This window comes from Streptomyces sp. NPDC111520 (assembly GCF_055635295.1).
In genome coordinates this window covers 55,422-112,828 of record NZ_JBVKBW010000008.1, presented here as the reverse complement: position 1 = coordinate 112,828, position 57,407 = coordinate 55,422, and the positions used below count along the sequence as shown (strand labels likewise).

The 57,407-nt window shown below is 72.7% G+C and carries 50 protein-coding genes and 1 tRNA gene; 39 read left to right on the top strand and 12 right to left on the bottom strand.

Annotation, left to right across the window (positions count from 1 at the left end):
* Positions 1-265 precede the first annotated feature (265 nt).
* Positions 266-1,018 carry an HAD family hydrolase gene (locus ACZ7MY_RS20465; RefSeq protein WP_499603396.1) on the bottom strand — a complete coding sequence of 251 codons (753 nt, stop codon included), beginning with the start codon at positions 1,016-1,018 and terminating at the stop codon, positions 266-268.
* A 54-nt stretch (positions 1,019-1,072) separates the two neighbouring features.
* A complete protein-coding gene (locus ACZ7MY_RS20460) occupies positions 1,073-3,436 on the bottom strand; it encodes an SCO7613 C-terminal domain-containing membrane protein (protein ID WP_499603395.1) in 2,364 nt (787 codons plus the stop codon).
* An 80-nt stretch (positions 3,437-3,516) separates the two neighbouring features.
* Between ACZ7MY_RS20460 and ACZ7MY_RS20455 the strand changes: the two genes are divergently transcribed.
* Positions 3,517-3,993, top strand: coding sequence for an SRPBCC family protein (locus tag ACZ7MY_RS20455; RefSeq protein WP_499603394.1), 477 nt, complete (start codon positions 3,517-3,519; stop codon positions 3,991-3,993).
* 37 nt (positions 3,994-4,030) lie between these two features.
* Positions 4,031-4,102: transfer RNA gene (locus tag ACZ7MY_RS20450), tRNA-Val, on the top strand.
* A 61-nt stretch (positions 4,103-4,163) separates the two neighbouring features.
* Here ACZ7MY_RS20450 and ACZ7MY_RS20445 read toward each other — a convergent pair.
* Complete coding sequence (locus tag ACZ7MY_RS20445; protein WP_499603392.1) at positions 4,164-4,904, bottom strand: exonuclease domain-containing protein; 741 nt, start codon at positions 4,902-4,904, stop codon at positions 4,164-4,166.
* Positions 4,905-5,076: 172 nt separating this feature from the next.
* Here ACZ7MY_RS20445 and ACZ7MY_RS20440 point away from each other — a divergent pair, with 172 nt between their 5' ends.
* From ACZ7MY_RS20440 to thrS, 3 genes are all read left to right on the top strand, one after another.
* Complete coding sequence (locus tag ACZ7MY_RS20440; protein WP_499603391.1) at positions 5,077-5,643, top strand: DUF4365 domain-containing protein; 567 nt, start codon at positions 5,077-5,079, stop codon at positions 5,641-5,643.
* Entirely contained in the window at positions 5,643-6,833 is a 1,191-nt protein-coding gene (locus ACZ7MY_RS20435) for a hypothetical protein (protein WP_499603390.1), read from the top strand. Before ACZ7MY_RS20440 ends, ACZ7MY_RS20435 begins: the two co-directional genes overlap by 1 nt.
* A gap of 131 nt (positions 6,834-6,964) precedes the next feature.
* Complete coding sequence (gene thrS, locus ACZ7MY_RS20430) at positions 6,965-8,947, top strand: threonine--tRNA ligase (RefSeq protein ID WP_499603389.1); 1,983 nt, start codon at positions 6,965-6,967, stop codon at positions 8,945-8,947.
* A gap of 37 nt (positions 8,948-8,984) precedes the next feature.
* On the opposite strand, the gene ACZ7MY_RS20425 is transcribed toward thrS, so the two are convergent.
* Positions 8,985-9,659 (bottom strand): potassium channel family protein, encoded by a 675-nt coding sequence (locus ACZ7MY_RS20425; RefSeq protein WP_499603388.1) that lies wholly within the window; start codon positions 9,657-9,659, stop codon positions 8,985-8,987.
* 66 nt (positions 9,660-9,725) lie between these two features.
* Between ACZ7MY_RS20425 and ACZ7MY_RS20420 the strand changes: the two genes are divergently transcribed.
* Positions 9,726-10,286, top strand: coding sequence for an HIT family protein (locus tag ACZ7MY_RS20420; protein WP_499603387.1), 561 nt, complete (start codon positions 9,726-9,728; stop codon positions 10,284-10,286).
* Positions 10,287-10,311: 25 nt separating this feature from the next.
* Here the strand turns inward: ACZ7MY_RS20420 and ACZ7MY_RS20415 are convergent, their stop codons facing one another.
* Both ACZ7MY_RS20415 and ACZ7MY_RS20410 read right to left on the bottom strand, forming a co-directional pair.
* Positions 10,312-11,955 (bottom strand): AbeC-like domain-containing protein, encoded by a 1,644-nt coding sequence (locus tag ACZ7MY_RS20415; RefSeq protein ID WP_499603385.1) that lies wholly within the window; start codon positions 11,953-11,955, stop codon positions 10,312-10,314.
* Between the two features lie 178 nt (positions 11,956-12,133).
* Positions 12,134-14,338, bottom strand: a complete 2,205-nt coding sequence (locus tag ACZ7MY_RS20410; RefSeq protein WP_499603384.1) for an elongation factor G-like protein EF-G2 — start codon at positions 14,336-14,338, stop codon at positions 12,134-12,136.
* Between the two features lie 250 nt (positions 14,339-14,588).
* On the opposite strand from ACZ7MY_RS20410, the gene pgsA reads away from it, so the two are divergent.
* The 15 genes from pgsA (at position 14,589) to ACZ7MY_RS20335 (ending at position 30,645) form a co-directional block, all read left to right on the top strand.
* On the top strand, positions 14,589-15,248 hold the full coding sequence (pgsA, locus tag ACZ7MY_RS20405) for a phosphatidylinositol phosphate synthase (RefSeq protein ID WP_499603382.1): 660 nt from the start codon (positions 14,589-14,591) through the stop codon (positions 15,246-15,248).
* Positions 15,245-16,228, top strand: a complete 984-nt coding sequence (locus tag ACZ7MY_RS20400) for a phosphatidylinositol mannoside acyltransferase (protein ID WP_499603380.1) — start codon at positions 15,245-15,247, stop codon at positions 16,226-16,228. The genes pgsA and ACZ7MY_RS20400 overlap by 4 nt, the downstream gene beginning before the upstream one ends.
* Positions 16,225-17,412, top strand: coding sequence for a glycosyltransferase family 4 protein (locus ACZ7MY_RS20395; RefSeq protein ID WP_499603379.1), 1,188 nt, complete (start codon positions 16,225-16,227; stop codon positions 17,410-17,412). Before ACZ7MY_RS20400 ends, ACZ7MY_RS20395 begins: the two co-directional genes overlap by 4 nt.
* Before the next feature lie 858 nt (positions 17,413-18,270).
* Positions 18,271-18,819 (top strand): LemA family protein, encoded by a 549-nt coding sequence (locus ACZ7MY_RS20390; protein ID WP_499603378.1) that lies wholly within the window; start codon positions 18,271-18,273, stop codon positions 18,817-18,819.
* A gap of 147 nt (positions 18,820-18,966) precedes the next feature.
* The gene (gene pdxS / locus ACZ7MY_RS20385) at positions 18,967-19,881 is read left to right on the top strand and encodes a pyridoxal 5'-phosphate synthase lyase subunit PdxS (protein WP_499603377.1); all 915 of its coding nucleotides are present in this window, start codon (positions 18,967-18,969) and stop codon (positions 19,879-19,881) included.
* 104 nt (positions 19,882-19,985) lie between these two features.
* Entirely contained in the window at positions 19,986-20,585 is a 600-nt protein-coding gene (gene pdxT, locus ACZ7MY_RS20380) for a pyridoxal 5'-phosphate synthase glutaminase subunit PdxT (protein ID WP_499603376.1), read from the top strand.
* Between the two features lie 61 nt (positions 20,586-20,646).
* A complete protein-coding gene (locus ACZ7MY_RS20375; protein ID WP_499603375.1) occupies positions 20,647-21,399 on the top strand; it encodes a YebC/PmpR family DNA-binding transcriptional regulator in 753 nt (250 codons plus the stop codon).
* A gap of 132 nt (positions 21,400-21,531) precedes the next feature.
* Positions 21,532-22,062: a crossover junction endodeoxyribonuclease RuvC gene (gene ruvC / locus ACZ7MY_RS20370; protein ID WP_499603374.1), complete on the top strand. Its 531-nt coding sequence runs from the start codon at positions 21,532-21,534 to the stop codon at positions 22,060-22,062.
* Positions 22,059-22,673 carry a Holliday junction branch migration protein RuvA gene (gene ruvA / locus ACZ7MY_RS20365; protein ID WP_499603373.1) on the top strand — a complete coding sequence of 205 codons (615 nt, stop codon included), beginning with the start codon at positions 22,059-22,061 and terminating at the stop codon, positions 22,671-22,673. Before ruvC ends, ruvA begins: the two co-directional genes overlap by 4 nt.
* A 30-nt stretch (positions 22,674-22,703) precedes the next feature.
* A complete protein-coding gene (ruvB, locus tag ACZ7MY_RS20360; protein WP_499603372.1) occupies positions 22,704-23,768 on the top strand; it encodes a Holliday junction branch migration DNA helicase RuvB in 1,065 nt (354 codons plus the stop codon).
* A gap of 161 nt (positions 23,769-23,929) precedes the next feature.
* A complete protein-coding gene (gene yajC / locus ACZ7MY_RS20355) occupies positions 23,930-24,346 on the top strand; it encodes a preprotein translocase subunit YajC (protein WP_499603371.1) in 417 nt (138 codons plus the stop codon).
* Between the two features lie 103 nt (positions 24,347-24,449).
* The gene (gene secD, locus ACZ7MY_RS20350) at positions 24,450-26,222 is read left to right on the top strand and encodes a protein translocase subunit SecD (RefSeq protein ID WP_499603370.1); all 1,773 of its coding nucleotides are present in this window, start codon (positions 24,450-24,452) and stop codon (positions 26,220-26,222) included.
* Positions 26,222-27,358 carry a protein translocase subunit SecF gene (gene secF / locus ACZ7MY_RS20345; protein WP_499603369.1) on the top strand — a complete coding sequence of 379 codons (1,137 nt, stop codon included), beginning with the start codon at positions 26,222-26,224 and terminating at the stop codon, positions 27,356-27,358. The genes secD and secF overlap by 1 nt, the downstream gene beginning before the upstream one ends.
* 55 nt (positions 27,359-27,413) lie before the next feature.
* On the top strand, positions 27,414-27,974 hold the full coding sequence (locus tag ACZ7MY_RS20340) for an adenine phosphoribosyltransferase (RefSeq protein WP_499603368.1): 561 nt from the start codon (positions 27,414-27,416) through the stop codon (positions 27,972-27,974).
* A 211-nt stretch (positions 27,975-28,185) separates the two neighbouring features.
* Complete coding sequence (locus ACZ7MY_RS20335) at positions 28,186-30,645, top strand: RelA/SpoT family protein (RefSeq protein WP_499603367.1); 2,460 nt, start codon at positions 28,186-28,188, stop codon at positions 30,643-30,645.
* Between the two features lie 75 nt (positions 30,646-30,720).
* Here ACZ7MY_RS20335 and ACZ7MY_RS20330 read toward each other — a convergent pair whose 3' ends face one another.
* Positions 30,721-31,950, bottom strand: coding sequence for a DUF349 domain-containing protein (locus ACZ7MY_RS20330; RefSeq protein ID WP_361006251.1), 1,230 nt, complete (start codon positions 31,948-31,950; stop codon positions 30,721-30,723).
* Between the two features lie 220 nt (positions 31,951-32,170).
* Positions 32,171-32,995: a peptidylprolyl isomerase gene (locus ACZ7MY_RS20325; protein WP_499603366.1), complete on the bottom strand. Its 825-nt coding sequence runs from the start codon at positions 32,993-32,995 to the stop codon at positions 32,171-32,173.
* 188 nt (positions 32,996-33,183) lie between these two features.
* On the opposite strand from ACZ7MY_RS20325, the gene ACZ7MY_RS20320 reads away from it, so the two are divergent.
* Both ACZ7MY_RS20320 and hisS read left to right on the top strand, forming a co-directional pair.
* Entirely contained in the window at positions 33,184-33,900 is a 717-nt protein-coding gene (locus tag ACZ7MY_RS20320) for an MBL fold metallo-hydrolase (protein WP_499603365.1), read from the top strand.
* Positions 33,901-33,913: 13 nt separating this feature from the next.
* Entirely contained in the window at positions 33,914-35,176 is a 1,263-nt protein-coding gene (gene hisS, locus ACZ7MY_RS20315; protein ID WP_499603364.1) for a histidine--tRNA ligase, read from the top strand.
* 74 nt (positions 35,177-35,250) lie between these two features.
* Here hisS and ACZ7MY_RS20310 read toward each other — a convergent pair whose 3' ends face one another.
* Both ACZ7MY_RS20310 and ACZ7MY_RS20305 read right to left on the bottom strand, forming a co-directional pair.
* Positions 35,251-37,356, bottom strand: coding sequence for a putative bifunctional diguanylate cyclase/phosphodiesterase (locus ACZ7MY_RS20310; RefSeq protein WP_499603363.1), 2,106 nt, complete (start codon positions 37,354-37,356; stop codon positions 35,251-35,253).
* Positions 37,353-38,162, bottom strand: coding sequence for an SAM-dependent methyltransferase (locus ACZ7MY_RS20305; RefSeq protein WP_499603362.1), 810 nt, complete (start codon positions 38,160-38,162; stop codon positions 37,353-37,355). The genes ACZ7MY_RS20310 and ACZ7MY_RS20305 overlap by 4 nt, the downstream gene beginning before the upstream one ends.
* A 281-nt stretch (positions 38,163-38,443) precedes the next feature.
* On the opposite strand from ACZ7MY_RS20305, the gene ACZ7MY_RS20300 reads away from it, so the two are divergent.
* Both ACZ7MY_RS20300 and ACZ7MY_RS20295 read left to right on the top strand, forming a co-directional pair.
* On the top strand, positions 38,444-39,088 hold the full coding sequence (locus tag ACZ7MY_RS20300; protein WP_499603361.1) for a vitamin K epoxide reductase family protein: 645 nt from the start codon (positions 38,444-38,446) through the stop codon (positions 39,086-39,088).
* Positions 39,089-39,131: 43 nt separating this feature from the next.
* Positions 39,132-40,481 carry a replication-associated recombination protein A gene (locus tag ACZ7MY_RS20295; RefSeq protein WP_431960594.1) on the top strand — a complete coding sequence of 450 codons (1,350 nt, stop codon included), beginning with the start codon at positions 39,132-39,134 and terminating at the stop codon, positions 40,479-40,481.
* A gap of 40 nt (positions 40,482-40,521) precedes the next feature.
* Here the strand turns inward: ACZ7MY_RS20295 and ACZ7MY_RS20290 are convergent, their stop codons facing one another.
* Positions 40,522-41,238 carry a DUF2470 domain-containing protein gene (locus tag ACZ7MY_RS20290; protein WP_499603878.1) on the bottom strand — a complete coding sequence of 239 codons (717 nt, stop codon included), beginning with the start codon at positions 41,236-41,238 and terminating at the stop codon, positions 40,522-40,524.
* Positions 41,239-41,437: 199 nt separating this feature from the next.
* On the opposite strand from ACZ7MY_RS20290, the gene rpsD reads away from it, so the two are divergent.
* Positions 41,438-42,049, top strand: coding sequence for a 30S ribosomal protein S4 (gene rpsD, locus ACZ7MY_RS20285; RefSeq protein WP_018564200.1), 612 nt, complete (start codon positions 41,438-41,440; stop codon positions 42,047-42,049).
* A 105-nt stretch (positions 42,050-42,154) separates the two neighbouring features.
* On the opposite strand, the gene ACZ7MY_RS20280 is transcribed toward rpsD, so the two are convergent.
* Positions 42,155-44,302 carry an ATP-binding protein gene (locus tag ACZ7MY_RS20280; protein WP_499603360.1) on the bottom strand — a complete coding sequence of 716 codons (2,148 nt, stop codon included), beginning with the start codon at positions 44,300-44,302 and terminating at the stop codon, positions 42,155-42,157.
* 173 nt (positions 44,303-44,475) lie between these two features.
* Here ACZ7MY_RS20280 and ACZ7MY_RS20275 point away from each other — a divergent pair, with 173 nt between their 5' ends.
* The 13 genes from ACZ7MY_RS20275 to nusB all read left to right on the top strand — a co-directional run bounded on the left by ACZ7MY_RS20275 (position 44,476) and on the right by nusB (position 57,296).
* Entirely contained in the window at positions 44,476-44,898 is a 423-nt protein-coding gene (locus tag ACZ7MY_RS20275; RefSeq protein WP_499603359.1) for a DUF948 domain-containing protein, read from the top strand.
* Between the two features lie 5 nt (positions 44,899-44,903).
* Entirely contained in the window at positions 44,904-45,194 is a 291-nt protein-coding gene (locus ACZ7MY_RS20270; RefSeq protein ID WP_499603358.1) for a DUF6167 family protein, read from the top strand.
* Positions 45,194-47,863, top strand: coding sequence for an alanine--tRNA ligase (gene alaS / locus ACZ7MY_RS20265; RefSeq protein WP_499603357.1), 2,670 nt, complete (start codon positions 45,194-45,196; stop codon positions 47,861-47,863). Before ACZ7MY_RS20270 ends, alaS begins: the two co-directional genes overlap by 1 nt.
* 8 nt (positions 47,864-47,871) lie before the next feature.
* On the top strand, positions 47,872-48,336 hold the full coding sequence (ruvX, locus tag ACZ7MY_RS20260) for a Holliday junction resolvase RuvX (RefSeq protein WP_499603356.1): 465 nt from the start codon (positions 47,872-47,874) through the stop codon (positions 48,334-48,336).
* A 135-nt stretch (positions 48,337-48,471) separates the two neighbouring features.
* Entirely contained in the window at positions 48,472-50,229 is a 1,758-nt protein-coding gene (gene mltG / locus ACZ7MY_RS20255; RefSeq protein ID WP_499603355.1) for an endolytic transglycosylase MltG, read from the top strand.
* A 192-nt stretch (positions 50,230-50,421) separates the two neighbouring features.
* Positions 50,422-51,255 (top strand): shikimate dehydrogenase, encoded by an 834-nt coding sequence (locus ACZ7MY_RS20250; protein ID WP_499603354.1) that lies wholly within the window; start codon positions 50,422-50,424, stop codon positions 51,253-51,255.
* 140 nt (positions 51,256-51,395) lie between these two features.
* Positions 51,396-52,580, top strand: coding sequence for a chorismate synthase (gene aroC, locus ACZ7MY_RS20245; RefSeq protein WP_499603353.1), 1,185 nt, complete (start codon positions 51,396-51,398; stop codon positions 52,578-52,580).
* A complete protein-coding gene (locus tag ACZ7MY_RS20240; RefSeq protein ID WP_499603352.1) occupies positions 52,577-53,092 on the top strand; it encodes a shikimate kinase in 516 nt (171 codons plus the stop codon). Before aroC ends, ACZ7MY_RS20240 begins: the two co-directional genes overlap by 4 nt.
* Positions 53,089-54,192, top strand: coding sequence for a 3-dehydroquinate synthase (gene aroB / locus ACZ7MY_RS20235; RefSeq protein WP_499603351.1), 1,104 nt, complete (start codon positions 53,089-53,091; stop codon positions 54,190-54,192). Before ACZ7MY_RS20240 ends, aroB begins: the two co-directional genes overlap by 4 nt.
* Before the next feature lie 133 nt (positions 54,193-54,325).
* The gene (locus ACZ7MY_RS20230) at positions 54,326-55,075 is read left to right on the top strand and encodes an AAA family ATPase (RefSeq protein WP_499603350.1); all 750 of its coding nucleotides are present in this window, start codon (positions 54,326-54,328) and stop codon (positions 55,073-55,075) included.
* Between the two features lie 57 nt (positions 55,076-55,132).
* Positions 55,133-56,242 (top strand): M24 family metallopeptidase, encoded by a 1,110-nt coding sequence (locus tag ACZ7MY_RS20225; protein WP_499603349.1) that lies wholly within the window; start codon positions 55,133-55,135, stop codon positions 56,240-56,242.
* A gap of 56 nt (positions 56,243-56,298) precedes the next feature.
* On the top strand, positions 56,299-56,865 hold the full coding sequence (gene efp, locus ACZ7MY_RS20220) for an elongation factor P (protein WP_499603348.1): 567 nt from the start codon (positions 56,299-56,301) through the stop codon (positions 56,863-56,865).
* 2 nt (positions 56,866-56,867) lie between these two features.
* Positions 56,868-57,296 (top strand): transcription antitermination factor NusB, encoded by a 429-nt coding sequence (gene nusB / locus ACZ7MY_RS20215; protein ID WP_499603347.1) that lies wholly within the window; start codon positions 56,868-56,870, stop codon positions 57,294-57,296.
* Positions 57,297-57,407 lie beyond the last annotated feature (111 nt).

Here is a 57,407-nt window from a genome sequence, read left to right as displayed (position 1 = left end):
GGCGTCGTGTGCGCGGACCGGCCTTCCGCGGCCTCCGCTCGGGCCGCGCCGGAGCCGCGGGCCCGAGGCCGGCGCCGGGGAGCGGCCCGCGACCTGACCGGCCGTTACGTTCCGTCGCCGCAGCGGGAATTCGTCACCGCCGACGCGTTCTTCCTCTTTCCCGTGGCGCAATTCATGCGCAATCTCCCCCGGAATTGGGACGAGGCCGCGCGCCTCCGCATCTTCTGGAGCTTTGCGCTCCCTTTGTGCCGGACCGCGAACGATTTCAGCGGACCCCTGCGGTTTCCGAACGGGTCCGGCGCAGGCCGCAGGACGCGAGCACGAGGTGCAGGCGCTCCTCGGTGGCCTCGGCGAGGGGCGGGAGCAGCAGCGTCGCGATGCCCGCCTCGACCGCCGCACCGTCGTAGGCGGAACGGTCCCCGACCATCAGCGCCTCTCCCGGGTCCGCCCCGATCCCGTCCAACGCCAACCGGAAGAGGGCGGGATCGGGCTTGCAGACACCGTGCTCGAAGGACAGCACGAACCGGTCGACACAGCCGTCGAGGCCGGCCTCCACGAACCAGGGCCGGATGTCGAAGTGGACGTCGCTGACCACGGCCACCCGCACCCCGGCGGCCCTCAGGGTCGCGAGCGTCCGCTCCACGTCCGCCGCGAACAGACCGACGTCCGGCCGCGCGAGCTCGTCGTACAGGGCGTCCCTCAGGGGCTCGTCGACACCCGCGGCCGAGGCCCATCGCGCGAACCCGGCGCGGTACGCCGCCACGGACGCGTCCGCGCCGGTCATCGCCCGCGCCACCTCCGGCCGCCCGATCGCCGCGGCGAGTGCCGCGCTGATCCGGCCGACCTCGGCCGGCGAGGTGTCCCGGGCGAGGCGCCGCAACGCCCCTTCGATCCACGACCCGCCCTTGGGAGCGGCGTGTTCGGGGCCCCACTTGGGGACGATGAGCGTTCCCACCCAGTCCAGGAGGACGGCCTTGAAGGCGGGCGTGTCTTCCCTGGGGCGCGCGTGTCCGGTCACGGCGGCCGTTGTACCAGTGCGTCACGCACGCGACCACGCCCCCTCGCGCGATGACTACCGCAGGCGTCCCAGCGCGTCGCGGACGCGGCGTACGTCGCGCAGACGCCGTTCGTACGTCGCGCCGACCGCCAGCAGGAGGACGCCGGCCAGGGCGAGCGGCACCCAGCGGGGGACCGTGCCGAGGGCCTGGGCGACGTAGGGCGCCAGTTCGTGCAGCGCGTCGAGCGCGAGCACGCCCGCCCCCAGCAGGAGCGGCGCCGCCAGCCGGTGCCGTGCGCCGAGGAACAGGACGGCGAGGGAGGCCGCGCCCAGGGCGAGGGGGCGGACCCAGCCGGGGTCGCCCCAGGCGGCGGCGAGACTCGGGAGGAGGGTCGCCGCGAGGCCCGGGGCGTAGGCGGTCCAGGACGAGGACGCGGGGTCGCGGCGCCGCCGCAGGAAGCCGACGGCCAGGGCGGCGGCGGTGACGGGCAGCGTGTACGCCTCCGGGGCCCCGACGTCGGACGCGGCGAGCCGCACCCAACTGGCCGCGATCATCAGGCAGGTCGCGACGTACCCGAGCCGGCGCCGGTCGGCCCGCAGCGCGGCGACGGCCGCGGTGAGGACGCCCGCGAGGGCGAGGGACAGGGCGAGGGTCCCGGGGTCGTCGGCGGTGAGGGCGATCCCCAGGAGGGCGGCGGCGTGGCCGGGGTGCTCGAAGGGGCGGCCGGGGGCGCGAAGGGCGGCGGCCTGGGCGGCCGCGGCGACCGCGAGGAGGGTGAACGCGGCTGCGTGGACGGGCAGTCCGGTCCAGGCGAGGCCCGCCGCGCAGGCGACCACGGCCGGCGCGGTCACCACCCGGGTGCTCGACGCCACGGCGTACAGCGCGCCGAAGCAGAGCAGCAGTACGGCGAGGACCGTGAGGGTCGTCGTGCGCTCCGGGTGGGCCCAGGCGACGGCTGTCGCGGCGAGCCCGCAGGCGCCGGCCAGGGCGGTCCAGGTGAGCGCCCGCGCCGACAGGGCGAGCAGCGCGGCCACGACGACGAGGCGTACGGGCAACGGCGCGGGCGCGCACACGGCGACCGCGGCCGAAACCAGGGCGCCGGAGGCGGCGAGCGGGGCGTACGGGGTGCCGCGGTGCAGCCGTGCCGCCGCGGCCAGTTCGGCGGCGAGCAGGCCGGTCACCGCGACGGCGCTGTACGGCCCCTCCCACGCGTCCGGGGTCAGCACGCCCACGGTCAGCGGGGGCAGCGCCCACAGCAGCGCCAGGGCGTGCACCGCGGCGGCACCGGCGGCGAGACCCGCGGCCACCGGGCGGAGCCGGGCCGGGACGGCGAAGGCGGCGACGCCCAGGACGACCGCCGCGCACAGCAGGTACCCCGGCACGATCCAGTCGGCGGTCACGGCGGTCCGCACGACCCCGCCGGCCGCGCCGACGACCGAGAGCGCCGCGACCCCGGACAGTATCCCGCAGACGGCGGTGGGCACGGCCGGGCGCAGGGCGACGGCGAGCGCCACCGCCGCGGCGCCCAGCAGCAGCGCGCCGGCCCGCAGTGCCGCGCCGCCGTCGCCTGCGGAGACGGAGAGCCCGCCCGCGGTGAGCAGTCCGGCCGTACCGGCGGCCGTGCCGGCGACGGCGGCGGTGATCCGCGTGCCGCGCCCGCCGGCCAGGAGGGCGCCGGCCGCGTCCAGCGCGGCCGTGACGAGCAGGGCCGCGGCGATCCCGTACGCCGACCCCGTCGCCGACGCCCATAGCACCAGGGGGAGTTGACCTGTCGTCACGGCGAGGGGCACCGGCAGCACGAGCCGCCCGAGCGCCTTCCCGTACCCGGCCCAGAGCGCGCCGACGACGGCCAGCGACACCGCCGTGTAGCGCAGTGCGTCGGCGCCGTCGAAGGCCACGCGGTGCAGCGCGTACGCGTCGAGCAGCAGCAGGACGAGGCCGAGGCAGGCGACCACCTCGGCCGTCGCCGTCATGGCGCGGCGCAGCAGCAGCGCGGGGACGCCCGTCGCCGCGAGCGTCAGGGCGCCCAGGACGGCGGCGCGGCCGCCGATGCCGAGCCGGCCCCAGCTGATGACGGTGAACGCGACCGCGGCGACCGCCAGCAGCACGCCCCCGAGGGCGAGCAGCAGGTTCTGCACCGCGCGCGGCGAGGTCTCGCGCCGCGCCGGCGCACCCCACGGCGTCCCCGCCCCCGCCCCCGCGCCCCACGGCGCCGGGAGGTACGGCGGCCGCAGCCGCGCCAGCAACTGCCCGCGCCGCAAAAGGAGACGGCCGCGTTCGGCGTCCAGCCGCAGGAGCGCGCGGTCGGTCTCGCGCAGTTCCTCCGCGACCGGCCCGGTCAGGGGCAGCGCGCAGCGCGGGCAGGCGGGCGGTGCGGTCGCGGGCAGGTAGGCGCCGCACGCGGGGCAGCGGTCGTGCGGCGGGGGCATCGTCTCCATGGCTCGGAGTGTGGCGCGGCGCACATGACCGGGCATGCGCGCTGGTACTCAGATCCCCGCTGAGTACGCACACTGGCCTCATGGACTGGAGCCGTTACCGCTTCCGCAGTCTGTGGCGGATCGCCGCCCCGCCCGAGGCCGTGTACGGCCTCCTGGAGCGCCCGCACGAGTACCCGGCCTGGTGGCCGCAGGTCCGCGAGGTGCGGCAGACCGGCGAGACCGCCGGCACCCTGCGCTTCCGCTCGGTCCTGCCGTACGACCTGTTCGTCACCGCGCACCAGACCCGCCGCGACCCGCGGGCCCGGGTCCTGGAGGTGGCGATGTACGGGGACCTGGAGGGGTGGGTGCGCTGGACGGTCGGCACGGACGGCGCGGGCGGCGGCACCCGGCTCCTCTTCGAGGAGGACGTGGTCGTCAACAAGCCGCTGATGCGGCGGCTGGCCGTGCCGTGCCGGCCGTTGTTCCGGGCCAACCACGCCCTGATGATGCGGCAGGGCCGGCGCGGCCTGGCCGCTCGGCTGCGCGCGGAGGGCGCACCCGGCGGGCAAGCCGTTTGAACGCAGCCGCCCGCGCCCTGTATTGTTCAGTCGTCCCGGGCGATTAGCTCAGCGGGAGAGCACTTCGTTCACACCGAAGGGGTCACTGGTTCGATCCCAGTATCGCCCACCCTCACGAAGGGGCCGGTCCGTCAGGACCGGCCCCTTCGTCGTGCGCGGCTGGGCCAGGCCTAGGCCGCCGGTTCCTGCGGGGCCCGTACCGGCGACGGCCGCAGCGGCCAGGCCGGGTCGACCCGGTCGTCGGTGCCGCTGCGGGCGAACCACGCCTGCAGCCCCCGGGCCTGGCCCGCGTGCCAGAGGGCCTGCCGGGCGTGCAGTTCGGCGGGTGGCACCTCGCCTATCCGCGCGGAGAAGCGGTGCCCCAGCACCCGTACGAGGGCGAGCGCCGCGAGGGCGTCCGCGGCGGCGTCGTGGGCGTCGGTGAGCGTCACGCCGTAGTGGGCGCACAGGTCGGTCAGGGTGCGGCGGCCCTTGCGGTAGCGGTCGAGGTGCTTGTCCAGGACCCGGGGGTCGAGGACGCGCAGCGGGCCGCGGACCAGGTAGGCGTCGAGCGCCATGCCGCGGTGGCGCCTCAACTCCCGGTCGAGCAGCGTCAGGTCGAAGGGCGCGTTCATCACCACCAGCGGCACGCCGGCCGCGGCCTGGTCGGCCAGCGCGCGTGCCAGTTCCTCCACCACCGGGCCGGGACGGCGTCCGTTGGCCCGCAGGTAGTCGTCGTCCAGCCCGTGCACCGCGCGGGCCCCTTCGGGCACCGGGACCCCCGGGTCCACCAGCCAGCGGGTCGTCCTGGCCGGTGTGCCGGGGGCGTCCTCGACCACCAACGCGGCCGAGACGACCCGGTCGTGCTCCACGTCGACCCCCGTGGTCTCCGTGTCGAAGGCGGCCAGCGGGCCGTCGTACCAGTGCGGCATGGCGCACCTCCCGTGCGGATCGCAGGATGTGGGCGGCCGGCGGCCCCCCTCACGGTACGTACCCGTGACCGCACGTCACCGAACCGCAACGGTTTGCGACTTGTCGCTGGTGGGGATGAAGAAGTCAACGGGGATCACCAGGATTCCCGGGCCCGGAAAGGCACGGAGAGCGATGGCGCTCGAGCAGCCCGGCCCGGGTGGGCTGCTGTCCGAGCGGAACGCACCGCTGCGCGGCGGACTCGCCACCACCAGCTGCATGGAAACCCTCCAGGTGGGATACCTGCACGCGGTGGCGGCAGCCGCCGGCTGCTCGCTCGCCCAGCCCTTCCCGGACAACGGCATCGACTGGCACATAAGCCACAGTTCGCACGGTCACGACGTCGACGACGAGGTAACGATCAAGGTGCAGCTCAAGTGCACCTACCAGGTGGCCCCGCGGCCCCCCGGACCGACCTTCGCCTTCACGCTCGAGAACGAGCACCTGGTGAAGCTGGCCCGGAACCCGGTCTCGGTGCACAAGATCCTCGTGGTGATGCTCGTGCCGCGCACCCAGGAGGAGTGGCTGCGCGCCGGCCACGACCGGCTGGAACTGCGGCACTGCTGTTACTGGACGAACCTGGCCGGCCAGGCGGTGACCGGCCGGCGCAAGACCACCGTGCGGATACCCACCGCGCGGATCTTCGACGACCGGGCCCTGTGCGAGATCATGACGCGGGTCGGGGCGGGAGGGAGGCCCTGATGAGCCGGACGGCCGACGACGCACTCGTCCCGCCCGACCCCGAGCGCGTCGACCCCGGCGTCCTCGTCGCGCTGCTCGTCCGCCACGGCTGGCGACGGCGCGGCGGCGCCCCGGGCCGCTACACACGCTGGACGCCGCCCCCCGGCGAGCGGGGATCCGCCGCCCGTACGAGCCTGCTGGTGCCCGAACGGCGCACCTCGGGCGCCCGCTACGCCGACCACGCCGAGCTGCTGGGCGAGGCCCTGGACGCCCTCGCCCGCTGCGGCGAGCCGTCGGCGCGCGAGGTGCTGACCGCGCTCGCCGTCCCGGGCGACGAGGTCCGCTGGCACCGCGAGCCGCCGCCGGCCGCGGGCGCGGCCGTGCCGTGGACGGCGGCGGAGCAACTGCGGGCCGCCGCCCGCGCCATGCTGATGTCCGCCGCCCGCGCCGAACGCGACCGCTTCGGCTACTTCGGCGCGCGCCACACCGGGCACGCCGACGCCTTCCTGGAGCGGGTGCTGGTCGGTGACGCGCCGGGGCACCAGCTCACCGCGTACGCGCCGGTCCCCGACGGCCGGGCCACCGTGACCACGCTGCTGCGCGCCCTGCAGGCCACCCGGGACGCCGTGGACTACCAGCGGACGACCGGCGGCATGGAGGCGTTCGACGCCGCCGTCGGCCTCGGCGTCTGCCACGAACTGGCCGACTCCCTGATCCGGATGGTGCGCGGCACGGAGGGCGTGGCGGTCACCCTCGCCTGGTCACCGTCGGCCGGGCCGCCCGCGGGGTTCGCGACCGTGCCGGAGCCGGTCGAGTTCTCCCCTGGCGACCTCCCCGCGCTGGAGGCCGCCAGTGACCGTTACGTGCGCGAGGAACCCTCGGTCGACGTACGCGTCACCGGCACCGTCAGCCGGCTCCGGCGGCCGCGGCCCTCCGGGGGCGGCACCATCCGGCTGCGCGTCCTGGCCGGCGCCGACGTCCGCCACATCCGCGTCCGGCTGCCCGAGGAGGGCTACCGCATCGCCGCCCAGGCACACCTGGTGGGGCTGCCCGTCCGGCTCTCCGGGCGGCTGGAGCGGCGGACGGGGTTCCGCCACCTCACCCACCCGTCCGCGCCGGCCCCCGTCCACGTCGACGAGGCCGACCGCGACCGGCTGCTGAAGGCACTGCACGGCGGCGTCGACACCTTCGAGGACTCCTTCGGCGGCTGACCGGGGCGCCCACGGACGGCGGCCGCGCCGCCGGGTGCCATCGCTTCGCGGGGCACCCGCGCGGCTCGGTAGGATTCAGCGGTGCAGCTTTCCGCTGCCGGGCCCAGTGGGACATACGTCAGGAGAGACCGGTGTCAGACGTCCGTGTGATCATCAAACGCGATTCCGAGGAGCAGGAAGAGCGGCTGGTCACGACGGGCACGACCGCGGCCGAGCTCTTCGACGGCGACCGCACCGTCGTCGCCGCGCGCGTCGGGGGCCAGCTCAAGGACCTCGCGTACCAGGTCGCCGACGGCGACGAGGTCGAGCCCGTCGGGATCGCCAGCGAGGACGGCCTCAACATCCTGCGCCACTCCACCGCGCACGTGATGGCCCAGGCCGTGCAGGAGCTCTTCCCGGAGGCCAAGCTCGGCATCGGCCCGCCGATCAAGGACGGCTTCTACTACGACTTCGACGTCGAGAAGCCGTTCCACCCCGACGACCTCAAGCGCATCGAGAAGAAGATGCAGGAGATCGTCAAGCGCGGCCAGCGCTTCTCCCGCCGTGCCGTCAGCGACGACGCGGCCCGTGAGGAACTCGCCGACGAGCCCTACAAGCTGGAGCTGATCGGCCTCAAGGGTTCCGCCGCCGAGGCCGCCGAGGGCGCCTCCGCGGAGGTCGGCGCCGGCGAGCTGACCATCTACGACAACCTGGACGCCAAGACCGGCGAGCTGTGCTGGAAGGACCTCTGCCGCGGTCCCCACCTGCCCACCACCCGGATCATCCCGGCGTTCAAGCTGATGCGCTCGGCCGCCGCCTACTGGCGCGGCAGCGAGAAGAACAAGCAGCTGCAGCGCATCTACGGCACCGCCTGGCCGTCCCGGGACGAGCTGAAGGAGTACCTGGACTTCCTCGTCGAGGCCGAGAAGCGCGACCACCGCAAGCTCGGCGCGGAGCTCGACCTGTTCTCCATCCCGGAGCAGATCGGCTCGGGCCTGGCCGTCTTCCACCCCAAGGGCGGCATCGTCCGCCGGGTGATGGAGGACTACTCGCGCCGCCGGCACGAGGAGGAGGGCTACGAGTTCGTCTACACCCCGCACGCCACCAAGGGGAAGCTCTTCGAGACCTCGGGCCACCTGGACTGGTACGCCGACGGCATGTACCCGCCCATGCAGCTCGACGAGGGCGTGGACTACTACCTCAAGCCCATGAACTGCCCGATGCACAACCTGATCTTCGACGCGCGCGGCCGTTCGTACCGTGAACTGCCGCTGCGCCTGTTCGAGTTCGGCACCGTGTACCGGTACGAGAAGTCGGGCGTCGTGCACGGCCTCACCCGTGCCCGCGGCTTCACCCAGGACGACGCGCACATCTACTGCACCAAGGAGCAGATGGCGGACGAGCTCGACAAGACGCTCACCTTCGTCCTCAACCTGCTGCGCGACTACGGCCTGACCGACTTCTACCTGGAGCTGTCCACCAAGGACCCGGAGAAGTTCGTCGGCTCCGACGAGATCTGGGAGGAGGCCACCGAGACGCTGCGGCAGGTGGCCGAGAAGCAGGGCCTCCCGCTCGTCCCCGACCCGGGCGGCGCCGCGTTCTACGGCCCGAAGATCTCCGTCCAGGCCAAGGACGCCATCGGCCGCACCTGGCAGATGTCGACCGTGCAGCTCGACTTCAACCTGCCCGAGCGCTTCGACCTGGAGTACACGGCGGCCGACGGCACCAAGCAGCGCCCGGTCATGATCCACCGTGCGCTCTTCGGTTCCATCGAGCGCTTCTTCGCGGTGCTGCTGGAGCACTACGCGGGCGCCTTCCCGGCGTGGCTGGCCCCCGTCCAGGCGGTCGGCATCCCGATCGGCGACGCGCACGTGTCCTACCTGCAGGACTTCGCCGCCGAGGCGAGGAAGAAGGGCCTTCGGGTCGAGGTGGACGCCTCCGCCGACCGGATGCAGAAGAAGATCCGCAACGCGCAGCGGAGCAAGGTGCCGTTCATGGTCATCGTCGGCGACGAGGACATGGCGGCCGGCTCGGTCTCCTTCCGCTACCGGGACGGCTCGCAGAAGAACGGCATCCCGCGCGAGGAGGCGATCGCCGAGATCGCCAAGGCCGTCGCGGACCGCGTCCAGGTCTGAGCCGCCGCCACGACGCACGGCGACGGGCCCCCGGAGGTCAGCCCTCCGGGGGCCCGTCCGCGTCCGGCCGCTCGTCGGCGCGGCGGAAGCTCTTGGTGAGCCAGGCCGAGAACGAGCCGACGACCGCGCCGATCAGGACGACGCCCAGGAACATCACGCCCACCGCGATGACCCGCCCGCGCACCGTCACCGGCACCACGTCGCCGTAGCCGGTGGTGGTGATCGTGGAGCACAGCCACCACACCGCCGCGCCGTAGGTGCGGATCTGCCCGCCGGGGGCGTCGTGCTCGTCCGCGTAGACCTGCAGGCTCGCCGCGAAGCCGAGGAGCAGCGCGCTCAGCCCCGCGTAGGACATCACCCGGGCCTCCAGGGAGATCCGCGGCTGCATGTGACGGTCCTGGACCCTCCCGTAGATCTGCAGCAGGCGCAGCGGGCGCAGCAGCGGCAGGACGACCACGACCAGGTCGAGCCAGTGCCGGCGGACCCAACTCCACCGGTGCGGTGCGACGGCCACCCGCACCATGTAGTCCAGGACGAAGAACCCCCAGGTCACGACGGTGATCAGCAGCAGCAGGTCCGACCAGCCGGGGGGCAGGTCCGGGGCGAGCACGCGCACCGCGTACGTGACGAGGAACACCAGGGACGCGACGGACAGGGGCACGCTGCCCCGGCGTTCCCACTCCCGCAGCCGCCGCTCCTCATCCATGGGCATGGGGCCAGCATCGTGCCCCGCGGCCGGGTGTGCCCCCGGCGACACGCAGGGCCGCGACGACGCCATATGCTGCAAGGCATGACGAGTGAGCCGGAACTGCAGAACGGAGTGGGGACGCAGGACGCGTTCCAGCGCCTGTGGACGCCGCACCGCATGGCGTACATCCAGGGCGAGAACAAGCCGACCGGCCCCGGGGCCGGGGACGGCTGCCCCTTCTGCGTGATTCCGGAGATGAGCGACGAGGACGGGCTGGTCATCGCGCGCGGCGACGCCGTGTACGCGGTCCTCAACCTCTACCCGTACAACGGCGGCCACCTGATGGTGGTGCCCTACCGCCACGTCGCGGACTACACCGACCTCGACGGGCCGGAGACCACCGAGCTCGCCGAGTTCACCAAGCGCGCCATGGTCGCGCTGCGCTCGGCCTCGGGCGCGCACGGCTTCAACATCGGCATGAACCAGGGCACCGTGGCCGGTGCCGGGATCGCCGCGCACCTGCACCAGCACGTGGTGCCGCGCTGGGGCGGGGACACCAACTTCATGCCGGTGGTCGGCCACACCAAGGTGCTGCCGCAGCTCCTCGCCGACACCCGCAAGATGCTCGCCGACGCCTGGCCGGCCGGCTGACCGGGCCGGCCCGCGGCGGAGCGCGTCAGTAGACGTCGGCCTCGCTGGGCGAGGCGTCCTGCACCATGTTGCTCAGGATGGACGAGCGGTTGTCGAACCTCTCGACGTCCACCCCGTTCTCCCGCATGACGGTGATGGCCGCGGAGTGCACCGCGCGCAGCACCGGGGTGGCGGCACGCAGCGCGTCGTCGGCCATGAAGCGGTTCGTCCAGGGCGCCGACGCCCAGCTGTGCCGCAGCCCGAAGGGCTCGGGCAGGGCGATCTTGCCGCCGAGGTGGTCGAGGATCGTGGGGAAGCGGGTCAGGGGGGCGCGGGCGGCCAGCCGGACGACCTCGTCGCTCGCCACGAGGGGCAGCTGCACCTTCCTGGTCTCCCAGAACTTGTAGGGGTGCGCCACCTCCTTCTCCTTGGCCTCCGGAGCCGTGGTGAACAGGCCGTGCACGGGCCCGAGGACGTGCCCGGTCACCTCGACGCGCAGGGTGCTCGCCAGCACGGTCACGGTGACCATCATGGTGATCACCAGCTGGCCGTCCCAGACCACGAACTGCACGCCCAGGTAGTGCCGGTCGCCCTTGTCGAACTGCTGCTCGTTGCAGATCCGCTGGATCTCGAAGTCCCGTACGGTGTAGCCGTCGACGTTCGAGCCGGTGGGCCGGGTGATCTTCTTGGCGCCCGCGCCGACGTGGGAGACGACCCAGTGCTGCACCAAGGGCTTGGGGAAGCCGCCGGTGTGCAGCGGGCCGCGCTGCAGGTCGCGCAGCCGGCCGTGGATCGCCTTGATCACGTCCCAGCTGCGGAACGGGTGGATCTCGCTCAGGCCCTCGCGCGGGGTGAGTTCCTCGGCCATGCGCCAGGCGCCCCAGCGGGCCCCCATGCCGAGCACGCCCTTGGGTCCGGCGTAGAACACCACGTTGCTCCGCTGCTCGGCGGAGAGCTTGGCGAGGTTCTGGCGCAGGGTCTCGGCCTTGGTCTGGTTGGGGTTGCGCGGCACGGCCTCGGGGATCTTGGCGCCCACGCCGCTGCCGGAGACCAGTCCCGCCCAGCGGTCGCGCAGGTCCTTGGCGGTCTGCTCGCAGATCCGCTTCGCCCAGAACCAGCCGAGCACCGGCGCCACCATCATCACCCGCAGGTACTGCGACCAGAAGCCGGTCAGCGGCGGGTTGAGGACGAACAGGACGGCGAAGAAGCCGACCACGACGAGCACCACCGAGCCGAGCAGCCCGGCCCGGGAGCCCTCGGACTTCCGCACGACGGCGCGGAGTTGGAAGGCGCCCAGCCAGATCAGCATGCCGGGCAGGAAGAGCAGGCCGAACACGGCCATGACCGCCGTCAGCTTGTTGTCGCGCTCCTGGCGGATCCGGTTGGCGGCCAGGCAGTGCTCGACGACGGTCTGCGGCTCCGCGCCGAAGGACTGCACCAGCTCGTTGCGTTTGGCGCCGAGCATCCGGTTCTGCACGGCGCGGGCGAAGGCCTCGCCCAGGTTCGCCCGCAGCAGCTTGACCTTCGGCTCCTTGACCGACGACATGCCCTCGTCGGCCGCCGAGAGGGCCTCCAGGGGGCTGTCGCGGTACGCGGCCGACGCGAGCGCCTGGGTGGCCCCCGTCTGGCCGTCGACACCGCTCAGCGGTATCTGCGCGCCCGGGCTCAGGAAGTCGAAACCGTCGGTCACTGCCGCCCCCTTCTGGTCCCCGCCCGCGCGGAAGTGAACCCGCCCGGCCCTTTCCCCGGCCGCGGCACCGGCACACCTGCGACGCCGCCCACCCAGCGTATACGGGGCGTGTGACGTGCGTCATCGGCCCGGCGGAAGAAGATCGTCCGCCGGGCCGTCAACCTCCCCCGTGCGGGGGTTACTTGCCGGACTCCTGCGCGTGCTGCTCCCTCAGCTTCTGCGCCAGCTGCGGCGGCATCGGCTCGTGCCGGGCGTAGCTGCGGCCGTACCGTCCGGTGCCGTGCGACAGCGACCGCAGGTCGACCGCGTAGCGCCCGATCTCGATCTCCGGTACCTCGGCCCGCACCAATGTGCGTCCCAGGCCGACCGGTTCGGTGCCAAGCACCCGGCCGCGGCGCCCGGACAGGTCGCTCATGACCGGGCCGACGTACTCGTCCGGCACCATCACCCGGATCTCGCTGACCGGTTCCAGCAGGTGGATGCGGCACTGCGTGGCCGCCTCGCGCAGGGCGAGCGCGCCCGCCGTCTGGAAGGCGGCGTCGGAGGAGTCCACCGAGTGCGCCTTGCCGTCGACCAGGGTGATGCGGATGTCCTCGACCGGGAAGCCGAGGGCCACGCCCCTGGCGGCCTGGGTGCGCACGCCCTTCTCCACCGAGGGGATGAACTGCCGCGGTACCGCGCCGCCGACGACCTTGTCGACGAACTCGATGCCGGAGCCCACCGGCAGCGGCTCGACCTCGATGTCGCAGATGGCGTACTGGCCGTGCCCGCCCGACTGTTTGACGTGCCGTCCGCGCGCCGTCGACTTCTCGCCGAAGGTCTCACGCAGCGCCACCTTGTGCGGCACGGCGTCGACCTGCACGCCGTAGCGCGTGCGCAGCCGCTCCAGCGCCACGTCCATGTGGGCCTCGCCCAGGCACCACAGCACGACCTGCCGGGTGTCGGGGTTCTGCTCCAGCCGCATCGTGGGGTCCTCGGCGACGAGCCGGGACAGGCCGACGGACAGCTTGTCCTCGTCGGCCTTGCTGTGCGCCTGGATCGCGACCGGCAGCAGGGGGTCCGGCATCAGCCAGGGCTCCATGAGCAGCGGGTCGTCCTTGGCGGAGAGGGTGTCGCCGGTCTCCGCACGGGTCAGCTTGGCGACGCAGGCCAGGTCGCCCGCGACGCAGTGCGGCACCGTCCGCTGCTGCTTGCCGAACGGCGAGGACAGGGCGCCGACGCGCTCGTCGACGTCGTGGTCCTCGTGGCCGCGGTCCTCCAGGCCGTGGCCCGAGACGTGGACCGTCTCGTCGGGGCGCAGGGTGCCGGAGAAGACCCGTACGAGGCTGATCCGCCCCACGTACGGGTCGGAGGAGGTCTTCACGACCTCGGCGGCCAGCGGCCCGTCCGGGTCGCAGGTGAGCTGTGCGTGCGAGGTGCCCTGGGGGGTGGTGACCTGCGGGACCTCGCGTTCCAGCGGTGTGGGGAAGCCGCCGGTGATCAGTTCCAGCAGCTCCACGGTACCGATGCCCTGCCGGCAGCCCTCGGCGGCCGGCGCGGCGGCCAGCACCGGGTGGAAGGAGCCGCGTGCGACGGCCCGCTCCAGGTCCTGGACCAGCGTCTTGAGGTCGAGTTCCTCGCCGCTCAGATAGCGGTCCATGAGGGTCTCGTCCTCGCTCTCGGCGATGATCCCCTCGATGAGCCGGGCGCGCGCGTCGTCCAGCTCCGGCAGCTGCCCCTCGTCCGGCGGGCGCTCCTCACGCTTGCCGGAGGAGTAGTCGTAGACCCGCTGCGACAGCAGGCCGATGAGCCCGGTCACGGGTGCGTGGCCGTCCGCGCTCTCCTCGCCGTGCAGCGGGAGGTACAGCGGCAGCACCGTGTCGGGGGAGTCGCCGCCGAAGGCCTCGCGGCAGGTCTCGGTCATCTCGTCGAAGTCGGCCCGGGCCGCCTCCAGGTGCGTGACGACGACCGCGCGCGGCATGCCGACCGCCGCGCACTCCTCCCAGACCATCCGGGTCGCGCCGTCGACGCCGTCCGCCGCCGAGACGACGAAGAGGGCCGCGTCCGCGGCCCGCAGACCGGCCCTGAGCTCCCCCACGAAGTCGGCGTACCCGGGGGTGTCCAGCAGGTTGACCTTGATCCCGTCCCACTCCACCGGTACCAGCGAGAGCTGTACCGAGCGTTGCTGACGGTGCTCGATCTCGTCGTGGTCGGAGACGGTCCCGCCGTCGGCCACGTGCCCGGCGCGGTTCACCGCCCCGGTCGCCAGGGCGAGCGCCTCGACCAGCGTCGTCTTCCCGGAGCCACTGTGGCCGACCAGCACCACGTTGCGCACGTCCTCGGGCCGGCCGGCCGCCAATGCCCTTCCGGCGGCTCCCGGACCTGCATCTCTCCTGTCGCCCATGTGCCTCGCCTCCCGGTCCGTCACGGCATGGGGACTGGCGCCACGGGAGACCACCCGCCAGGGGCGGTCTGCATGTGACGCCCGCGGTAATTCGACCTTCCCACGACCGTCACGGTGCGTCCATACGTCGTACGTGCCGCGGTAGGACGGGAGCCACGGAGCTGCGCCGGAACGCTCCTGGCTACGATGGGCCAGCCGGGCGGCCGACGGGGCCGCGCCGGGGCACCCACCGAACCCCTCCGGGAAGGCCATGCTGAACAAGTACGCGCGTGCTTTCTTCACGCGTGTCCTCACACCGTTCGCCGCGTTCCTGCTGCGCCGGGGCGTCAGCCCCGACACGGTCACGCTGATCGGCACGGGAGGCGTGGTCGCGGGAGCGCTGGTCTTCTACCCCAGGGGCGAGTTCTTCTGGGGCACGGTCGTCATCACCCTCTTCGTCTTCTCCGACCTGGTCGACGGCAACATGGCCCGCCAGGCCGGCGTCTCCAGCCGCTGGGGCGCCTTCCTCGACTCCACCCTGGACCGGGTCGCCGACGCGGCGATCTTCGGCGGGCTGGCGCTGTGGTACGCCGGGGGCGGCGACGACCTCGTGCTGTGCGCGGTGACGATCTTCTGCCTCGCCAGCGGCCAGGTGGTCTCGTACACCAAGGCCCGCGGTGAGAGCATCGGACTGCCGGTGGCCGTCAACGGCCTGGTCGAGCGGGCCGAGCGACTGGTGATCTCACTGGTGGCCTGCGGTTTCGCCGGGCTCCACAAGTTCGGGGTGCCCGGCATCCAGTGGCTGCTGCCGATCGCCCTGTGGATCGTGGCCGTCGGCAGCCTGGTGACGCTGGTGCAGCGGGTGATCACCGTGCGCCGCGAGGCCCTCGAGGCCGACGCGGCGGCGCACGAAGGGAGTGGCAGGGCGTGAAGGACCGGCTGACCGACACGCTGTACGGACTGGGCTGGGGAGCGGTCAAGCGGCTGCCGGAGCCCGCCGCGGCACGGCTCGGCCGCTCCGTCGCCGACCTCGCCTGGAACCGCCGCGGCAAGGGCGTGCAGCGCCTGGAGTCCAACCTGGCCAGGGTCGTACCCGACGCCGACGGGACGCGGCTGCGCGAGCTGTCGAAGGCCGGCATGCGCTCCTACCTGCGCTACTGGATGGAGTCCTTCCGGCTGCCGGCCTGGAGCGAGGAACGCATCCGCACCTCGTTCGACTGCAAGGACCTGCACCACCTCGAGGAGGGCCTGGCCTCCGGCCGCGGTGTCGTCCTCGCCCTGCCGCACATGGCCAACTGGGACCTCGCCGGCGCCTGGGTGACCACCAGCCTCGGGGTGCCCTTCGCCACCGTCGCCGAGCGGCTGAAGCCCGAGACCCTGTACGACCGCTTCGTGGCCTACCGCGAGGGCCTGGGCATGGAGGTGCTGCCGCACACCGGCGGCGCCGCCTTCGGCGCGCTGGCCCGGCGGCTGCGCGGCGGCGGCCTGGTGTGCCTGGTCGCCGACCGCGACCTGTCGTCCTCCGGCGTCGAGGTGGACTTCTTCGGCGAGGCCACCCGCATGCCCGCGGGACCCGCCCTCCTCGCGCAGCAGACCGGCGCGCTGCTGCTGCCGGTCACCCTGTGGTACGACGACTCGCCCAACCTCCAGGGCCAGGTGCACGCCCCGATCGAGGTGCCCGAGGGCGGCACGCGGACGGAGCGGACCGCCGCCATGACGCAGCGCCTGGCGGACGTCTTCGCCGCCGGCATCGCCGAGCACCCCGAGGACTGGCACATGCTGCAGCGGCTGTGGCTCGCCGACCTCGAACCGCGGGCGGACGCCCCGGCCGGGCAACCCGGGGGCCGGGGCACAGCGGCCTCCCCGGTGTCCGGCGACCCCACCGACCGCTCCGGAACGGAGAAGCCTTGAGGATCGGGATCGTCAGCCCGTACTCGTGGGACGTCCCCGGCGGCGTCCAGTTCCACATCCGCGACCTCGCCGAGCACCTCATCGCGCTCGGCCACGAGGTCTCCGTCCTGGCGCCCGCCGACGACGACACCCCGCTGCCGCCGTACGTCGTCTCCTCCGGACGCGCCGTCCCCGTGCCGTACAACGGCTCGGTCGCGCGGCTCAACTTCGGCTTCCTGTCGGCCGCGCGGGTGCGCCGCTGGCTCCACGAGGGCGCCTTCGACGTCATCCACGTCCACGAGCCCTCCTCGCCCTCCCTCGGGCTGCTGACCTGCTGGGCGGCGCAGGGGCCGATCGTGGCCACCTTCCACACCTCCAACCCCCGCTCCCGCGCGATGATCGCCGCGTACCCGATCCTGCAGGCGGCGCTGGAGAAGATCAGCGCCCGGATCGCGGTCAGCGAGTACGCCCGGCGCACCCTCGTCGAGCACCTCGGCGGCGACGCCGTCGTCATCCCGAACGGCGTCGACGTGGGCTTCTTCGCCGACGCCGAGCCGAAGACGGAGTGGCAGGGCGGCGGCGATCCCGGTGCGGAGGGGGAGCGGACCATCGGCTTCATCGGGCGGATCGACGAGCCCCGCAAGGGCCTGCCCGTGCTGATGAGGGCCCTGCCGAAGATCCTCGCCGAGCGGCCGCGTACCCGGCTGCTGGTCGCCGGGCGCGGCGACGAGGCCGAGGCCGTCGAGGACCTGCCGGCGCAGATGCGCGACCGGGTCGAGTTCCTCGGCATGGTCAGCGACGAGGACAAGGCGCGTCTGCTGCGCAGCGTCGACCTGTACGTGGCGCCCAACACCGGCGGCGAGAGTTTCGGGATCATCCTCGTCGAGGCCATGTCGGCCGGCGCGCCGGTGCTCGCCAGCGACCTGGACGCCTTCCGCCAGGTGCTGGACGGGGGCGCGGCCGGCGAACTCTTCCCCAACGAGGACCCGGACGCGCTGGCGGCCTCCGCCGTGCGCCTGCTGGGCTACGCCGAGCGCCGCGCGCAACTGCGCGAGCTGGGCTCCCGGCACGTGCGGCGCTTCGACTGGTCGGTCGTGGCCGCCGACATCCTCGCGGTGTACGAGACGGTCACGGCCGGCGCCGCCTCCGTCGCCGCAGACGGACGCGTCGGCCTGCGCGCCCGCTTCGGCTTCGCCCGCGACTGACGCCCCCCTCGGCGGGTGTGGCGGCGGTCCCCGTCGGCGCGGGGCTGGGGCGCCTGAGCGGTGTGGCGGGCGCACTGGTCGCCCGGCGGTTCGTGGTCACACCTGTGCGCGCCTGACGCCGCGGTGGCCCAGCGCGTGGCGGGTGCCCTGGTGCTCGGCGTTCGTGTCCGTGGTCGGTCCTCGGGCGGCGGACCTGCTGGTCCGGCTTGCCGGTCGGGCTCCGCGGTCGGGCGCCTGAGGGGTGTGGCGGGCGCACACCGGTCGCCCGGCGGTAGGCCCGCGGTGCGTGGTCACACCGGTGCGCGCCTGACGCGGTGGTCCGGTGCGGCCGGTGTACGGGTCCGGCGGCCGGCGGCAGTGGCCGGTGGCGGTGCCGCGGCGCCCCGGGTGCCCTTAAGCGCGGCAGGTGCACGTGCGACGTTCCGGTGGCCTGATGTCCGGGCGGAGGCTCGCGAGCGGACCCGGGCACCCCACAAGGCTCCGCCACCACGCCTGAGCGGCACCTGGCCGCCAGGACCGTCACATAGGCGGCGGCGCCGCGGCACGAACCGCCGAGCAACCTGTGCGCCCGCCACCCCCGCGCGGCACTGGGCCACCGGCGTGCTGCCCCGGAAACCGCTGACCGTGCTCGGCGGCCGCACCATAGGAGCGGCCCTCGTCTCGGGCGACGCGTCGGACGCGGCCGTTCTCCCGTCCGGTCCACGTCCGCGAGGAAACCACCGCCCGCCACAGCACGCGCGTCGGCCCACGACGGCGGCCCGGCGCGCGCCGCTGCCCGTGCTGCCCGGTGCCCGGCGCTACGCGCCAGTCAGGCGGCGCCCGGGGCTCGTACCGGGCGCACCGGTAGCCTTGCGGTCCGTGACCACCTTCATCTGGGTCGCCGTGGCGCTGGTCGCCGTCGGCCTCTACCTGAGCTGGACCGCGGGGCGGCTGGACCGCCTGCACGCCCGCATCGACGCCGCCCGGGCCGCGCTGGACGCGCAGCTGCTGCGCCGGGCCTCCGTGGCGCAGGAGCTGGCCACCGCGGGGGTGCTGGACCCGGCGGCGAGCATCGTTCTCTACGAGGCCGCGCACTCCGCCCGGCAGGCGCAGGACGAGCAGCGTGAGGTGGCCGAGAGCGAACTGAGCCAGGCGCTGCGCGCCGTATTCGCCGAGGCCGACGCGGTCGACGCCGTACGGGCCGCCCCCGGCGGCGACGCGGCCACCCACGAGCTGACCCAGGCCGTACGCCGGGTGCCGATGGCACGGCGCTTCCACAACGACGCCGTCCGCGCGGCCAGGGCGCTGCGCTCGCACCGCAAGGTGCGCTGGTTCCGGCTCGCCGGGCACGCCCCGCGGCCGGTGACCTTCGAGATGGACGACGAGCCGCCGCTCGTCCTGACCGTCGAGGGCGTGGCAGGCCACTGAGGAGCGATTGGCCCTTTTGCGGTCCACTTGGTGCGGTCCACGATGAAACACAGAGCAACCATCGGTGTTCCGCCGGCCGGCCGTGAGGGGTCCGGGGAACGCCGTGGCCGCCACCACCCCGCAGTTGAGTCTCCGAGTGAGGTCCCCGTGTCCACCACGCTTCCCAGCACCCCCGAGTCCCCCGAGACCGGCACCGCGCGCGTCAAGCGCGGCATGGCCGAGCAGCTCAAGGGCGGCGTGATCATGGACGTCGTCACCCCCGAGCAGGCCAAGATCGCCGAGGACGCGGGTGCCGTCGCCGTCATGGCGCTGGAGCGGGTCCCGGCCGACATCCGCAAGGACGGCGGCGTGGCCCGCATGTCCGACCCGGACATGATCGAGGGCATCATCGGGGCCGTCTCGATCCCGGTCATGGCCAAGTCCCGCATCGGCCACTTCGTCGAGGCCCAGGTCCTGCAGTCGCTCGGCGTCGACTACATCGACGAGTCCGAGGTCCTCACCCCGGCCGACGAGGTCAACCACTCCGACAAGTGGGCCTTCACCACCCCCTTCGTGTGCGGCGCCACCAACCTGGGCGAGGCCCTGCGCCGCATCGCCGAGGGCGCGGCCATGATCCGCTCCAAGGGCGAGGCCGGCACCGGCAACGTGGTCGAGGCCGTCCGTCACCTGCGCCAGATCAAGAACGAGATCGCCCGCCTGCGCGGCTACGACAACCACGAGCTGTACGCCGCCGCCAAGGAGCTGCGCGCCCCGTACGAGCTCGTCAAGGAGGTCGCCGAGCTCGGCAAGCTGCCGGTCGTGCTGTTCTCCGCCGGCGGTGTCGCCACCCCGGCCGACGCCGCGCTGATGCGCCAGCTCGGCGCGGAGGGCGTCTTCGTCGGCTCCGGCATCTTCAAGTCCGGCGACCCGGCCAAGCGCGCCGCCGCCATCGTGAAGGCCACCACCTTCTACGACGACCCCAAGATCATCGCGGACGCCTCCCGCGACCTGGGCGAGGCCATGGTCGGCATCAACTGCGACACCCTCCCCGAGGCCGAGCGCTACGCCAACCGCGGCTGGTAGGCGCCCCCGCGCCACCCGCGCCACGCGCCCCCGCGATGGGCAGGCCCGCGACGGCCTGCCCATCGCCCGTTGCCCCACCCGACGTCCCGGAAGGTCCCCGCACCGTGTCCAGCAGCACCCCGACCATCGGCGTCCTCGCCCTGCAAGGCGACGTCCGCGAGCACCTGGTGGCGCTCGCCGAGGCCGACGCCCTCGCCCGCCCCGTGCGGCGCCCCGAGGAACTGGCCGAGGTGGACGGCCTGGTGGTCCCGGGCGGCGAGTCGACCACGATGTCCAAGCTCGCCACGCTCTTCGGCATGATGGAGCCGCTGCGCGACCGCGTCCGCGCGGGCCTGCCGGTCTACGGCACCTGCGCCGGCATGATCATGCTCGCCGACAAGATCCTCGACGGCAGGGACGACCAGGAGACCTTCGGCGGGATCGACATGATCGTGCGCCGCAACGCCTTCGGCCGGCAGAACGAGTCCTTCGAGACGGCGGTCGAGGTCGAGGGCGTCGAAGGCGGCCCCGTCGAGGGCGTCTTCATCCGCGCACCCTGGGTCGAGTCGACCGGCAGCGGGGTCGCCACGCTGGCACGCCTCGAGGACGGCACGATCGTCGCCGTCCGCCAGGGCAACCTGCTGGCCACCTCGTTCCACCCCGAACTGACCGGCGACCACCGGGTCCACCGCTACTTCGTCGACATGGTGCGCGCCGCGCGGTGAGGCGATCCCGGTAGGATCGCAATGTTCGTGAAGCAATCGGTGACGTGAAGGAGACAGGCTGATGTCCGGCCACTCTAAATGGGCTACGACGAAGCACAAGAAGGCCGTGATCGACGCCAAGCGCGGCAAGCTCTTCGCGAAGCTGATCAAGAACATCGAGGTGGCCGCCCGCGCGGGCGGCGCCGACATCTCCGGTAACCCGACCCTCTTCGACGCCATCCAGAAGGCGAAGAAGAGCTCGGTGCCCAACAAGAACATCGACAGCGCGGTCAAGCGCGGTGCCGGTCTCGAGGCGGGCGGCGCCGACTACGAGACGATCATGTACGAGGGCTACGGCCCCAACGGTGTCGCGGTGCTCATCGAGTGCCTCACCGACAACCGCAACCGCGCCGCCTCCGACGTGCGCGTCGCGATGACCCGAAACGGCGGCTCCATGGCCGACCCGGGTTCGGTGTCCTACCTGTTCAACCGCAAGGGCGTCGTGATCGTCCCCAAGGGCGAGCTCTCCGAGGACGACGTGCTCGGCGCCGTCCTGGAGGCGGGCGCCGAGGAGGTCAACGACCTCGGCGAGTCCTTCGAGGTGCTGAGCGAGGCCACCGACATGGTCGCGGTCCGCACCGCGCTCCAGGAGGCGGGCATCGACTACGACTCCGCGGAGGCCAACTTCGTCCCCACCATGCAGGTGGAGCTGGACGAGGAGGGCGCCCGCAAGATCTTCAAGCTCATCGACGCGCTCGAGGACAGCGACGACGTGCAGAACGTCTTCGCCAACTTCGACGTCTCCGACGAGGTCATGGAGAAGGTCGACGCCTGATCCGTCCGTCAAGGACGCACGGCGGGACGGCGGCCCGTGGGGAGGACACACCCCCACCGGGCCGCCGTCGTTGTCGGTGGCACCCGATAGCCTCCAGGAATCCGCTGAACGGCTGTCCGAGGGAGGGGCGCGGTGCGTGTGCTGGGCGTGGACCCGGGGCTGACCCGGTGCGGCATCGGCGTGGTGGACGGGGCGCCGGGCAAGCCGCTGCGCATGGCGGGGGTCGGCGTCGTCCGCACCCCGGCGGAGGCCGACATCGGCCACCGCCTGGTGCTGGTCGAGCGCGGCATAGAGGCCTGGCTGGACGAGTACGCGCCCCAGGCGGTCGCCGTGGAACGGGTGTTCAGCCAGCACAACGTGCGCACCGTGATGGGCACCGCCCAGGCCAGCGCCGTCGCCATCCTGTGCGCGTCCCGCCGTGGGCTGCCGGTCCACCTGCACACCCCCAGCGAGGTCAAGGCCGCCGTCACCGGCAGCGGCCGGGCCGACAAGGCCCAGGTCGGCGCCATGGTCACCCGGCTGCTGCGGCTCGACGCCCCGCCCAAGCCCGCCGACGCCGCGGACGCGCTGGCGCTCGCCATCTGCCACATCTGGCGCGGCACCGCGACCAACCGCCTCCAGCAGGCCGTCGCCCGAGCACGAACCCAGGAGCCCAGCACATGATCGCCTTCGTCAGCGGGCCGGTCGCCGCCCTCGCCCCCGACACGGCCGTGATCGAGGTCGGCGGCATCGGGATGGCCGTCCAGTGCTCCCCGGGCACCCTCGCCGCACTGCGCGTGGGCGAGCCGGCCCGCCTCGCCACCTCGCTCGTCGTCCGCGAGGACTCCCTCACCCTGTACGGCTTCGCCGACGACGACGAGCGCCAGGTCTTCGAACTGCTGCAGACCGCCAGTGGCGTCGGTCCCCGGCTGGCCCAGGCCATGCTCGCCGTGCACAGCCCGGACGCGCTGCGCGTGGCCGTCGCCACCGGGGACGAGAAGGCCCTCACCGCCGTCCCGGGCATCGGCAAGAAGGGCGCCCAGCGGCTGTTGCTCGAGCTCAAGGACCGCCTCGGCGCCCCCGTGGGCGCCGCGGGAGGCGCCCGCCCCGCGGTCGCCGCCGGGCCCGCCTCGTGGCGCGAGCAGCTGCACGCCGCGCTGATCGGCCTCGGCTACCAGCCGCGCGAGGCGGAGGAGGCCGTGGCCGCCGTCACCCCGCAGGCCGAGGCGAGCGCCGATCCGCAGGTCGGGGCCCTCCTGCGGGCCGCCCTGCAGACCCTGAACCGAGCCCGCTGACCTAGCCCGCCGAGCGTAAGGCGCACCGAAGTGAACTGGGACGACGAGTCCGTACCGACCACCGCCGACCGTCTCGTCGGCGCCGCCGCCGACGGTGAGGACCAGGCCGTCGAGGCGGCACTGCGGCCCAAGGCGCTGGAGGAGTTCGTCGGCCAGGAGCGGGTCCGCGAGCAGCTCGACCTGGTGCTGAAGGCGGCCCGGCAGCGCGGCGGCACCGCGGACCACGTCCTGCTCTCCGGCGCCCCCGGGCTGGGCAAGACCACCCTGTCGATGATCATCGCGGCGGAGATGGGCGCCCCCATCCGCATCACCTCCGGGCCCGCCATCCAGCACGCCGGCGACCTGGCCGCGATCCTCTCCTCCCTGGCCGAGGGCGAGGTGCTCTTCCTCGACGAGATCCACCGGATGTCCCGGCCCGCCGAGGAGATGCTGTACATGGCGATGGAGGACTTCCGGGTCGACGTCATCGTCGGCAAGGGCCCGGGCGCCACCGCGATCCCCCTGGAACTCCCGCCGTTCACCCTGGTCGGCGCCACCACCCGGGCCGGGCTGCTGCCGCCGCCGCTGCGCGACCGCTTCGGCTTCACCGGCCACATGGAGTTCTACGCCCCGGCCGAACTGGAGCGGGTCATCCACCGTTCCGCGCGCCTGCTCGACGTCGGCATCGACGCCGAGGGCGCCGCCGAGATCGCCGGACGCTCCCGCGGCACCCCGCGCATCGCCAACCGACTCCTGCGCCGCGTACGGGACTTCGCGCAGGTGAAGGCCGACGGCGTGATCACCCGCGAGGTCGCCGCCCAGGCGCTGCACGTGTACGAGGTCGACGGCCGCGGCCTGGACCGGCTGGACCGCGCCGTGCTGCAGGCCCTGCTGAAGCTCTTCGGCGGCGGCCCGGTGGGGCTGTCGACACTGGCGGTGGCCGTGGGGGAGGAGCGGGAGACGGTGGAGGAGGTGGCCGAGCCGTTCCTGGTGCGCGAGGGACTTCTGGCGCGCACCCCCCGTGGCCGGGTCGCCACACCCGCCGCATGGACACACCTCGGACTCGTGCCGCCACAGGGCGCCGGACCCGGGCAAGACGGGCTGTTCGGCCCTTGACGGCGGGGAGACTCGCCGCCGCAGGAACCTCGGTGTAATGCTTGGCGTTGTTCCACCGGCGAACGAACGCTTAGACTCCGCCGACGTCGTGCCTCCGGGACCGACACCCACAATCCCGTAGACCAGGCCCCTGCGGCCGTGCGAAGGATCGTCAAGACACCATGAATCTGGTTCAAATCCTGCCTTTCGTCCTGATCATCGGTGTCATGCTGCTGATGACCCGCTCCGCGAAGAACCGGCAGCGCCAGGCCACGCAGATGCGTGACCAGATGGCTCCCGGTTCGGGCATCCGGACGATCGGCGGCATGTACGCCGTCGTCAAGGAGGTCAACGAGGACACGGTCCTGCTGGAGCTGGCCGACGGTGTCCACGCGCACTTCGCGAAGAACGCCATCGCCGCGGTCCTCGACCAGGCCGAGTTCGACCGCATCGTCCACGGCATCGACCCGGAGCCGGCGCACGACGCCGAGGACGCGGACGAGGCCGAGAAGGCCGACGAGCCCGTCCAGCTGAGCAAGTCCGCCGACGAGCCCGTGACCCAGGACGCCCCCAAGACGGACGGCACCGACAAGAAGTAACGGCCCGCCCGGTACTTTTGCACGGTCGGCAAGTTCGTACTACTCATCGTGCCGCCCCGCTGCGCGCAGGTCGCAGGGCGGTTGGACAGGGAGAATCGAGAAGGTGGCAGCACCGAAGAGGGGCCGTAGGCCCTCGGGGAGCCAGGGGTACCCCGGGCGGGCGCTGGCAGTGATCCTGCTGGCCATCGTGGCGCTCACCGGAGGGATGTTCCTCTCCGGCCACACCACCCCCCGGCTGGGCATCGACCTCGCCGGCGGTACGAGCATCACGCTGACGGCGAAGAGCGACCAGGCCGGCGCGATCAACAAGACCAACATGGAGACCGCCAAGTCGATCATCGACCGGCGCGTCAACGGTCTGGGTGTCTCGGAAGCCGAAAGCCAGATCCAGGGCGACCGGAACATCATCGTCAACATCCCCAAGGGCACCAACGCCGCGCAGGCCGAGCAGCAGGTCGGCACCACCGCCCAGCTCTACTTCCGGCCCGTGCTCGCCGAGGTGGCCAACACCCCGCCGACCCCGGCCTCGCCGAGCGGCAGCCCCTCCGGCTCGCCCTCGTCCCCGGCCTCGCCGTCCGCGACCGCGTCGACCGGTGCCAAGGTCTCCGGCACCCCGTCCGCGAGCGCCTCGACGCAGGGCCGCGCCGTCACCGATGCGCTGAAGGCCTCCTCGACGCCGTCCGCCCCGGCCTCGGACGCCCCCGCCTCGAACGCGCCCGCGCCGACCCCGTCGGCCCCGGCGAACGCGGCGCCCGGCAGCACGCTGGACACCTCCATCCCCGAGGACCTCCAGGCGAAGCTCGCCGCGCTGGACTGCTCCGACGCGAAGACGCGCGCCAACCTCAACCTCAAGGCCAAGCCGACCGACAAGATCGTCGCGTGCAGCCAGGACGGCGGCGCCAAGTACGCCCTCGGTCCCGCCGCGGTCGACGGCAAGAACGTCAGCAAGGCCGCCGCGCAGTTCGACACCCAGGGCGGCAACGGCTGGGTCGTCACCCTGAACTTCGACGGCACCGGCTCCAAGGCCTTCTCGAAGATCACCTCGCAGCTCTCGCAGCAGCAGCCGCCGAACAACCAGTTCGCGATCGTGCTGGACAACGAGGTCGTCTCCGCCCCCTCGGTGAACCAGACCCTGAGCGGCAGCGCCGAGATCTACGGCAGCTTCACCCAGGAGAGCTCGGAGGAGCTGGCGAACGTCCTGTCCTACGGCTCGCTGCCGCTGACCTTCGACAAGTCGGACGTCACCAAGGTGTCGGCGGCGGTCGGTGGCGAGCAGCTGCACGGCGGCCTCATCGCCGGCGGCGTCGGCCTCGCCCTGGTCGTGCTCTACCTGGTCGCGTACTACCGCGGCCTGAGCTTCGTGGCGATCCTGAGCCTCATCGTCTCGGCGATCCTCACCTACGCGATCATGACGCTGCTCGGCCCGGCCATCGGCTTCGCGCTGAACCTGCCGGCGGTCTGCGGTGCCATCGTCGCCATCGGCATCACCGCCGACTCGTTCATCGTCTTCTTCGAACGCATCCGTGACGAACTGCGCGAGGGCCGCTCCCTGCAGCCGGCCGTCGCCCGCGGCTGGCCGCGCGCCCGCCGCACGATCCTCGTCTCGGACTTCGTGTCGTTCCTGTCCGCCGCCGTGCTGTTCGTCGTCTCGGTCGGCAAGGTGCAGGGCTTCGCGTTCACCCTGGGCCTGACGACGCTCCTCGACGTGGCCGTGGTGTTCCTCTTCACGAAGCCGCTGATGACGATCCTGGCCCGCAAGAAGTTCTACGCCGGCGGTCACCCCTGGTCCGGGCTCGACCCGCGTGCCCTGGGCGTCAACCCCCCGCTGCGCCGCACCCGCCGCCCCGCGGCCCGTACCGACGTCAAGGAGGCCTGATGTCCCGGCTCGGCAACCTCGGGCACCGCCTGCACCGAGGCGAGATTTCCTACGACTTCGTGGGTCACCGCAAGCTCTGGTACGGGGTCTCGGTCCTCATCACCATCGCGGCGATCGTCGGTCTCGCCGTGAACGGCCTCAAGCTGGGCATCGAGTTCTCCGGCGGCGCGGTCTTCACCACCCCGAAGACCGAGATGTCGGTCAGCCAGGTCCAGGAGAAGGTCGCCGACGACACCGGCGGGCACCAGGCCATCGTGCAGAAGCTCGGCTCCGGCGCCGTCCGCATCCAGATCAGCGACATCTCGCTCACCGAGGCGAAGGAGATCCAGGGCGAGATCGCCTCGGACCTGAACGTCAAGGCGAACGACATCGACCCGCAGATCATCGGTCCGAGCTGGGGCGACGAGATCTCCAAGAAGGCCTTCCAGGGCCTGGTGATCTTCATGGTCCTGGTGACGATCTACCTGGCGATCGCCTTCGAGTGGCGCAAGGCCGTGGCCGCCCTGATCGCCCTCATCCACGACCTCACGATCACCATCGGCGTCTACGCGATCGTGGGCTTCGAGGTCACCCCGGGCACGGTGATCGGTCTGCTGACCGTCCTCGGCTACTCCCTCTACGACACCGTCGTCGTCTTCGACGGTCTGAAGGAGTCCACCAAGGACATCACCAAGCAGAACCGCTACACCTACAGCGAGCTGGCCAACCGCAGCCTCAACCAGACCCTGGTGCGTTCGATCAACACCACGGTCGTGGCGCTGCTGCCGGTCGGCGGCCTGCTCTTCGTCGGTGGCGGCCTGCTCGGCGCGGGCATGCTCAACGACATCGCCCTGTCGCTCTTCGTCGGCCTCACCGCCGGTGCGTACTCCTCGATCTTCATCGCGACCCCGCTGGTCGCGGACCTCAAGGAGCGCGACCCGGAGATGAAGGCGCTGCGCAAGCGCGTGCTCGCCAAGCGCGCCGCCGACGCCCGCCGCGGCGGCGACGCCGCGGACGAGGCGCAGGACGCGTCCCCCGAGGAAGCGGACGGCGAGCCGGAGGAGGACGCCCACGCGGGCGCCGTCGTCGGCAGCCAGCGCACCCAGCCGGCCCGCAACAACCGCGGCCGCAACCGTCCCTCCGGCAAGCGCCGCTGAGGACGGGGCGGACGGCGGACGAGACACAGCGACGAAGCACCGAGGAACACAGCCGATGACCACGACGGACGCCACCCCGGAGGGGCTGCGCAGCCTGCTGCTCAGCCGCATCCGGGACGTGCCCGACCACCCGAGGCCGGGTGTGGTGTTCAAGGACATCACCCCGCTGCTGGCCGACCCCGCGGCGTTCAACGCGCTGATCGACGCACTGGCCGGGCTCTGCGCCCGGCACGGCGCCGACAAGGTCGTCGGCCTCGAGGCGCGCGGGTTCATCCTCGCCGCCCCGGCGGCCGCCCGCGCCGGGCTCGGGTTCGTGCCCGTCCGCAAGGCGGGCAAGCTGCCCGGTGCCACGCTGGGACAGGCGTACGAGCTGGAGTACGGCACCGCCGAGATCGAGGTCCACCAGGACGCCTTCTCGGCCGGCGACCGGGTCCTGGTCATCGACGACGTGCTCGCCACCGGCGGCACGGCCGAGGCGTCCATGGAGCTGATCCGCCGGACCGGGGCCGAGGTCGCGGGCCTCGCGGTCCTGCTGGAGCTGGGCTTCCTCGGCGGGCGCGCCCGGCTCGCCCCGTCCCTCGCCGGCGCCCCCCTGGAGGCGCTGATCGCCGTCTGAGCCCCTGGCTCGCCGGAGGCGGGTTCCCGGCCGCGGAAGCGGTCAGGAGCCCGCCTCCGGGCGTTGCGGGGTATCCACGGGGCGGACGGGACGCGGTTCACCCGGTCAGATCGCTACCATGGTGTCTCGGAACCTCCCTCCTCGCCCGTCTCCGGCCGGGAGGGGACCAGAAGGAGTGCCCTTGCAAGAAGAGGCCAGGCAGGCTCAGCCGATGACCGCAGCGGACGGGAAGCAGGCGGCTTCCGTCTCCGCGGCTCCTCCCGCCGCGCCGGCCGCATCGGCGGAGGGCAAGGCCGCCAAGCCCGCTCCCGCCGCCCCGGCGACCCCCGTCGCCCGGCCCGTACGCACTCCCGGGAGCGTGGCCCCGAACCGGCCCGCCACCTCGTCCAACCGGGTCCGCGCCCGCCTCGCCCGGCTCGGCGTCCAGCGCTCCAGCCCGTACAACCCGGTGCTGGAGCCCCTGCTGCGCATAGTGCGCAGCAACGACCCCAAGGGCGACCCGTCGCAGCTGCGCCAGATCGAGCGCGCCTACCAGGTCGCCGAGCGCTGGCACCGGGGCCAGAAGCGCAAGAGCGGCGACCCGTACATCACGCACCCGCTCGCCGTCACCACGATCCTGGCCGAGCTCGGCATGGACCCGGCGACGCTGATGGCCGGGCTGCTGCACGACACCGTCGAGGACACCGAGTACGGCCTCGACGCGCTGCGCCGCGACTTCGGCGACTCCGTCGCCCTGCTGGTGGACGGCGTCACCAAGCTGGACAAGGTCAAGTTCGGCGAGGCAGCGCAGGCCGAGACCGTGCGCAAGATGGTCGTCGCCATGGCGAAGGACCCGCGGGTGCTGGTCATCAAGCTCGCCGACCGCCTGCACAACATGCGCACCATGCGGTACCTCAAGCGGGAGAAGCAGGAGAAGAAGGCCCGCGAGACGCTGGAGATCTACGCCCCGCTGGCGCACCGGCTGGGCATGAACACCATCAAGTGGGAGCTGGAGGACCTCGCCTTCGCGATCCTCTACCCCAAGATGTACGACGAGATCGTCCGGCTCGTCGCCGAGCGCGCCCCCAAGCGGGACGAGTACCTGGCGGTCGTCACCGACCAGGTGCAGCAGGACCTGCGCGCCGCCCGCATCAAGGCGACCGTCACCGGCCGCCCGAAGCACTACTACAGCGTGTACCAGAAGATGATCGTGCGGGGCCGGGACTTCGCCGAGATCTACGACCTGGTGGGCATCCGGGTCCTGGTCGACACCGTCCGCGACTGCTACGCGGCGCTTGGCACCATCCACGCGCGGTGGAACCCGGTGCCGGGGCGGTTCAAGGACTACATCGCCATGCCCAAGTTCAACATGTACCAGTCGCTGCACACGACGGTCATCGGGCCCAGCGGCAAGCCGGTCGAGATCCAGATCCGCACCTTCGACATGCACCGCCGCGCCGAGTACGGCATCGCGGCGCACTGGAAGTACAAGCAGGAGGCCGTCGCCGGCGCCTCCAAGGTGCGTACCGACAGCCCGAAGTCCGCCAAGAAGGACGACGCCGTCAACGACATGGCGTGGCTGCGGCAGTTGCTCGACTGGCAGAAGGAGACCGAGGACCCGGGCGAGTTCCTGGAGTCGCTGCGCTTCGACCTGTCCCGCAACGAGGTCTTCGTCTTCACCCCCAAGGGCGATGTCATCGCGCTGCCCGCCGGTGCGACCCCCGTCGACTTCGCGTACGCCGTCCACACCGAGGTCGGCCACCGCACGATAGGGGCGCGGGTCAACGGCCGCCTGGTGCCGCTGGAGTCGACCCTCGACAACGGCGACACGGTGGAGGTCTTCACCTCCAAGGCGGCGGGCGCCGGCCCGTCCCGCGACTGGCTCGGCTTCGTCAAGTCCCCGCGCGCCCGCAACAAGATCCGCGCCTGGTTCTCCAAGGAGCGCCGCGAGGAGGCCGTCGAGCAGGGCAAGGAAGCCATCGCCCGCGCGATGCGCAAGCAGAACCTGCCGATCCAGCGGGTGCTCACCGGCGACTCGCTGGTCACGCTCGCCCACGAGATGCGCTACCCCGACATCTCCGCGCTCTACGCGGCGATCGGCGAGGGGCACATCACCGCGCAGTCCGTCGTGCACAAGCTCGTCGAGGCGCTGGGCGGCGAGGAGGGCGCGACCGAGGACATCGCCGAGATCACGACCCCGTCGCGCAGCCGCACCAAGCGGCGCTCGGCCGCCGACCCGGGTGTGATCGTCAAGGGCGAGAAGGACGTCTGGGTCAAGCTGTCCCGCTGCTGCACCCCGGTGCCGGGCGACCCGATCATCGGCTTCGTCACCCGCGGCAACGGCGTCTCCGTGCACCGGGCCGACTGCGTGAACGTCGAGTCGCTCTCGCAGCAGCCCGAGCGGATCATCGACGTCGAGTGGGCGCCGACCCAGTCCTCGGTCTTCCTGGTCGCCATCCAGGTCGAGGCGCTGGACCGTTCCCGCCTGCTGTCGGACGTCACGCGCGTCCTGTCCGACCAGCACGTCAACATCCTGTCCGCCGCCGTCCAGACCTCCCGCGACCGGGTGGCCACCTCGCGCTTCACCTTCGAGATGGGCGACCCCAAGCACCTCGGACACGTCCTGAAGGCCGTCCGCGGCGTCGAGGGCGTCTACGACGTGTACCGCGTGACGTCGGCGCGCCAGCGCTGACGCGGGCACGGAGAAGGGCCCGTACGCCTCGCGTACGGGCCCTTCTCCGTTGTCCGGGTGAAGCCGGGGTGGGACTCAGCCGCCGAACTCGTCCAGCGACTTGAGGGCCTGGTCGAGCAGCGCCTGGCGCCCGTCCAGCTCCCGCTGCAGCTTCTCGGCCCTGGAGGTGTTGCCCGCCGCCCGTGCCGTCTCGATCTGCTCACGCAGCTTGTCGACGGCCGCCTGCAGCTGCCCGGTCAGGCCCGCGGCACGCGCCCGCGCCTCCGGGTTGGTGCGGCGCCACTCGGACTCCTCGGCCTCCTGGATCGCGCGCTCCACCGCGTGCATGCGGCCCTCGATGCGCGGCCGGGCGTCGCGCGGCACGTGGCCGATCGCCTCCCAGCGCTCGTTGATGCCGCGGAAGGCCGCGCGCGCCGCCTTCAGGTCGGTGACCGGGAGCAGCTTCTCGGCCTCGATGGCCAGCTCCTCCTTCAGCGTGAGGTTCTCGCGCTGCTCGGTGTCGCGCTCGGCGAAGACCTCGGAGCGGGCCGCGAAGAAGACGTCCTGGGCGCCGCGGAAGCGGTTCCACAGGTCGTCCTCCGCCTCGCGCTGGGCGCGGCCGGCGGCCTTCCAGTCGGTCATCAGCTCGCGGTAGCGCGCCGCCGTCGGGCCCCAGTCGGTGGAGCCGGAGAGCGCCTGCGCCTCCTCCACCAGCTTCTCCTTGCGGCGGCGGGCGTCCTCGCGCTGCGCGTCGAGCGCCGCGAAGTGCGCCTTGCGCCGCTTGGAGAAGACCGAACGGGCGTGGCTGAAGCGGTGCCACAGCTCGTCGTCGGTCTTGCGGTCCAGCCGGGGCAGGCCCTTCCAGATGTCGACCAGGGCGCGCAGCCGCTCGCCGGCGGCCCGCCACTGCTCGCTCTGCGCCAGCTGCTCGGCCTCGGTGACCAGGTCGTCCTTGGCCGTCCTGGCCTCCTCGGAGGCCTTGGCCTTGGCGACCTTGCGCTCCTCACGGCGCGCGTCGACCTGCTCGGTCAGCGCGTCCAGCCGCTTGGCCAGCGCGGCCAGGTCGCCCACGGCGTGCGCCTCGGTCACCGCGGCGCGCAGGTGCTCGATGGCGGTCAACGCGTCCTTGGGGGCCAGGTCGGTGGTCTTCACCCGGCGTTCGAGGAGGCCGATCTCGACGACGAGGCCCTCGTATTTCCGCTCGAAGTAGGCCAGCGCCTCCTCAGGGGAGCCTGCCTGCCACGAGCCGACTTCACGCTCGCCATCGGCCGTACGCACGTACACGGTCCCCGTCTCGTCGACGCGGCCCCACGGGTCGCTGCTCACAGCGCCTCCTCCACGTGATGCCCGGCCGTCGCACGGCTCGCGGGCATCGTCCACAGTTCCATTCGGCCGGGCCGTGCCCGGACCGGTCCGACGGTCCGCTCACATCCATGGTGCAGCCGTCGGAGCAGGCACCCTACACAACGCCAACATAGGCGACCGGTGCCCCGGCTGTCCGCATCCCGCACCCGCGAAATTAACCCGCGGGTGCGGGACACGGCGGTCAGGACTTCGCGACCGTCGCCTTGTCGATCACCACGGTGGCGTTCGGGGCGCCGTCACCGCCGCCGGTCGACTCGCCCGCGGCGGCGATCTTGCCCAGCACCTTCATGCCGGCCGCGCCGATGGTCCCGAACGGGGTGTAGTTCGGCGGCAGCGGGCTGTCCTTGTAGACCAGGAAGAACTGGCTGCCGCCGGTGTGCGCCTGGCCGGTGTTGGCCATGGCCACCGTGCCCGCCGGGTAGCTGCCCCCGGCGATCTCCTTGGCCTTCAGGTTCTCGTCCGGGATGGTGTAGCCGGGGCCGCCGGTGCCCTGGCCCGTCGGGTCGCCGCACTGCAGCACGTAGATGCCGCTGGTGGTGAGCCGGTGGCACTTGGTGTGGTCGAAGAAGCCCTTGCCGGCCAGGAACGCGAAGGAGTTGACCGTGTGCGGGGCGTTCTTCGCGTCGAGGTCGAGCGCGATGTCGCCGCAGGTCGTCTGCAGCGTGAAGGTGTACTTCGCCGCGCTGTCGACGGTGACCGCGGGCTCCTTCTTCCACTGCTCCGTGCCGACGGCGCCCTCGGCGGGCTTGGCGCACGGGTCCGGCGCCTTGCTCGTCTCCGCGGGGCTGGGGGTCGTCCCCGCGGCCGCCGCGTCGTCCTTCTTGGCGTCCGAGCTGAAGGCGCCGGCCGCCCACGCGGTGGCGCCCGCCGCCAGGACCACGGCGAGCACGGCGGCGACCACCGCGTTGCGCCGCACGGTCTTGCGGTGGGCCTGCACACGGCGCTCGTGCTGCCGCTCGAACTTGTCACGGGCGAGCTGGCGCCGCCGCTGATCCTTGGTGACCACTGAGCCGTCTCCCGATGCCTTCTGCTCGTCGCGTCCGAATGTGAGTACGCCGCCGATCTTCGCGTTCGGCGCGCCCCCCGTCCAGCGACGTTACTGGTTCGCTATGGCCGCGTTCGCGCCGGTAGGCTCGTGGGGCCGCCACGGTGCGGTACGACCTGCCGAGAACGACAGCCGACAGAAGGACGAACGTGCTCATTGCCGGGTTCCCCGCCGGGGCCTGGGGCACCAACTGCTACGTGGTCGCCCCCGCCGCCGGTGAGGAGTGCGTGATCATCGACCCGGGCCACGAAGCGGCCCAGGGCGTCGAGGACACGCTCGCCAAACACCGACTCAAGCCCGTCGCCGTCATCCTCACCCACGGCCATCTCGACCACACGGCCTCGGTCGTCCCGGTCTGCGGGGCCCATGGCGTCCCGGCCTGGATCCACCCCCGGGACCGCTACATGCTGAACGACCCGGAGAAGGCCCTCGGCCGCTCGATCGGCGCGCAGCTGCTCGGTGAACTCACCATCGGCGAGCCCGACGACCTGAAGGTGCTCACCGACGGCAGCACGCTGGAACTCGCCGGTCTCGAGCTGTCCGTGGCGCACGCGCCCGGCCATACCGAGGGGTCGGTGACGTTCAGGCTCCCGGAGACGGCCGAGATCCCCTCGGTGTTCTTCTCCGGCGACCTGCTGTTCGCCGGCTCCGTAGGCCGCACCGATCTGCCCGGCGGTTCCATGGACGAGCTGTACGCGTCGCTGGCCCGTGTGTGCCTGCCGCTCGACGACTCGACCGTGGTGCTGTCCGGCCACGGACCCCAGACGACCATCGGCCGTGAGCGCGCCACCAATCCGTACCTCGCGGAGGTGGCCCGCGGCCTCGGGGGCGACGACCACCCGTCCCCTCCGCGACGAGGAATGTGACGAGAGACCTCCTGTGAGCACCTTCCAGGCCCCCAAGGGCACCTATGACCTCCTGCCGCCCGATTCCGCCGTGTTCCTGGCGGTCCGCGAGGCGTTCGCGGCGCCGCTGCGGCGGGCCGGCTACGGCTACGTCGAGACCCCCGGCTTCGAGCAGGTCGAACTCTTCTCCCGCGGTGTCGGCGAGTCCACCGACATCGTGACCAAGGAGATGTACACCCTCACCACCAAGGGCGGCACCCAGCTCGCGCTGCGTCCCGAGGGCACCGCCTCCGTGCTGCGCGCCGCGCTGGAGGCCAACCTGCACAAGGCCGGCAACCTGCCGGTCAAGCTCTGGTACTCCGGCTCCTACTACCGCTACGAGCGGCCGCAGGCCGGGCGCTACCGGCACTTCTCCCAGGTCGGCGCCGAGGCGATCGGCGCCGAGGACCCGGTGCTGGACGCCGAGTTGATCATCCTGGCCGTGGACGCCTACCGCTCGCTCGGGCTGCGGAACTTCCGCCTGCTGCTGAACTCGCTGGGCGACCGCGAGTGCCGTCCGGTCTACCGGGCCGCCCTCCAGGACTTCCTGCGTGGTCTCGACCTCGACGAGGACACCCGCCGGCGGATCGAGATCAACCCGCTGCGCGTCCTGGACGACAAGCGCGAGAGCGTGCAGAAGCAGCTCGTCGGCGCCCCGATGATGCGCGACCACCTGTGCGAGGCGTGCAAGGCCTACCACGAGCAGGTGCGCGAGCTGCTGACGGCGGCGGGCGTGGAGTTCGAGGACGACCCCAAGCTGGTGCGCGGCCTGGACTACTACACCCGCACCACCTTCGAGTTCGTCCACGGCGGCCTCGGCTCGCAGTCCGCGGTCGGCGGCGGCGGCCGCTACGACGGCCTGTCCGAGATGATCGGCGGCCCCGAGCTGCCGTCGGTGGGCTGGGCGCTGGGCGTGGACCGCACGGTGCTGGCCCTCAAGGCCGAGGGCATCGAGCTCGAACTGCCCGCCGCCACCCAGGTGTTCGCGGTGCCGATGGGCGAGGAGGCACGCCGGGTGCTGTTCGGCGCGGTCACCGAGCTGCGCCGGGCGGGGATCGCCACGGACTTCGCCTTCGGCGGCAAGGGCCTGAAGAACGCGATGAAGTCGGCCAACCGCTCGGGCGCCCGCCTCGCGATCGTCGCGGGCGAACGCGACCTGGCCGAGGGCGTCGTGCAGCTGAAGGACCTGGAGAGCGGCGAGCAGGACGCCGTGCCGCTCGACGGCGTCGTCGCGGCCGTGCGCGAGCGCCTCGCCTGAACCGTACGGGCGGTTCGGCCGGCCGGTGCCCGCACCGGCCGGCCGCACCCCCCGCGGGTCTCCCTGACCACCGGTCAGCCGGGGTTGCCCCGCTCGATCCACCGGGCGATCCGCTCGGGCCCCACCGGCCGCCCGAAGTACCAGCCCTGCCCCCAGTCGCAGCCCAGCGAGCGCAGCCGCCGGGCGTGCTGGGCGCTCTCCACGCCCTCGGCGGTGACCGTGAGCCCGAGCGCGTGCGCCAGCGACACCAGTCCGCCGACGATCCGCCAGCCGACCGGGTCGTCCGTCCCGGCGCGGTGGGGGTCCGTGACGAACGCTCCGGCGATCTTCAGCCCGGAGACCGGCAGGTCCCTGAGGTAGGCGAGGTTCGACCAGCCGGTGCCGAAGTCGTCGACGGCCAGCGAGACCCCGGCGTCGGCGATCGCCTGCAGGGCGCGCAGCGACTCGTCCTCGGGACCGATCACCGCGCTCTCGGTGATCTCCAGCTCCAGCCGCCCGGGTTCGAGGCCGGTGCTGTCCAGGATCGACGTGACGTCGTGCACCAGGCCCGGGTTGCGGATCTGCCGTACCGCCAGGTTGACGTTGATCTGCGGCGCCGCCTCCCCGTACCGCCGCACCCAGTCGGCCGCCTGCCCCACCGCGCGTTCCAGGATCCACCGGCCCAGCGGCATGATCAGCCCGGTCTCCTCCGCCGTCCCCACGAACTCGTCGGGACCCAGCACCCCGAACTGCGGGTGCCGCCACCGCACCAGGGCCTCCACCGCCACCAGGGAGCCGTCGGCGAGCGAGCACAGCGGCTGGTAGTCGACGAAGAACTCCCCGCGGTCCAGGGCCACCGGCAGCCGAACCGAGATGGCGTAGCGGCTGACGGCGCGCGCGTTGTGCGTGGGGTCGAAGAGCGTCCAGCGGCCCCGGCCCGCCTCCTTGGAGCGGTACAGCGTCAGGTCCGCCGCCCGCACCGCCGCCCCCGGGGTCGTGGCGGCGACCCGCTGCGCCAGCACCCCGACGCTGGCGCCGATCGTCAGCTGGTGGTCGCCCACGAGGAAGGGCCGCGAGAACGTGCTCAGGACGAGCTTGGCGACGGCCACCGCCTCCTGGTCGCCGCGGCACTCCTCCAGCAGCACCACGAACTCGTCCCCGCCGAGCCGGGCCACCAGGTGCCCCAGCGGGGCGAGCGCCGCGTCCAGGCGTTCCGCGACGGCCGTCAGCAGCCGGTCGCCGGTCTCGTGACCGAGGCTGTCGTTGACGACCTTGAAGCCGTCGAGGTCGACGTAGCACAGGCCGAAGCGCGCACCGGGCGGCGGCTGTTCGAAGAGGCCCTCCAGCCGCTCGAAGAAGGCGGTGCGGTTGGGCAGCCCGGTCAGCGGGTCGTGGGTGGCCTGGTGGCGCAGCCGTTCCTGCAGGCGGTAGCGGTCGGTGATGTCCTCGACCATCGCCACCTGGTAGCGGGGCTCCCCGTGCTCGTCGCGGATCAGCGAGACCGTCAGGTGGGTCCACACGACCTCGCCGTCGCGCCGGTAGTACGGCTTGTCGCACTGGAACCGCTCGCGGCGCCCCCTGACCAGGTCCTCGTACGCCTCCCACACGCCCGGGGCGTCCTCGGGGTGCACCAGTTCCGTGACGCGGCGGCCCCGCAACTCCTCCGGGCGGGCCCCGAGCAGCTCCCGCAGCGCCTGGTTGAACTGCACGATGGTGCCGTCCACGTCGGCGATGCCGATGCCGATCGCGGCGTGCTCGAACAGCGCGCGGAAGCGGGCCTCCGAGGCGTTCCTGGCCCGCTCGGCGTCCTCCCGGGCCCGGAACGCGGCGCGTTGGATCGCCCCCTGCTCGCGCAGGGTCCGCTCGCGCAGCGCGGCCGCCCAGCCGGAGGCGAAGGCGCCCGCCACGGCCGGCACCCGCCCGGGTCCGGCCGGCTGGACCTGCAGCAGCGCCACGGCGGCCGCCAGGATCTCCGGGTCGGTGAAGTGCGCCTCCACCAGCAGCGTGCCGGCCTGTTCCGCGAGCGCGGTGTCGCACGCGGGCTCGCCCAGCGCCCGCCCCAGCAGGTCCGCCGTCGTGTCCGCCACCCGGCGCAGCGTCCGCGGGGGCAGCGCGAGCCCCGGCCCGGAGCGCAGCAGGCGGGTCCAGGCCGCCGCGAAGTCCGGGGCGGGTCCCGCGACGGTCGACGGCGACTCCCTCACGACCGCCGCCCCACACCGGCCAGGCCCGACATCCGTTCGGGATGGGGCCCCACGGACTCCGGGTCCTCCGGCCGCCACTCGGGCAGCCAGACCACCCCGGGCGGCAGCAGCTCCCAGCCGTCGAAGAACGCCGTCACCTCTTTTCTGGTCCGCATGACCAGGGGTGTCGTGGTGCGCCGGGCGTAGAGCTCGGCCAGGGAGTCCGCCTGCTCGGGGCGGCTCTCCCGGGAGGCGTGGGTGAGCACCAGGTGACTGCCGGGCGGCACGGCGTCGCGCAGTGCGCCCACGATCTTGCCGGGGTCCTCGGCGTCGGTGACGAAGTGGAGCATCGCGACCAGCAGCACGGCCACCGGTTCCCCGGGCGCGAGGAGGCCGGTGACCTCGGGCCGGGAGAGCAGGTCGCCGGTGTCGGTCATGTCGGCCATCACCATGGCGCTCAGCGGGTCGTCCTGGAGCAGCAGCCGGCTGTGCGCCACCGCGATCGGGTCCAGGTCCACGTACACCACGCGCGCCTGCGGCCGGACGGCCCGCGCCACCTCGTGCACGGCGCCGAAGGTCGGGATCCCGGAACCGATGTCCAGGAAGCGGGTGATGCCCAGGGCAGCGAGGTGCTGGACCGTGCGGCGCAGGAAGGCACGGTTGGCGCGCATGATCACCGGCAGGTCGGGCCAGAGCGCCATGGCCTGGCGCGCCATGTCGCGATCGGCCTCGAAGTTGTGGGACCCGCCCAGGTAGTAGTCGTAGACCCGGGCGGCGTTGGGGGTCTCGACGTCCGTCCCTGCGGGTACCCACTCGGGTCGACGCATGCGGCACCTCTCCCCCTCTGAGCGGATCCTCGGAAGTACGGGTCCACTGAGAATCCTATATGTCTCATGTGTACGCATTTTCGGTGGAGATGGTTCCCGGACTGCGGACCGCGGGGCGATAACACAGAGCGATCGAAGGTGTACGCACCGCAGTGGAATTCCGCCCTCCCGCCCGGCCGTTGTCGCTCGCGCGGGTGACACGGCACCATGGGACCCGGCACTTCCGGCGGGTCCGACGCGTTGGGCAGTGCGGCACATCCCCGACCCACGGAAACGGCGACATGGTGACTACGGCGGTTGACACGGCTCGCACCGAGAGCGGGAGCCAGGAGTCCGCGGACGGACTCATCGGCGCGGGCAAGGCCTTCAGCTGGCTGCTCGTCGTCTGCGGTGCGCTCGGTCTGCTCGCCTCGTGGGTCATCACGATCGACAAGTTCAAGCTGCTGGAGGACCCGAACTTCGTCCCCGGCTGCAGCCTGAACCCGATCATCTCCTGCGGCAACATCATGAAGAGCGAGCAGGCGCACGCCTTCGGCTTCCCCAACCCGATGATCGGCATGGTCGCCTACCCCGTCGTCATCGCCCTCGCCGTGGGGATGTTCGCCGGGGCCCGCTACCGCCGCTGGTTCTGGCTCGGGCTGCAGGCCGGCACGCTCTTCGGCGTCTGCTTCGTGACGTGGCTGCAGTACCAGTCGCTGTACAGCATCGGCTCGCTGTGCCTGTGGTGCTCGCTGGCCTGGGTCGTCACCATCGCGCTGTTCTGGTACACCCTCGTCCACAACCTCAAGCACGAGGTCATCCCGGCCCCGGCCCGGGTCCGTGCCCTGGTCCTGGAGTTCCACTGGGTCGTCCCGGTGCTCTGGTACGGCGTGATCGCGGTGGCGATCCTGGCCCGCTGGTGGACGTACTGGAGCACCCTGATCTGACGGCGGCGCCGACTGTCGGTGCGGTGACATAGGCTTTCTGGCCGTGGAGCCCGACCTGTTCACCGCCGCCGCAGAGGAACGCCAGTCGAGGGAGCCCGGAGGGAGCCCGCTGGCCGTACGGATGCGCCCGCGCACCCTCGACGAGGTCGTGGGGCAGGGCCATCTGCTCCGCCCAGGGTCGCCGTTGCGGCGCCTGGTCGGCGAGGGCGGCGGCGGGCCGGCCGGGCCGTCCTCGGTGATCCTCTGGGGCCCGCCCGGCATCGGCAAGACGACCCTCGCCTACGTCGTCAGCCACGCCACCAACAAGCGCTTCGTCGAGCTGTCGGCGATCACCGCGGGCGTCAAGGAGGTCCGCGCGGTCATCGAGAGCGCCAAGCGCGAGTCCGGCGGGTACGGCCGCGACACCGTGCTCTTCCTGGACGAGATCCACCGGTTCAGCAAGGCCCAGCAGGACTCGCTGCTGCCCGCCGTCGAGAACCGCTGGGTCACCCTGATCGCCGCCACCACCGAGAACCCGTACTTCTCGATCATCTCCCCCCTGCTGTCCCGGTCCCTGCTGCTCACCCTGGAGCCGCTGACCGACGACGACCTGCGCGGCCTGCTGCGCCGCGCGCTCACCGACGAGCGCGGCCTGAAAGGCGCGGTCACGCTGCCCGAGGACACCGAGGAGCACCTGCTGCGGATCGCGGGCGGGGACGCCCGCCGGGCGCTGACGGCGCTGGAGGCGGGCGCGGGCGCGGCCCTGGCGAAGGGCGAGCCGGAGATCTCCCTGGGCACCCTCGAGGAGACCGTCGACCGTGCCGCCGTGAAGTACGACCGCGACGGCGACCAGCACTACGACGTGGCCAGCGCGCTGATCAAGTCCATCCGCGGCTCGGACGTCGACGCCGCCCTGCACTACCTGGCCCGCATGATCGAGGCCGGGGAGGACCCGCGGTTCATCGCCCGCCGGCTGATGATCTCCGCCAGCGAGGACATCGGCCTGGCCGACCCGACCGCGCTGCCCACGGCGGTCGCCGCGGCCCAGGCGGTGGCGATGATCGGCTTCCCCGAGGCCGCGCTGACCCTCAGCCACGCCACGATCGCGCTCGCCCTGGCCCCCAAGTCCAACGCGGCGACGACGGCCATCGGGGCCGCCCTCGCCGACGTGCGCGCGGGCAAGGCCGGCCCGGTCCCCGCCCACCTGCGCGACAGCCACTACAAGGGCGCGGCCAAACTCGGCCACGGCAAGGGCTACCAGTACCCGCACGACCTGCCGGGTGCCATCGCCGCCCAGCAGTACGCACCGGACGAGATCCACGGCCGGCGCTACTACGAGCCGACCCGCTACGGGGCCGAGGCCCGCTACGCCGACGTGCTGGAGCGTGTCAGGGAACGTCTGGCGGGGGAGTAGCGCGCGGCCCGCGCACGGCCTGGCGGCGCTTCCACGCCGGTCAGCGCCCCCGCCCGGCCGCCGCCTCCTCGGCGGCGTCGAAGAGCGCGTGCATCGCCCGGTGCAGGTCGGCGTGGCCCCGTACGGGCTCGGGGAACTCGAAGCGGGCGTCGAAGACGCCGTCCGCGCCGCTGAAGCGCACCCGCAACCCGAAGCGGTCCAGGGCGAGCGGCACCGCTGTGGTCGGCGTGCTGCGGCACGCACCGGCGTCACCGGCGAGCGCGCACAGCCAGCCCACCTGGTCGGCGTGGGCGGCCGCCAGGTGCTGCAGCAGCTCGGCCTCGTGGTCGACGAGCGGGTCGGGGCGGGCGGCGGCGAACTCGTCCGGCTCCACCTGCTCCGCGCCCCACAGGTCGTCCAGCGACGCCTCCCCGACCTCCAGCCGCAACCGCACCTTCCCGGCCGGGGCCGGCAGGTCGCGCGCGACGGTGATCCAGCCCGCGATCCAGGCGCGGCCGCGGATGCGTCCGGGCACCGCGACCGGGGCGACGTCAGTGATGTCGAGCACAGCCGTGAGGTCGTCGTCCTCGGCGTGGGTCGCGGCCCTCACGGCGGGCGATTCCGCGGGGAACAGCAGGAAGAGGTCGCCGTCGGTGCCCACGATCCGTTCCTCGGGGACCATGAGCTCGGGGAGGTCGGGGACCAGGCCGGGAATCACCAGGATGGCGGAGGCGGTACTCTGTACGAGAGTTCGTGTGCGCTCGGCTGCTGACGGCAGTCGGGCGATTTCATGCCCGCTGGGACGCGGCTGACCATGAGCTGATCGGACCCCCGTCAAGTCGGCGCCCGCGATGGCGTCGGCGGCGCCCTGTGCGGCGTCCGTTACGTCCGTGATGCGCGTGGTGTTCCCTGGGCGAGACATGCGATCTCCTTCGCTAAGGTAAGGCTTACCTAACTTACATGGAGGTCTGGGAAACGTGAACCAGTCGCGTCCCAAGGTCAAGAAGTCGCGCGCCCTCGGCATCGCCCTGACGCCGAAGGCCGTCAAGTACTTCGAGGCCCGTCCCTACCCGCCGGGCGAGCACGGCCGTGGCCGCAAGCAGAACAGTGACTACAAGGTCCGACTGCTGGAGAAGCAGCGTCTGCGCGCGCAGTACGACATCTCCGAGCGCCAGATGGCCCGCGCCTACGACCGCGCCCGCAAGGTCAGCGGCAAGACCGGCGAGGCCCTGATCGTCGAGCTCGAGCGCCGCCTGGACGCCCTCGTCCTGCGCGCCGGCCTGGCCCGCACCATCTACCAGGCCCGCCAGATGGTCGTCCACGGCCACATCGAGGTCAACGGCCACAAGGTCGACAAGCCGTCCTTCCGCGTCACCCCCGACGACGTCGTGATGGTCCGCGAGCGCTCCCGCGCCAAGACCCCGTTCCAGGTCGCCCGTGAGGGCGGCTGGGCCGGCGAGGGCGAGACCCCGAAGTACCTGCAGGTCAACCTGCAGGCGCTGGCCTTCCGCCTGGACCGTCTGCCGAACCGTCGTGAGGTCCCCGTGATCTGCGACGAGCAGCTCGTCGTCGAGTACTACGCTCGCTGACGCCTGCCGCACCCGGCACGCGCACGCACGTCAGCCCCGGTGTCCCGCCCTCGCGGCGGGGCACCGGGGCTTTCGCGTAGCCGGGGGCTCCCCGGTCCGAGGCGCTCAGTCCTGGGCGGACCGGCCGAGCGGCGCACCGGCGTGCAGCGGGCCGGCGGGCGGGACCGGGCCGTGCGGCGTCCGCCGCCCGGGGCGCGTCGGGGGCAGCCCGGCCAGGGCCCTGGCGACCGCGGCGTCGAGGTCCAGCGCACCGCCCTCGGCGTACGCCGCCTCGTAGCCGGCCCGGCCCAGCTCGGCGCGGGCCAGTTCCTCGCAGCGCTGGTGGGGGATGCCGAAGTGGCGTGAGCCGAAGACCGGGAGCCCGACCAGCCGCCAGATGCCGCCCGCCGCGCCCTGCAGCACCGCCGCCTCCCGGGCGTCCCGCGGGACCCGCAGCAGGCCGAGCAGTTCGATGCCGAGCACGATGCCCACCATGTCGCGGAAGGTGTGGTTGATCCGCACGCACTCGGCCGCGAGCTCGGCGGCGAGCACGGGGTCCTCCTGCCACCAGGCGATGACCGCCCGCGTGTAGAGCGCGTACGCCAGCGCCCAGCGCTCCCCGTGGTCCTCGCAGACCTCGCGGATGTGGTCGCACAGCTCGATCCCGCCCTCCAGGTCGCCGTCGAAGGCCACGGCCATCGCCAGCTCGACCTCGGCCATGATCACGTTGCTGTTGAGCTCGCCCAGCGTCCGGTAGTGGCCCAGCGCCTCCTCGAACAGCGCCCTGGCCCGCGGCAGGTCGTCGCTGAGCAGCGCGCCGCACCCCATGCGGTGCACCGCGTACGCCACCGCCGTCGCGTCGCCGGTGGCCAGCGCCTGCTCGCGGCACTCGTAGAGCATGCCGAGCGCCGCGGTGCCGTCGCCCTGGAGGATCGAGACGTAGCCGCACACCCACAGCGCCTTGGCCCGCTGCCCGGTGGGCTCGTGGTCGGCCGCCAGCGCGCGCTCCAGCCAGTAGCGGCCCTCGGCGAGCCGGCCGCAGCCGACCCAGAAGAACCACAGGCTCGCCGCCAGGTACTGCCCGGTCCGCAGTTCCTCGGGGACCTCGAGGGAGAACTCCAGCGCGGCCCGCAGGTTGGGCAGTTCGCGCTCGGTGCCGGCCGAGATCTCCTCCTGCCGCGCGCCGAACCACTCCATCTCGCCCCAGGTGGCGAAGCCCAGGTACCAGTCGCGGTGCCGGGTCCGCAGCCGCTGCTCCTCGCCCAGCCCGCGCAGCCATCCCAGGCCGTACTCGCGCACGGTGTCCAGCAGCAGGTAGCGCACCGCGCCCGCGACCTCGCGGCGCAGTACCACCGACTTGTCCACGAGGTCCGCCAGCAGGTCCACCACGGCCTCGGCGGACACCTCGCCGCCCGCGCACACGTACTCCGCCGCCTCGAGGTCGAAGTCCCCCGCGAACACCGACAGCCGTGCCCACAGCAGCCGTTCGTGCGGGGTGCACAGCTCGTGGCTCCACCCGATCGTCGTACGCAGCGCGCGGTGCCGCTCGGGGCCGCCGGTGCCGCCGCGCCGGGTGAGCAACCGGAAGCGGTCGTCCAGCCGTCCGGTCATCTGCCGCACCGACAGCGCCCGCACGCGGCCCGCCGCCAGTTCCAGCGCCAGCGGGATGCCGTCCAGGCGGCGGCACAGTTCCTCGACCTCGGCCCGGTTCCCCGCGTCCACGGTGAAGCCCGGCAGCGCCGCGGCCGCCCGGTCGGCGAACAGCTCCACCGCCTCGTCGGCGTCGGCCAGCGGTTCCAGCGCCACGATGTGCTCGCCGGCCACCCCCAGCGGCTGCCGGCTGGTGGCCAGTACCCGCAGGTCCGGTGCCGTGCGCAGCAGCGCGTCGGCCAGTTCGGCCGCCGCCTGCACCTGTCCCTCGCAGCAGTCCAGGACGAGCAGCAGTTCGCGGCGGGCCAGGAAGGCACCGAGCACGGCCCGCGGGCTGCGCGTGGTGTGGTCGTTGAGGCCGAGCGCGTGGGCCACGGCGAGGTCCACCAGCCCCGGGTCCCTTACGGCCCCGAGCCCGGCCAGCCGGACCCCGTCGGCGAACCCGGCGCGCAGACCGGCCGCCGCGCGCAGCGCGAGCCGGGTCTTGCCGACCCCGCCCACGCCGGTCACCGTCACCATCCGGGCCCGTTCCAGCAGGCGGGCCACGTCGTCGAGCTCGCGCCGCCGGCCGACGAAGTGGTTCAGCTCGCACGGCAGCTCGCCGGGCGTCGTCTCATGGCGCATGGGTCACGGAGGGTATCGTCAAATAAGCGGAACGTACAATCCGGGCCCGTGGCCAGGGGGCGGTCGCGGGCGGCCACGGCCCGCAACGCGGTACGGAGCGTGCTGCCCGTCGCGATAAGGTCGGTATCTGTATCGGTACCTGGTTGGCGCGGTGGATCCGAGGGAGTGGCAACGTGTCCGGTGGAGAGGTGGCCGGCCTCATCGTGGCCGTCTTCTGGGCGATCCTGGTGTCGTTCCTCGCCGTGGCACTCGTACGGCTCGCCCAGGCGCTCCGTCAGGCCACCCGCCTGGTGGCGGAGGTGACCGACCAGGCCGTCCCGCTGCTCGGCGACGCCTCCGCGGCGGTCCGCGAGGCCCACGCCCAGCTGGCCCGCGTGGACACCATCACCTCCGACGTCGCCGAGGTGACCGCCAACGCCTCCGCCCTGTCCACGACCGTCGCCTCCACCTTCGGAGGCCCCCTCGTGAAGGTCGCGGCCTTCGGCTACGGCGTGCGGCGTGCGGTCACCCTCCAGACCAAGGGCGCCGGCAAGAAGCGCACCGTGGTCGTCGGCCGGACGCTCCCGTCCGCCCGCAGCCGTAAACCAAGGGGCTGACCTGCATGTTCCGTCGTGCCTTCTGGTTCACCGCCGGTGCCGCCGCCGGGGTGTGGGCCACCAACAAGGTCCATCGCAAGATCCGCAGCCTGACTCCCGAGAGCCTCGCGGCGAAGGCGGCCGACAAGGCCCTGGAGGCCGGGGACCGGCTGCGCACCTTCGCGCAGGACGTCCGCGCCGGCATGGCCGAGCGCGAGGGCCAGCTCAACGACGCACTGGGCCGTACGGCCCCCGACCTCGACATGCCGGCACCGCGGCCGGCGATCTCGTACCACCACCGGAAGGACGAACACTGATGGAGTCGGCAGAAATCCGCCGCCGCTGGCTGCGTTTCTTCGAGGAGCGCGGGCACACCGTCGTGCCCTCGGCGTCGCTCATCGCCGACGACCCGACGCTCCTTCTGGTGCCCGCGGGCATGGTCCCGTTCAAGCCCTTCTTCCTGGGCGAGGTCAAGCCGCCCTTCCCGCGCGCCACCAGCGTGCAGAAGTGCGTCCGCACGCCCGACATCGAAGAGGTCGGCAAGACCACGCGCCACGGCACCTTCTTCCAGATGTGCGGCAACTTCTCCTTCGGCGACTACTTCAAGGAAGGCGCCATCAAGTTCGCCTGGGAGCTGCTCACCAGCTCCGTGGCGGACGGCGGTTACGGCCTCGACCCCGAGCGGCTGTGGATCACCGTCTACAAGGACGACGACGAGGCCGAGCAGATCTGGCGCGACGTCGTGGGCGTGCCCGCCGAGCGCATCCAGCGCCTGGGCATGAAGGACAACTTCTGGTCCATGGGCGTCCCCGGCCCCTGCGGCCCCTGCTCCGAGATCAACTACGACCGCGGCCCCGAGTTCGGCGTCGAGGGCGGCCCGGCCGTCAACGACGAGCGTTATGTGGAGATCTGGAACCTGGTCTTCATGCAGTACGAGCGCGGGGAGGGCAGCGGCAAGGAGGAGTTCCCGATCCTCGGCGACCTGCCCGCCAAGAACATCGACACCGGTCTCGGTCTCGAGCGCCTCGCCATGATCCTGCAGGACGTGCAGAACATGTACGAGACCGACACCCTGCGGGCCGTCATCGACAAGGCCACCGAACTCACCGGCGTCGCCTACGGTGCCGCCCACGAGTCCGACGTCTCGCTGCGCGTCGTCGCCGACCACATGCGCACCTCCGTCATGCTCATCGGCGACGGCGTCACCCCCGGCAACGAAGGCCGCGGCTACGTGCTGCGCCGCATCATGCGCCGCGCCATCCGCAACATGCGGCTGCTCGGCGCCACGGACGCGGTGGTCGGCGACCTCGTGGACACCGTCATCAAGACGATGGGCCAGCAGTACCCGGAGCTCGTCGAGGACCGCAAGCGCATCGAGACGGTCGCCCTCGCCGAGGAGTCCCGCTTCCTCAAGACGCTGAAGGCCGGCACCAATGTGCTGGACACCGCCGTCACCGAGGCCAAGTCCGCCGGTTCCGGCGTGCTCTCCGGCGACAAGGCCTTCCTGCTCCACGACACCTGGGGCTTCCCGATCGACCTCACCCTCGAAATGGCCGCGGAGCAGGGCCTTTCGGTGGACGAGGACGGCTTCCGCCGCCTGATGAAGGAGCAGCGGGACCGCGCCAAGGCGGACGCCCTGGTGAAGAAGAGCGGCCATGTCGACATGTCGGCGTACCGCTCCATCGCCGACGCGGCCGGCAGCACCCTCTTCACCGGCTACACCGACAACGAGGGCGAGGCCAGCGTCGTCGGCCTGCTGGTCGACGGCGTGCCGTCGCCGGCCGCCAACGAGGGCGACGAGGTCGAGGTCATCCTCGACCGCACCCCCTTCTACGCCGAGGGCGGCGGCCAGCTCGCCGACACCGGCCGCATCCGCACCGACTCCGGCGCCGTCATCGAGGTCCGCGACGTGCAACAGCCCGTGCCGGGCGTCACCGTGCACAAGGGCAGCGTCCAGGTCGGCGAGGTGACGGTCGGCTCCGGCGTTCTCGCCAAGATCGACCTCGGCCGCCGCCGGGCCATCGCCCGCGCCCACAGCGCCACCCACCTCACCCACCAGGCGCTGCGCGACGCCCTCGGCCCCACGGCCGCCCAGGCCGGTTCCGAGAACTCCCCGGGCCGCTTCCGCTTCGACTTCGGCTCGCCGGCCGCCGTGCCGGGCAGCGTCCTGACGGACGTCGAGCAGAAGATCAACGCCGTGCTCGCCCGTGAGCTGGACGTCACGGCCGAGATCATGAGCATCGACGAGGCCAAGAAGGCGGGCGCCATCGCCGAGTTCGGCGAGAAGTACGGCGAGCGGGTGCGCGTCGTGACGATCGGCGACTACTCCAAGGAGCTCTGCGGCGGCACGCACGTCCACAACACCGCCCAGCTGGGTCTGGTGAAGCTGCTCGGCGAGTCCTCGATCGGATCCGGCGTGCGCCGGGTCGAGGCCCTGGTCGGCGTGGACGCGTACAACTTCCTCGCCCGCGAGCACACGGTCGTCGCCCAGCTCCAGCAGCTGGTCAAGGGCCGTCCGGAGGAGCTCCCGGAGAAGATCTCCGGCATGCTCGCCAAGCTCAAGGAGGCCGAGAAGGAGATCGAGCGCTTCCGCGCCGAGAAGGTCCTGCAGGCCGCCGCCGGGCTCGCCGACTCCGCCCAGGACGTCAAGGGCGTGGCCCTGGTCACCGGCCAGGTCCCGGACGGAACCGGCGCCGACGACCTGCGCAAGCTCGTGCTGGACGTCCGCCAGCGGATCGGCGGCGGCCGCGCGGCCGTCGTGGCCCTGTTCGCCGTCGCGGGCGACCGCCCGCTGACCGTCATCGCCACCAACGAGGCGGCGCGTGAGCGCGGCCTGAAGGCCGGCGAGCTGGTCCGTGCCGCCGCCAAGACCCTCGGCGGCGGCGGTGGCGGCAAGCCGGACGTCGCCCAGGGCGGAGGCCAGAACGCGGACGCGGTCGGCGAGGCCGTCGCCGCCGTGCAGCGACTGGTCGCCGAGACGGTCTGAGGCCGGCGATGCGCAGGGGTCGCAGGATCGCGATCGACGTCGGGGACGCCCGCATCGGGGTCGCCTCGTGCGACCCCGACGGGCTGATCGCCACACCCGTCGAGACGGTGCCCGGCCGGGACGTCCCGGCCGCGCGCCGTCGCATCGCGGAGATCGTCGAGGAGTACGAGCCGATCGAGGTGCTGGTCGGCCTGCCCCGCTCGCTCAACGGGCGGGAGGGGCAGGCCGCGGCCAAGGCCCGCGGCTTCGCCCAGGATGTGGCGAAGATCATCTCCCCCGTCCCGGTGCGCCTGGTGGACGAGCGGATGACGACCGTCACGGCGACGCAGGGCCTGCGCGCATCGGGCGTCAAGGCGAAGAAGGGACGTTCCGTCGTCGACCAGGCGGCGGCCGTGGTCATCCTGCAGAGCGCGCTCGAGACCGAACGGGTGTCTGGTAAAGAGCCGGGCGAGAGCGTCGAACCGTTTATCTGATCGCGGTACGGTAACGTTCCGCGCAGCACGGCGGCTCCACTGCTGGATCCGTGGGTGCCGACGGACCGGGACCGTCCCGCCCGCGCCATCAGCGCCGGCCTGCTGCCGCCTCGCGAACCGAACCGTAGGGGATCGATGACTGACTATGGCCGGAGCCCTGGCTCCGAAGCATGGCACCCCGAAGACCCTCTCTTCGGCGACCAGTGGGCACAGCAGCAGCATTCCGAGCAACAACAGCACCAGCAGCAACAGCAGTATTCCCAGTACCAGCAGCAGCAACCCCAGCATCAGCAGCAAGCCCAGCACCAACAGCACCAGCAGAACCCGCAGTACCAGCAGCAGGCCGGCTGGGACCCCTACGGCAACACCGGTCAGCAGCAGCAGTACCCGTACGACCCCCAACAGCAGCAGTACGACTCCTGGGGCGCCCCGGCGGGCTACGGCCACGACGGTTACGGCGGCCAGCAGCAGCCCGACTTCTACGGGCAGGGCGGTTACCCGCCCCCGCAGCGGCCCGACCAGCGCTACCCGGAACAGCAGCCCCAGTACCAGCAGCAGCCGCAGCAACAACAGCCGCCGCAGCAGCAACAGCCACAGCATTTGCAGCAGCCGCAGCAGCCGCAGCAGCGCCCCCAGCGCTCCCGTCCCGCCGAGCAGGACGCCCCGCTCTGGGACGACGAGGCGGGTGCCGCCGACGACCACTCCTTCTTCTCCGGCGCGGACGACGACGAGGACGACGAGCCGCAGCCCGCCCGCAGCGAGCGGCGCGGCCGCTCGGGCAAGGGCGGCAGCGCCGGGAAGGCCGGGAAGGGCGGCAAGAAGCGCCGCTCGGGCATGGCGTGCCTGGTCGTGCTGGTCGTCCTCGGCGGTGGCGTCGCCGGCATCGGCTGGTTCGGCTACCGCTACTACCAGAGCAACTTCGGCCCGCCGCCGGACTTCGCGGGCAAGGGCAGCGGCGAGGTCCAGGTCGAGATCCCGCAGGGCGCGACCGGCATCCAGATCGGCAACATCCTCAAGAAGGCCGGCGTGGTCAAGAGCGTCGACGCCTTCACCGCCGCCGTCAGCAAGGACCCGGAGGGCAACTCCATCCAGGCGGGCGTCTACGTCCTGCACAAGGAGATGGCCGCGTCCAGCGCCGTCACGATGATGCTCGACCCGAAGTCGCAGAACGTCCTGGTCATCGCCGAGGGCCTGCGCGACGTGCAGATCTACGCGATCGTCGACGCCAAGCTGGGGCTCGACAAGGGCACCACCGCCAAGGTCGCCAAGGACCAGGCCGGCAAGCTCGGGCTGCCCGACTGGGCGAACGACAGCGACGACATCAAGGATCCGCTGGAGGGCTTCCTCTGGCCGACCCGGTACAGCGTCGGCAAGGACACCAAGCCCGTCGACCTGCTGCGCAGCATGGTCGCCAACTCCAAGAAGCAGTACGCCAAGTACGACGTCGAGGCGAAGGCCGAGAAGCTGGGGCTGGAGTCGCCGCTGCAGGTCGTCACCCTGGCCAGCCTGGTGCAGGCCGAGGGCAAGTCCTCCGAGGACTTCCGGAAGATGTCGCGGGTCGTCTACAACCGCCTCAAGACGGACAACACCGAGACCAACGGCAAGCTCGAGTTCGACTCGACGTACAACTACCTGAAGAACCAGAGCGAGATCAACCTCTCGCTCAAGGAGCTCCGCACCTACGACGACCCCTACAACACGTACTACTACCGGGGGCTCCCGCCGGGACCGATCGGCAACCCCGGCGCGAAGGCGCTGGCCGCGGCCATGGACCCCGAACCGGGCAAGTGGTACTACTTCATCTCCCTCGACGGGCACAAGACCGAGTTCACGGAGACGCTCGCCGAGCACGACAAGCTCGCCAGGGAGTTCGACAGGAAGCACAACGGCTGAGACGCCACCACTGAGACGCCGCCACCGGGGCGCCGCCCGGAGAACCTCCCGTGCGGCGCCCCGTGCTGTCCGGCCCCCGGCCGATCTTGAGGCCGTAGACTCGACCGCCGGACGACTCCGGCCCACGAGACCGCCGGACGACACGGAGCCGAGGGGACCAGCCCATGACGAACAGCCCGCGGGGGGACGCGCGTGCCTAGGGCCGCGGTCCTCGGATCGCCGATCGCGCACTCCCTCTCCCCGGTGCTGCACCGCGCCGCCTACGCGGGGCTGGGCCTGGCCGACTGGACGTACGACCGCTACGAGGTCGACGAGGCCGCGCTGCCCGGCTTCCTGGACGGGCTGGCCGGCCTGCCGGGCGGCGGACGCTGGGCAGGGCTGTCGCTGACCATGCCGCTCAAGCGGGCGGTCATCCCGTTGCTGGACGAGGTCAGCGACACCGCCTCCGCCGTCGAGGCCGTCAACACGCTGGTCCTCACCGCGGACGGACGCCGCGTGGGCGAGAACACCGACATCCCGGGGATGGTGGCGGCGCTGCGCGAGCGCGGCGTCGGACGCGTCGGCTCCGCCGCCGTCCTCGGTGCCGGGGCGACCGCCTCCTCCGCGCTGGCCGCGCTGGCGCAGATCTGCGACGGCGAGGTCACCGCGTACGTGCGCGGCGACACCCGCGCCGGCGAGATGCGGCAGTGGGGCGAGCGGCTCGGCGTGGCGGTGCGGACGGCCGCCTGGGAGGACGCCGCCGAGGCGCTTTCGGCGCCTCTGGTGATCTCCACGACGCCGGCCGGCACCGCCGACGCGCTGGCCGCCGCCGTCCCGGAGCGGCCCGGCACCCTCTTCGACGTGCTGTACGACCCCTGGCCCACCGCCCTGGCGTCCGCCTGGGCGGGCCGCGGGGGGTCCGTCGTCGGGGGGCTGGACCTGCTGGTGCACCAGGCGGTGCTGCAGGTGGAGCTGATGACCGGCCGCGGACCGGCCCCGCTGGCGGCCATGCGGGCGGCCGGCGAGGCGGCGCTGCACCGCTCCTGAACGGGCCGAGGTGTCCACGGAGCTGTCCGCCCAGCGGACCGCGCCCCGGCTCCGCCGCCGGACGTGAAAGGATCGGTTTACGCACGGATGGTCCGGTCCGCCTCGCCGCGGCCCGGGCGATGATGAAGGAGCGAGCACCGTTGAGCAGGTTGCGCTGGCTGACCGCGGGGGAGTCGCACGGCCCCGCACTCGTCGCGACGCTGGAGGGTCTGCCCTCCGGCGTGCCGATCACCACCGAGATGGTGGCGGACCACCTCGCGCGGCGGCGGCTCGGCTACGGCCGCGGTGCCCGGATGAAGTTCGAGCAGGACCAGGTCACCTTCCTCGGCGGGGTGCGCCACGGGCTCACCCTCGGCTCCCCGGTCGCGGTCATGGTCGGGAACACCGAGTGGCCCAAGTGGGAGCAGGTCATGGCGGCCGACCCGGTGGACCCCGAGATCCTCGCCGGGCTCGCCCGCAACGCCCCGCTGACCCGTCCGCGCCCCGGCCACGCCGACCTCGCCGGCATGCAGAAGTACGGCTTCGACGAGGCCCGGCCGGTCCTGGAGCGGGCGTCCGCCCGTGAGACCGCCGCGCGGGTCGCGCTCGGCGCCGTGGCCCGCTCCTACCTCAAGGAGACGGCCGGCATCGAGATCGTCTCCCACGTCGTGGAGCTCGCCGCGGCCAAGGCCCCCTACGGCGTGTACCCCACCCCGGCCGACGTCGAGCGGCTCGACGCCGACCCCGTGCGCTGCCTGGACGCCGACGCGAGCAAGCGGATGGTCGCCGAGATCGACCAGGCCCACAAGGACGGCGACACCCTCGGCGGGGTCGTCGAGGTGCTCGCCTACGGCGTGCCCGTCGGCCTCGGCAGCCACGTGCACTGGGACCGCCGGCTGGACGCCCGGCTGGCCGCCGCCCTCATGGGCATCCAGGCCATCAAGGGCGTCGAGGTCGGCGACGGCTTCGAGCTCGCCCGCGTGCCCGGCTCCAAGGCGCACGACGAGATCGTCTCCACCGAGGACGGCATCCGCCGCTCCACCGGCCGCTCCGGCGGCACCGAGGGCGGCCTGAGCACCGGGGAGCTGCTGCGGGTGCGGGCCGCGATGAAGCCCATCGCCACCGTGCCGCGCGCCCTGGCCACCGTGGACGTGACCACCGGCGAGGCCACCGCGGCCCACCACCAGCGCTCCGACGTCTGCGCCGTCCCGGCCGCGGGCATCGTCGCCGAGGCGATGGTGGCCCTGGTGCTGGCCGACGCGGTCGCCGAGAAGTTCGGCGGCGACAGCGTCACCGAGACCCGCCGCAACGTGCGCGGCTACCTCGACAACCTGGTGATCCGATGAGCGGCCCGGTCGTCGTCCTGGTGGGCCCCATGGGGGTCGGCAAGACCACCGTCGGCGAGCTGCTCGCCCAGCGGCTCGGCACCACCTGCCGGGACACCGACGCCGACATCGTCGAGGCCGAGGGCCGGCCGATCGCGGACATCTTCGTCGAGGACGGCGAGGAGCACTTCCGCGCGCTGGAGGCGGCGGCCGTCCGCTCCGCGCTCGCCGAGCACCCGGGCGTGCTCGCGCTCGGCGGCGGCGCGATCCTCGACGCGGACACCCGCGGGCTGCTGGCCGGGCTGCCCGTGGTCTTCCTCGACATGGACGTCGCCGAGGCCGTCAAGCGCGTCGGGCTCGACACCGCCCGCCCGCTGCTCGCCGTCAACCCGCGGCGGCAGTGGCGCGAGCTGATGGACGCCCGCCGCCCGCTGTACACCGAGGTCGCCCGCGCCGTGGTCGGCACGGAGGGCCGGACCCCCGAGGACGTCGCGGACGCCGTCCTGGACGCACTGGAGCTGAAGAACGCATGACGGAGCACGCCGCACACGCCCCCATCCGCATCCGGGTCGGGGGCAGTGAGGGCACCGAGCCGTACGAGGTGCTGGTCGGCCGGCAGCTGCTCGGCGAACTGCCCGGCCTGATCGGCGACAAGGCGGCACGGGTCGCCGTCATCCACCCCGAGGCGCTTGAGGCCACCGGCCAGGCGCTCCGCGAGGACCTGGCGGAACAGGGCTACGAGGCCGTCGCCATCCAGGTGCCCAACGCCGAGGAGGCCAAGACCACCGAGGTCGCGGCCTATTGCTGGCGGGCGCTCGGTCAGTCGGGATTCACCCGTACGGATGTCATCGTCGGTGTCGGCGGCGGTGCCACCACCGACCTCGCCGGGTTCGTCGCCGCGACCTGGCTGCGCGGGGTCCGCTGGGTCGCCGTGCCGACCACCGTGCTCGGCATGGTGGACGCCGCGGTCGGCGGCAAGACCGGCATCAACACCGCCGAGGGCAAGAACCTCGTCGGCGCCTTCCACCCGCCCGCCGGGGTGCTCTGCGACCTCGCGGCGCTGGAGTCGCTGGCGGTCAACGACTACGTCAGCGGTCTCGCCGAGATCATCAAGGCCGGCTTCATCGCCGACCCCGTCATCCTCGACCTGATCGAGCAGGACCCGGCCGCCGCCCGCGGCCCCGGCGGGCCGCACACCGCCGAACTCATCGAGCGCGCCGTCCGCGTCAAGGCCGAGGTGGTCTCCGCCGACCTCAAGGAGTCGGGCCTGCGCGAGATCCTCAACTACGGCCACACCCTCGGCCACGCCATCGAGAAGAACGAGCGCTACAACTGGCGGCACGGCGCGGCCGTCTCCATCGGCATGGTCTTCGCCGCCGAACTCGGCCGCCTCGCGGGCCGGCTGGACGACGCCACCGCCGACCGCCACCGCTCCGTCCTGGAGTCCGTCGGACTCCCGCTGACCTACCGCGGCGACCAGTGGCCCCGGCTGCTGGAGACGATGAAGGTGGACAAGAAGTCCCGCGCCGACCGGCTGCGCTTCATCGTCCTGGACGGCCTCGCCAAGCCGACCGTGCTGGAGGCCCCCGACCCCGGGGTGCTGCTCGCCGCGTACGCGGAGATCTCCAAGTAGCCGGCCCCGTACGCGTTCACCGATTCCGAACGGCCGGGCACCCCTGGGGCTGCCCGGCCGTTCACACAACTGCGGCCGTTGACGGTACCGTTCGGTCGAACCTGAAAGCTCTTGTACGGACGGAGTGGCCTCGATGCAGCATGCCGTGGGTGCGCCGCTGCCACCGCCGCACGGTGGGCAGCAGGCCGGGCAGCCAGGGCCGCCGCCGCAGCCCCCGGGCACCACCGGCCACTTCCCGATGGCCCAGGGAGCCCCCGTACAGCACCCCGTCCAGCCGCCCCCGCAGTCCGCCGGCGGCGGCGACGCCCCGCTCCCGCGCACCACGCACGGCCCCGTCGCGGTCCTGCTGATCGGCGCGGCGGGCGCCGGCAAGACGACCATCGCCCGGCACTGGGCCGACCACCGGGGTGTGCCGACCGCCCACGTCAGCCTGGACGACGTCCGCGAATGGGTCCGCTCCGGCTTCGCCGACCCGCAGTCCGGCTGGAACGACAACTCCGAGGCGCAGTACCGTCTCGCCCGCCGCACCTGCGGTTTCGCGGCCCGCAACTTCCTCGCGAACGGCATCTCCTGCATCATCGACGACGCGGTCTTCCCCGACCGCCCGGTCGTCGGCCTCGGCGGCTGGAAGCGCCACGTGGGCCCCGGCCTGCTGCCCGTCGTCCTCCTCCCCGGCCTCGACATCGTGCTGGCCCGCAACGCCCAGCGCAGCGGGAACCGGCGGCTCACGGACGAGGAGGTCGCCCGCATCCACGGCCGCATGGCCGGCTGGTACGGCTCCGGGCTGCCCATCATCGACAACTCCCACCTCGACGTGGCCGCCGCGGCCGCCGCGCTCGACAGCGTCGTCACCCGCAGCCTCCAGGGCGCGCCCGCCTGGTAGCCGCCACCCGGCAGCTCTCGACAGGCCGAGCGGCGGCACGCGACGTACGCTCGCCACATGTCCGAGGTGCACGCTGCCCGCAGGGAACGCCTCCGGGACCGGTGCGCGGCGGCCGGATCGGCGGCGGCGCTCGTCTCCCGTCCCGCCAACGTCCGCTACCTGACGGGATGCGCCCCGCCGGGGACGGTGCTGCTGGTGGGGCCGGGTCCCGAGGACGTACTGGTCCACCACCGCCATCCCTCCGGAGACCTGGCCGAGGGCCGGCTCCCGGACGACGTGCGGGGTGTCGTCCTGTCCGGCCCCGAGGGCGATCCGGCGGTCACCGCCGCCGCGCTGGCCGCGGACCGCAAGGCGGAGGCCCTGGCGCTGGAGGAGCACCACCTCACCGTGGCGCGGCACCGCGCCGTGGGCGGCGCGGCCCCCGGGGTGCGGCTGTCCGACCTCGGCTCGGCCGTGGAACAGCTCCGGCTGGTCAAGGACGAGCAGGAGATCTCCGCGCTGCGGATCGCCGCCGAGATCGCCGACCAGGCGCTCAGCGAACTCCTGGAGTCGATCCTGGTGGGCCGCACCGAACGGCACCTCGCCCTGGAGCTGGAGCGCCGTCTCATCGACCACGGGGCCGACGGGCCGGCCTTCCCCACCTGCGTGGGCACCGGCCCCCATTCGGGTGCCGCGCGGCACCTGCCCACCGACCGGCGCGTCGAGGAGGGCGACTTCCTCACCGTCTGCCTGGGCGCCTGCTACCGCGGCTACCGCTGCGAGGTGGGGCGCACCTTCGTCATCGGCACCACGCCGGCGGACTGGCAGATCGAGCTGTACGACCTGGTCTTCACCGCCCAGCGGGCCGGCCGGGAGGCCCTCGCGCCCGGCGCGGCCTGCCGTGACGTGGACCACGCGGCGCGCCACGTGCTGGAGTCCGGCGGCCACGGCGAGGCGCTGGGGGAGACCACCGGACACGGGGTCGGACTGGAGATCGGCGAGGACCCTCGGTTGTCCCCCTCGGCCATGGGTAAACTGGACGCTTGCGTGCCGGTCACCGTCGAACCGGGAGTCCACATCCCGGGCCGCGGCGGTGTCCGCATCGACGACACACTCGTCGTGCGTCCACCGACGGACGGCGGGCCCGAGCTACTCACCATCACGACCAAGGAGCTGCTCGCCCTGTAAGAGGGCGGTCCGCGGCTCCGGGTCCCCGAAGCAGCAGTGCAGGAGATTCCGCAACCGTGGCCACCACGAACGACCTCAAGAACGGCCTCGTGCTCAAGCTCGACGGCGGCCAGCTCTGGTCCGTCGTCGAGTTCCAGCACGTCAAGCCCGGCAAGGGCCCCGCCTTCGTCCGTACGAAGCTCAAGAACGTGCTCTCCGGAAAGGTCGTCGACAAGACCTTCAACGCCGGCGTGAAGGTCGAGACGGCCAACGTCGACAAGCGCGGGATGCAGTTCTCCTACAAGGACGGCGAGAGCTTCGTGTTCATGGACATGGACACGTTCGACCAGATCTACATCACCCCCGAGGTCGTCGGCGACGCCGCCCACTTCCTCCTGGAGGGCTTCGAGGCCGTCGTCGCCATGTACGAGGGCGCGCCGCTCTACATCGAGCTCCCGGCCGCCGTCGAGCTGGTCATCGAGTACACCGAGCCCGGCGTCCAGGGCGACCGCTCCACCGGTGGCACCAAGCCCGCCAAGCTGGAGACCGGCTACGAGATCGGCGTCCCGCTCTTCATCACCACCGGTGAGAAGATCAAGGTCGACACCCGCTCGGGTGAGTACCTCGGCCGGGTGACCAGCTAACCGTGGCCGCTCGTAACAAGGCCCGCAAGCGCGCCTTCCAGATCCTCTTCGAGGCGGAGCAGCGGGGTGTCAGCCCCAAGACCGCCATGGCGGACTGGATCAGGCTCGCCCGGACCGACGACCGGCAGCCGCCGGTCAGCGAATACACGATGCAGCTCGTCGAGGGCTACGCCGAACGGGCGCGGCGCATCGACGAACTGCTGTCGAAGCACGCCGTGGGCTGGACCCTGGACCGCATGCCGGTGACCGACCGGAACATCCTGCGGCTCGGCGCCTACGAGCTGATCTGGGAGGACGACGTCCCCGACGCCGTCGTCCTGGACGAGGCCGTGCAACTGGCCAAGGAGTTCTCCACGGACGAGTCGCCCTCGTTCGTCAACGGTCTGCTGGCCCGCCTCAAGGAGCTGAAGCCCTCCCTCCGGGAGGAGTAGGCCCCGTCACGCTCACCGGGCCCGGAACGCAGCGCGTTCCGGGCCCGTGGCGTTTCCCTGGCCTCGGCGGGGGTGGCGCAGCCCGTTCCGGGGCCGGGGCAGTCCGTTCCG

What these genes read in the sequence shown, in the direction of transcription:
- ACZ7MY_RS20460 (WP_499603395.1), bottom strand. Translation starts at nt 3,436, where the DNA reads ATGGAGACGATGCCCCCGCCGCACGACCGCTGCCCCGCGTGCGGCGCC.
- ACZ7MY_RS20455 (WP_499603394.1), top strand. Translation starts at nt 3,517, where the DNA reads ATGGACTGGAGCCGTTACCGCTTCCGCAGTCTGTGGCGGATCGCCGCC.
- ACZ7MY_RS20445 (WP_499603392.1), bottom strand. Translation starts at nt 4,904, where the DNA reads ATGCCGCACTGGTACGACGGCCCGCTGGCCGCCTTCGACACGGAGACC.
- ACZ7MY_RS20440 (WP_499603391.1), top strand. Translation starts at nt 5,077, where the DNA reads ATGGCGCTCGAGCAGCCCGGCCCGGGTGGGCTGCTGTCCGAGCGGAAC.
- ACZ7MY_RS20435 (WP_499603390.1), top strand. Translation starts at nt 5,643, where the DNA reads ATGAGCCGGACGGCCGACGACGCACTCGTCCCGCCCGACCCCGAGCGC.
- ACZ7MY_RS20425 (WP_499603388.1), bottom strand. Translation starts at nt 9,659, where the DNA reads ATGCCCATGGATGAGGAGCGGCGGCTGCGGGAGTGGGAACGCCGGGGC.
- ACZ7MY_RS20420 (WP_499603387.1), top strand. Translation starts at nt 9,726, where the DNA reads ATGCTGCAAGGCATGACGAGTGAGCCGGAACTGCAGAACGGAGTGGGG.
- ACZ7MY_RS20410 (WP_499603384.1), bottom strand. Translation starts at nt 14,338, where the DNA reads ATGGGCGACAGGAGAGATGCAGGTCCGGGAGCCGCCGGAAGGGCATTG.
- pgsA (WP_499603382.1), top strand. Translation starts at nt 14,589, where the DNA reads ATGCTGAACAAGTACGCGCGTGCTTTCTTCACGCGTGTCCTCACACCG.
- ACZ7MY_RS20375 (WP_499603375.1), top strand. Translation starts at nt 20,647, where the DNA reads ATGTCCGGCCACTCTAAATGGGCTACGACGAAGCACAAGAAGGCCGTG.
- ruvA (WP_499603373.1), top strand. Translation starts at nt 22,059, where the DNA reads ATGATCGCCTTCGTCAGCGGGCCGGTCGCCGCCCTCGCCCCCGACACG.
- yajC (WP_499603371.1), top strand. Translation starts at nt 23,930, where the DNA reads ATGAATCTGGTTCAAATCCTGCCTTTCGTCCTGATCATCGGTGTCATG.
- secF (WP_499603369.1), top strand. Translation starts at nt 26,222, where the DNA reads ATGTCCCGGCTCGGCAACCTCGGGCACCGCCTGCACCGAGGCGAGATT.
- ACZ7MY_RS20340 (WP_499603368.1), top strand. Translation starts at nt 27,414, where the DNA reads ATGACCACGACGGACGCCACCCCGGAGGGGCTGCGCAGCCTGCTGCTC.
- ACZ7MY_RS20335 (WP_499603367.1), top strand. Translation starts at nt 28,186, where the DNA reads ATGACCGCAGCGGACGGGAAGCAGGCGGCTTCCGTCTCCGCGGCTCCT.
- ACZ7MY_RS20305 (WP_499603362.1), bottom strand. Translation starts at nt 38,162, where the DNA reads ATGCGTCGACCCGAGTGGGTACCCGCAGGGACGGACGTCGAGACCCCC.
- ACZ7MY_RS20300 (WP_499603361.1), top strand. Translation starts at nt 38,444, where the DNA reads ATGGTGACTACGGCGGTTGACACGGCTCGCACCGAGAGCGGGAGCCAG.
- ACZ7MY_RS20280 (WP_499603360.1), bottom strand. Translation starts at nt 44,302, where the DNA reads ATGCGCCATGAGACGACGCCCGGCGAGCTGCCGTGCGAGCTGAACCAC.
- ACZ7MY_RS20270 (WP_499603358.1), top strand. Translation starts at nt 44,904, where the DNA reads ATGTTCCGTCGTGCCTTCTGGTTCACCGCCGGTGCCGCCGCCGGGGTG.
- alaS (WP_499603357.1), top strand. Translation starts at nt 45,194, where the DNA reads ATGGAGTCGGCAGAAATCCGCCGCCGCTGGCTGCGTTTCTTCGAGGAG.
- ruvX (WP_499603356.1), top strand. Translation starts at nt 47,872, where the DNA reads ATGCGCAGGGGTCGCAGGATCGCGATCGACGTCGGGGACGCCCGCATC.
- mltG (WP_499603355.1), top strand. Translation starts at nt 48,472, where the DNA reads ATGACTGACTATGGCCGGAGCCCTGGCTCCGAAGCATGGCACCCCGAA.
- ACZ7MY_RS20240 (WP_499603352.1), top strand. Translation starts at nt 52,577, where the DNA reads ATGAGCGGCCCGGTCGTCGTCCTGGTGGGCCCCATGGGGGTCGGCAAG.
- aroB (WP_499603351.1), top strand. Translation starts at nt 53,089, where the DNA reads ATGACGGAGCACGCCGCACACGCCCCCATCCGCATCCGGGTCGGGGGC.
- ACZ7MY_RS20230 (WP_499603350.1), top strand. Translation starts at nt 54,326, where the DNA reads ATGCAGCATGCCGTGGGTGCGCCGCTGCCACCGCCGCACGGTGGGCAG.
- ACZ7MY_RS20225 (WP_499603349.1), top strand. Translation starts at nt 55,133, where the DNA reads ATGTCCGAGGTGCACGCTGCCCGCAGGGAACGCCTCCGGGACCGGTGC.